The organism is Streptomyces sp. CB03238 (assembly GCF_002099185.1).
In the GTDB taxonomy this organism is placed as follows: Bacteria; Actinomycetota; Actinomycetes; order Streptomycetales; family Streptomycetaceae; genus Streptomyces.
On sequence record NZ_NBCN01000008.1, the window covers coordinates 1 to 56,559 of the forward strand.

A 56,559-nucleotide genomic window follows, 5' to 3' on the forward strand; every position below is an offset into this window, starting at 1 on the left:
GCACCCCACCCATACAGGGAAAATGCCCGCGCCACAGCCTTCTGCAACACGCTTTAGTACTTGTTACACCACCACACCCCTGGTCAGCCCCGGCACGTCAGGCGCAGTTGGGCCGCCGCGTGGTGGGCGCCCGTGAGGGGGGCGGCGCCCCAGTCGCGGCCGCGGTCGGTGAGGTGGACCGTGAACGTGGGGGACCTGACCGGGTAGGTGCCGACCTGGACCAGGGTGCCGCGGTGCACGGGCTGGCGGACGCCGAAGGCGGCGTACGTGGAGCTGGGGTCGTCCGGGTCGGCGAGGACGCGGTAGACGGCCGGGTCGCCGGCGACATCGATGTCGCGGGGCCCCTTGGGGACGAACACCGCCAGGGCGCACCGTTCGTAGTCCGTGCCCACCGGCCACGTCCACGTCGCCGTGCCCGTACCGTCCCTGTCCGGGCTGCCCGACATCGGCAGGGCGGTGAACCGGCCGTCGCAGCCGCCGCCCCGGAAGCCGCCGGACGCCACCGTGTACCAGGCGGCGTCGCCGTTCTCGAAACGGCCGCCCTCCACGTAGCGGCCGTCCTCGCACCCCGGGCCCGCCCACGCCGTGTACGTGGGCGGGCGCGTCGGGGCTATACGGGACGGCAGGCTCCGCTCCGGGAACCGGCCGTCCAGGCCGGGGTCCGGGCGGGTGTCGCCGCCCAGCAGGGTCACCGCGGCGATCAGGCAGCCCGCGGCCACGACGGTTCCCGCTGCCAGCACAGTGCGTACGCTCGCCATGGCCGACCACTATGCAGCGCGACCCTCGGTAACCGTGAGGGTCAGCGCAGTTCCTCCGGGCAGGGAGTGCCGCGCGGGAAGATCTTGTACGGTGCGGCCAGCCGGTACACCCCCGGCTTCGGCGCGAGCAGCTCCGTCCACTCGTCGCCCTCCCGGTCCTCCTCCGCCTTCAGCAGGCAGCCGTGGAGGTTGAGGAACGTCTTGGGGCCGTCCTCGCGCTCCAGCGACGCCTTCGTCTCCTGCGGCGGCTCCACCTTCTTGCCGTCCTCGTCGAGGAGCGCCAGCCAGGGCGAGTACGGGACGCGGATCAGCACCCGGCCCGCCGTCCGCACCCGGATGGTGACCTCCCCGGCGCCCGCCCGGTCCACCGTCGCCGGCGGGTCGGCCAGCGGGGTCGGGTCCTCCACCGCGTACAGCCGCCAGTTGGCGTCGGACCACACCGGCCGGAGGTACGGCTGGCCGTCCTTGACCAGCTCCGCCTCCTGCTCGGCACCGGTGTCCGGATCGCCCTTGGGCAGCACCACGTAGTGGACGGCCCAGCGGTGCAGCCAGTCGCGGTAGGTGACGGAGTTGAGCGTGTCGTCGTAGAAGACCGGGTTGCGCTCCATGTCCGCCTGGCGGTTCCAGCCGCGGGCGAGGTTGATGTACGGGGCCAGCGCCGACGCCTCCCGGTGGCTGCGCGCCGGAACCACCTCCACCCGCGCCTTCTCCGCCCCCAGCTGCTGCAACTGGTTGATCAGCGGCGCGGCCTCGCGCGCCCACGACGCGTCGGGCGCGGTACGGATGATGTCGTCGGCGCTCTTGAAGCCGATCCACCCGTTCAGGACGACGAACGCCAGGAGCAGGGCGTACCACCTGCGGGTGCGGCAGGCGGTGTACGGCAGGGCCGCCAGCAGGACGACGCCCGCGAACAGCATCGGCAGCCGAGAGACGTTCGACCCGATCTGCGAGTCGATCAGCCAGGTGAGGAGCGTGCCGAGCGCGTACACGGCCGCGCCGGTACGGACCGTGCGCCAGTCCTCCGGTACGAGGACGAAGACCAGGACCCCGAACGCGAACGGCAGCATCGTCGACCCGAACGACATCGGCTGCGTACCCGAGAAGGGGAACAGCCAGGACGAGAGGGCGACCACCACGACCGGCGCGAGCCCGAGCGCGTACGCGCCGGGGCGCCGCTTGTTGAGGAACAACGCCGCCGCCGCGACCCCCAGGAACAGCCCGGCCACCGGACTCGCGGCCGTCGCCAGCCCCGCGAGCGGCGCGGCGACGGCGGCCTTGGCCCACCGCCTCGTCCGCCACCGGTGCGGCCAGCAGAAGACGGCGGCCACCGCACCCAGCGCGAACATCATGCCGAGGCCGAACGTGACGCGGCCGGACAGCGCGTTGCACAGGAACGCGAACACCCCGGCGAGTGAGCACGCCAGCGGATTGCGGACCGCCCGCACCCGCACCAGGATCAGCGCGGTCAGCGCGGCGGACACCGTACCGGCGATCATCATCGTCGTCCGCACGCCGAGCAGCGACATCAGGTACGGCGACACGACGCTGTACGACACCGGATGCATCCCGCCGTACCAGGCGAGGTTGTACGCGGAATCCGGGTGCCGCCCCACGAACTCGGCCCACGCGTCCTGCGCGGCGAGGTCGCCGCCGCTGTTCGCGAAGACGAAGAACCAGACGATGTGGATGAGCGCGGCGAGCGCCGTCGCGACCGTGACCGGGTGGCGGACGAACGGCGCGGGAACGGCGGGTGACGCCTTCCGTTCGGCAGGAGCCTTGACGTCCGCCGGGCGTACGGGCGAGTCGGGGGTCCGGGGTACGGCGAGTGACCCGGCCACCCCGGGCGCGGCGGGTGGCGCCGGGGCGTTGGCGGGTGCCTTGGTCGTCCCGGCCACCCCGGGCGCGGCGGCGGCCTCGGGATCCGCCGGGTGCGCCGGAGCCTCGGGCGCGGCCGAGGCGGCCGAGGCGGCCGGTGGCCTTATTCGCGCCCGGGAAGTCGAGGCGCTTTCCGCGCGGGTCGGCTCAGCGCGGGTCGGCTCAGTGGTGGTCACTGCGGCTCTCTGCTCTCTGCGTCGTCCCCCACGTCCCTGCTACGTGCTGTCTGCGAAGACGTCGTCCGGGCGCCTTCCGTTGCCCGGACGTGTCCGGACGCTAACACGCGGGCGCCCCGGAAATCCGGGGCGCCCAGGGAGGTTTCAGCCGAGACGCGTCAGCTTGTCGCCGAGGCCCGGTTCGGCCATGGCGCTCTTCAGGGCCACCGGCACCCGGACCTGGCTGGCGCCCTCGCCCACGGTCAGGACGCCGACCTGCGTGCCGGCGGGCGCCGAGTGGGGCAGCGCGCGGCCGCCGTTGCCCAGCTCCAGCCTGACCGTCAGACCGGACCAACCCACGACCGTCACGTCCTTGGTCGCGACCACCGGGGTCCTGCCGCCGAGACCGTCGTCGACGTGCCCGACGACATCGCCCTTCTTGACGACCGTCTGACTCTCCAGCAGGGCCTGCGTAGCCTTCATCGCCTCCTTGCTGGCGGCGATCGCGCTGCCGAGGATCGGCGTCTTGTACTGGGCCAGGACGGCACCGACGATCAGCTGGTCCGTGTCACCGACCTTCTTGTGCGCGGCGAAGAGCAGGTTGCCGCCGGCCTTGGTGGTGCTGCCGGTCTTGATGCCCAGCGCGCCGTCGTACGGGACGAGGTCGTTGTAGTTGCGCCACTTCTTGCCCGACGGGTCCGTCCACCACGGCTTGGCGGTGATCTCCAGCAGCGCGGGGATCTCCACCAGCTTCTCGCCCAGCTTCACCTGGTCCTCGGCGGAGCTGACGGTGGTGTGGTTCAGGCCGGAGGGGTCGGTGTACGTGGTGTTCTTCATCCCGAGTTCCTTGGCGGTGTCGTTCATCTTCTTGACGAACGCCTTCTCGGAACCGGCGTCCCAGCGCGCCAGCAGCCGGGCGATGTTGTTGGCGGAGGGGATCATGATGGCGGCGAGCGCGTCGTACTGCGAGATCTTGTCGCCGGCCTTCACGGTGTTCAGCGTCGACTCGTTCTGCGCGTCGTAGCCGCCCTCCGTCTCGGCCAGGGCGTCGATCTCGATCATCTCGCCCTTGGACCCCTCCTTCAGGGGGTGCTCCTTGAGGATCACGTACGCGGTCATGGCCTTCGCCACGGAGCCGATGGGTACGGGCTTCTGCTCGCCGAAGGAGTCGACGGTGCCGAGGCCGGTCGCCGACATGTACCCCTGGCCCTCGTTCGGCCACGGCAGGGACGGCTTGCCGCCCTCGAAGGTGTACGACGGCTTGGCCGTCATCGCCAGGGTGGGTGCGGGCAGCGGCCGCACGAACTGCACGATCGCAAAGACGATCGCCAGGAGGACGACGAGCGGCGTCCAGATCTTGACGCGCCGGACGACCGTGCGGACCGGGGTCTCCGGCGGGGGCGGCGTGTTCGTCAGCTCGGCGAGCATGTCGAGCGGCGGCCGGGGCGGCAGGGGCTGCTGCTTGGTCCGCTCGGCCTCGGTGAGTGAGGCGGGCGGGCCGCCGGCCTTGGCGGGGGCGGAAGAGGTGGGGGCCGGGGCGGGAGCCGGGGCCTGCGGTTCGGGCTTCTTCGCGGCGGGGCGCACGTCGTCCGCGCGCAGCGGGACGAACTTGCTCGTCCGCTCGGCGGGCGACTCGGGCGTGATGGCCTTGAGCGCGGTCGTCGGCTGGTCCACCGGCTTCCGCTGCACGGCCCGGAACACGGCGGTGGGCTGGTCGACGGGCGGCTGCTCGTCCTCGCGGGACGCCGCTGCCGCCTCCGCGGACGCCTCGGCCTCGGCGGACGGCTCGTCGGCCTCGGCGGACGGCTCGTCGGCCACCCCGGCGCGGGCCGGCTCGTCGGCCTCGGTGGATGGCTCGTCGGCCTTGCGGGCCGCTTCATCGCCCGTCGCGGCGCTCGGCTCGTCGGCGTCGGCGGACACCTGGTCGGCCTCGCGGACCGGCTGGTCGCCCTTGCGGACCGGGTCGTCGGCCTTGCGGACCGGCTGGTCACCCTTACGGACCGGGTCGTCGGCCTCGCGGACCGGCTGGTCACCCTCGCGGACCGGCCGGCCGGCCGCGGCGGAGACCACGTCGGCCTTGGCAGACACCTCGTCGGCCTTGGCGGGCTGCTCGGCGGCCACCCCGGCGCGGGCCGGCTCGTCGGCCTTGGCGGGCTGCTCGGCGGCCTCACGGACCGGCACGCCGGCCGCGGCGGACACCTCGGCGGCCTCTCGGGCCGGCTCGTCGGCCTTGGCGGGCGGCTCGCTCGCGCGGGGCGACACGTCCGCCTTCACCGGCACGTCCGCTTTGCCGGACGAGTCACCACGCTCGGCGGCCGTCGCGGCCGTCTCCGCCGTACGAGCCGACTCTTCGGCCTGGGCGGAGGGGCCGGCCTGGCTGGATGGTTCAACGCTCTCGGCGCCCGGCTCGTCGGCCTTGCCCGCCGCCGGCGCCTCGGGGGCAGCGGACTCGCCCGGTTCGTCGTCGTCGGTGGCAGTGGCGGCAGCCGGGCCGTCCGCCTTCGTGACCCACGCCGCCACGGCGTCCCGCAGGCGGGCGTCCCCGTCCTTCGCGTCGGCGTCCTCCCGGTCGGCGTCCCTCGCGTCCCCGCCCTCCCGGTCGGCTTCGTCCCGGGGGAGCGCCCTGAACACCGCGGTCGGCTGGTCGACCCGGACCTCTGCGTCCCCTTCCGGAGACCCGGCGTCACCGAGCACGGCAAGCCTCGGATCGCGTTCGTTCGAAGCCGTCTCCCCCGGCGACTTCTGCTGCTCCGACTTGTCGGGGGACTCGCCCGCCACCGTGCCTCCTTCAATCAACGCGTTGTCCGAACCATGTATCAGTGTCCTGTGTGAGCGCTTGGCCCCCGTGCAAGACGAGAACGACATACCTACTGGTTCCCGTACGAAGCACCCAGGCGCTCTCGACAGACCAATGTGAGAGGGGTCACCCTGTCATTCATCCACGCGGGGAGGCATGGATGGGCAGGAGCCGCAGAACACTTCCGGAGGAGCTTCTGCTGCTCGCTCTGGACCCGGCCACGGGTACCACAGCGCAGCCGCAGTCGCTCGACCTCGGCCTGGCCGGAGCACAGCTAGTGGAGCTGGCTCTGGCAGGACGGATAGCCCCTGACGGGGATCGTATCGCCGTGGTGATGCCACGGCCGACCGGAGATCCGACACTGGACTCCGCGCTCGAGCTGCTGCGCAGGCGTGGCAGTCCGGTGCGGGCCGTCCACTGGATCGGCGGGCCCCGACTGGGGCTGCGCCAGACGTATCTCTCGCATCTGGAGCGGTGCGGCATGGTGCATGCCGTCGAGGGCCAGATGTGCGGGGTGCTGCCGACGACGCGCTACCAGGCGACGGAGACGGCGATCAGCCGGGAGATCAGGGCCCGGCTGGACAGTGCGATCCGCACCGGCGTACCGCCGGACCCGCGGACCGCGGCGCTCGCCGCGCTGGCCCACGCGGTCGGTCTCGGCAAGCACCTCTATCCCGGGAACGAGGGGCGCTCATCGCGTTCGCGGCTCCGGGACCTGATCAGGCACGACCCGATGGGCGGTCTCGTGGCGCACGCCGTGATGGACGTCCAGAACGGCGTGGGCGCACAGCCACGTCGTAGCCCCGGCTCGGGAGGCGGTGGCCGCCCGGCCACGGCCGTACCGATGCAGCCGCAGTCACGCAGCGGGTCGATGGCCCGCGCCGTGGCGCACTGAACGCGCTGAACGCACCGAGCACACTGAGCGCACGCACCACCCCCACGCCCCGGCTTTCCGGGAGCCGCATGAGCGCGCGGGGCAGCCGCGAGGGCCGCCCCGCGCGCTCGCGCGTGTCCGTACGTGCGTACGCACAGGCGCTCGTGTGGCCATTTTCCAGCGCGCACAGCCCATTGGTGGCAGTCTGCTGAGCAGTAGATACGTAGAGCTACGCCAGCTACCGCAGCCAAGCAGCCGGAGGTGCAGTTTCCCGTGGCGTCCAACGTCAACCCCACCGTCAGGCGACGCAGATTGGGCCAGGAGCTGCGCCGGCTGCGTGAGCTCAAGGGCATGACGGCGGAGGAGGTGGCGGAGCGCCTGCTCGTCTCGCAGTCGAAGATCAGCCGCCTCGAGAACGGCCGTCGCTCGATCAGCCAGCGCGATGTCCGTGACTTGTGCGGGGTGTACGAGGTCGAGGACCACCGTATCGTCGATTCGCTGATGCAGATGGCGAAGGACTCGCGCCAGCAGGGCTGGTGGCACGCCTTCGGCGACATCCCGTACAGCGTCTACATCGGCCTGGAGACGGACGCCGCCTCGCTGCGGGTGTACGAGCCCCAGGTCGTGCCGGGCCTGCTGCAGACCCGGCAGTACGCGGAGGCGCTGATCACCGGCGCGCTGCCCGAGTCGTCGCCGGCCGACATCGAGAAGCGGGTCAACGTCCGCGCGCGCCGCCAGGAGCGCATCAAGGACGCCGAGACGCCGCTGCGCCTGTGGGCGGTGATCGACGAGTCGGCGCTGCGCCGGGTGGTCGGCGACAAGCAGTTGATGATCCAGCAGCTGGAGCACCTGGTCGAGCAGTCGCACCTGCCGCACGTCACCGTGCAGGTACTGCCGTTCGACATGGGCGCGCACCCGGGCATCAGTGGCCATTACGCCATCCTGGAGTTCCCTGACGCCGCCGACTCCTCGGTCGTCTACATCGAGGGCGTCACCAGCGATCTGTACCTGGAGAAGGCGAACGACGTGCAGCGGTACAGCGTGATGTACGAGCACCTGCGCGCCCAGGCGCTGAACGTGGAGCAGACGCGGCAGTTCATCGGCGAGGTCATCAAGGACTACACGGACCTGGCGCAGTGACGTCCCTGTTGCGCCCATACTGCCCCTGCTTCCGAATGCCTCGATTACGGCCGGAATGACAGGGATTGGCCCAGGCCGCCGGGGAAGAAGCCGGTACGGTACACCCCCACCGGCTTCCAGCGGAAGACCCGCATGGAATATGCCATCCGGTCGAGTGAACGCCCGCCCCGCACACAGATCTCGACGAGTAGCGTCGATCACGCCAGCCTGCAGGTCGGGCCGGTGCGAGTCACTGCTGTCACTGTCGAGAACCGGAGCGGAGAAGATGGCAATCATTCAGGGCGCCACGGAGACCTGGACCAAGTCCTCGTATTCCGGCGGGAACGGCGCGTGCGTCGAGGTCAAGTCCCCCGTCGTCGCGGCGATCGCGGTACGGGACTCGAAGGTCCCCGCCGGTCCGTCGATCACGTTCGTCCCCGAGTCGTGGAACGCGTTCGTGCGTGAAGTGAGCACGGGGGCTCTCTGAAGTCCGCCGGCGCGTCACCGATGAGCCCTCTCGACTGGTCCGCCGTCCCGGCCGAGGGGGCTCGGCCATGCGCTAGCGCAATTGATCGACGTACCGGTCCGTCCCCGGCACCGTCGGGATGAAGGGCGCGACCAGTTCCACCCGGCCCCGGTCACCCGGGTCCAGGTCGGTGAAGTGGTCCTGCCAGCAGGTGCGCGGGTCCTGTTCCAGGAACCACAGCAGGGTCAGGCGGGTGTCGACCGCCTCGACCTGCTTGACGTACGTCATACGGTCACCCGGCAGCGGCGTGGGGCGGAAGAGGGTGACCATCGCGGCCGGTGAGCCGGCGAGGCGGCGTGGCAGGTACCGGGAGCGGAGCCACTCCAGGAGGGCCGCACGCCGCTCGGGGCCCTCGGTGTCGATGACCTGGAGCACGAGCCCCGCGTAGGGGTGGTCCAGAGCGTGGTGGTCGCGTGGGCCGGCCGCGCCGTCGCGGTAGACGGTGGCCGCGTGGTCGTGGAACGCGGTGAAGACGTGCGTACGGGCCTGGTGGACGCGGCCGTCGCGGTTCAGGCGCTTATTAATGGCGACGGTCCACTTCATGTGGTCGTCGTAGCGGCCCTCGGTGATCCAGTACGTGGAGAGGTAGCACCCGGCGGTCACCGGCCGGGCGACCGCCGACGTGGCCGGGTGGCGCAGCAGTTGCAGGTCGCGGGTGGCGACCCAGCGGCGGCCCGCCTGGATCCAGGGCATGGCCATCGCGCCCGCGTAGTAGTGGTCGTCCTCGTACCAGCGGTTGTACGCGTACTCGTGGCCGGGGTGCGGTTCGACCATGGTGATCAGGGCGTGGCCGGGACGCACCCCGTACGGGCCGACGGCCGCGAGCCGCGCGTAATCCTCGCTCCGCGTGTCATTGTCGTCGTCGCTCATGCGGCCTACTCTGACGGTGCGTCAGATAACTCGTCCAGAGCCGGGGAGGCGCCGGATGCTGCTGCGCGACAAGACCGTGATCGTGTCCGGCGTCGGGCCCGGCCTGGGTCACCAGGTGGCCGCGGCCGTCGTGCGGGACGGCGGCCACGCGGTGCTCGGTGCGCGTACGGAGGCGAAGCTCGCCGCCTGCGCCGAGCGGATCGACCCGGAGGGGCGGCGCACCGCGTACCTCGCCACGGACATCACCGACGAGGCCCGGTGCGAGGCGCTGGCCGCGCTCGCCGTCGCGCGGTTCGGCGGGATCGACGCGGTCGTCCATGTCGCGGCGTACGACAGCCACTTCGGCGGGCTGGAGGACGCCGACTTCGCCGCCTGGCAGCGGGTGCTGGACGTCAACCTGCTGGGGACGCTGCGGATGACACGGGCCTGCCTGCCGGCGCTGAAGAAGCGCGGGGGCTGCGTGGTCGTCGTCGGTACGCAGTCGGCGGTGGCCGCCCCGTCGCAGGTGCGGCAGGCGGCGTACGCGGCGTCCAAGGGCGCGCTGACGTCGGCGATGTACTCGCTGGCGCGCGAGCTGGGGCCGCACCGGATACGGGTCAACACCGTGCTGCCCGGCTGGATGTGGGGGCCGCCGGTCCAGGCGTACGTGCGCCTGACGGCCGAGGCCGAGGGCGTGGCGGAGGACGAGGTGCTGGGCCGGCTGGCCGAGCGGATGGCCCTGCCGGAGCTCGCCACGGACGCCGATGTGGCCGAGGCGGCGGTGTTCCTCGCCTCCGACCGGGCGCGGGCGATCACGGGCCAGTCGCTGCTGGTCAACGCGGGCGAGCTGATGAGGTAGAGCGCCCTCCCTTTCGCCGACCGCACGGGACCCGCATCCCGTGCGGTCGCTGTGCCATGTGTCGTACGGACCTGACGAAGCGCCCGATCATCGTGTGGCCGCCGTCACGGGCGCGACAACGGCCGCGTGGGTCAAGAAAAGGTAAAACTGTTCTGCTTTCTGATCCACGTTCATATTCGTGACCATGGGATGCCTTGACCGGCTGCTCGAACTGGCGGTTCAATCCCCGAAGTCCCCGCTCCCGCACGGGGGCGCCGCTGACCGGACGCACTGACGACGCGCTTCGACGTTCACAAGGCGGACCCCTGGAGGGGGCACATGAACACTCTCGACTGGGCCGTGCTCATCGGCTACTTCGGTGTGATGGTCGCGATCGGCGTCTGGTCGCACAAACGCGTGGACAACGTCAGCGACTTCTTCACCGCCGGCGGCAAGATGCCGTGGTGGCTGTCGGGCATCTCGCACCACATGTCCGGCTACAGCGCGGTGATGTTCACCGGATACGCGGGCATCGCCTATACGTACGGCGTCACCTCGTACGTCACCTGGTCCTTCCCCATCGCCATCGGTATCGCCATCGGCGCCCACCTCTTCGCGCCCCGGCTCAACCGGCTGCGCTCACGGCTGCATGTCGCCTCGCCGCTCGAATACCTGAAGAACCGCTACAACCTGCCGACCCAGCAGGCCCTCGCCTGGTCCGGCGTCCTGCTGAAGATCGTCGACGTGGGCGCCAAGTGGGCCGCCATCGCCACCCTGCTGTCCGTCTTCACCGGCATCTCGCTCAACCAGGGCATCCTCATCACCGGTGTCATCACCGGCATCTACTGCACCGTCGGCGGGCTGTGGGCCGACGCCCTCACCGAACTCGGCCAGTTCATCATCCAGTTCTTCGCCGGCATCGCCATGCTCGTCGCCGTCATGGCCGAGCTCGGCGGCTTCAGCGCCCTGTGGACCGTGTGGGACCGGCCCGAGCTCCAGGGGCACACCGCGCCGACCGCCGGACCGTACACGGTGACCTTCCTCCTCGCGTACCTCTTCATCAAGACCTTCGAGTACAGCGGCGGCATGTGGAACCAGGCCCAGCGCTACATGGCCACGCCCACCGCCCGCGAAGCCACCCGCTCCGGGCGGCTGTCGGCGGTGCTGTGGTTCATCTGGCCGCTGGTCCTCTTCTTCCCCATGTGGTGCGCGCCGCTGCTGGTCACGCCCGAGAAGCCCGACGCGTCCGACTCCTACGCCCTGATGACCGAACAGCTGCTGCCGCACGGGCTGCTCGGCCTGGTCATCGTCGGGTTCTTCTCCCACACCATGGCCATGTGCTCCTCCGACGCCAACGCCATCGCCGCCGTCTTCACCCGGGACATCGCGCCCGCCCTCTCCAAGGCGGCCCGCTCCTGGTCGCACCGGGCCGGGCTGCTGGCCGCCCGCTGGTCGACCGTGGCGTTCCTCGGCCTGTCGATGGCGATCGCGACCCAGGTCAACTCCCCGACCTTCGGCGACATCATCACCGTCGTCATCAAGTGGGTGGCCGGCCTGATGGGGCCGATCGCCATCCCGTTCATGCTCGGTCTGCTGCGTACGTTCCGCAGGTCCGGGCCGACGGCGGCGCTGGTGTCGTGGGCGGCCGGCCTGTTCGCGTTCTGGCTGACCAACTACGGGCTCGACGGCATCGAGCTCCAGATCCAGATCGTCTCGCCGCTCGCCACGTCGCTGATCCTGTACGTACTCATCGGCTTCATCAAGCCGGAGGACACCCCGCAGCGGGACGCCGTGCTGGACAAGCTGCACTCCGACGACGGCAGCCCCGCCGCTGTCGTCCCCGAGCGTCAGCCCCTGGGGTAGCGGGCCAGCCAGCCCGGCGCGGAGACCGCCGGGCCGTGCAGGGCCGGGCCCTGCGTCATCTCCATGGCGAAGTCGTCCGCCAACTGAAGGATCGTGGGCCGCCCCTCCAGCTCGGCCAGCCAGGCCGGCGGGAGGGCGGTCTCGCCGTGCAGGGCGCCCAGCAGCGCCCCGGTGAGGGCGCCGGTCGTCTCCGACGGGCCGTCGTGGTTGACCGCGAGCCGCAGCCCGTGCCGTACGTCCTCGCCGACGAGCGCGCAGTAGACCGCGATGGCCAGGGCGTCCTCGGCGTGCTCACCGTCGGTGTCGCCCAGCGACGCGATCCGCGCGGGGCTCGGGATCCCCTGCCGTACGGCACCCAGGGCGTGCTTCAGCGCGTCGCTGACCGGCTCGTGACCGGGGCGGGCCGCCAGCTGCGCGAGCGCCCGCTGCACGGAGCCGTCCACGCTCTCGCCCCGGGCCAGGCCGTGCACGACGACGGCGAAGGCACCGGCCGACAGGTACGCGGTGGGGTGGCCGTGCGTCTGGACGGCGCACTCGACGGCGAGCTGGCACACCAGCTGCGGCTCCCAGCCCACCAGCAGCCCGTACGGCGCGGAGCGCACCAGGGCGCCGGCGTCGCGGGCGGCGGGGTTCTTCGGCTTGTCCAGGGTGCCGAGGATCTCGTCGCCCAGCCCGGTGAGGGTGGCGTGCGCGGGGTCGCGGCGGGCGTACAGCCACTCCTCGCACGCGAGCCAGCCGTTGTCCTTGCGGCGCTCGTCGGGACCCCAGTCGCGCTGGGTGGCGGCCCATCGCAGATGGGCGCGGTGCACGTCGGTGGGCGGATGCCAGGCACCGGTGTCGCGGCGCACCTGGGCGCGTATCAGACCGTCCACGGTGAACAGGGTCAGCTGGGTCGCGGACGTCACGGCACCGCGCCGCCCGTACGCGGGCGCCAGGTCGGTCAGCCCGTCGGCCCCGTGCGCCGCCCGGATCGCCTCGACGGACAACCCGGACACGCCCGCCCCCAGGGCGTCGCCGATGGCGGCGCCGAGGAGGCAGCCACGCACCCGGGCACGGAAGTCCTGCTGCTCGGCCCGGCCCCAGACAGCCGCGGCTGCTGCACTCACCTCGCGTCCCTCCCGTCGCCCGCCGATGTCACTGTCGGCGCGCAGCACTGTAATCGAAGGGAACGGGGCGCCCGGGGGCCGGAGTGTTATGGGCGCGGACGCCCGTCAGGGGTGGGTTTGAGGGGTTCACCGGTCTGCGTCGAAGGCGTCCCGAGCAGCCTCGACCCGGCGCAGCCGGGGCTCCAGCTCGTCCGGGTCGGCGCCGGGGCACTGGAGGAGCTCGGCCAGGGTGTGGGCCGTGCGGGCCAACTCGTCCCAGGGCGGCGCGGCGGTGAGGAAGCCGGCGAGCAGGTCGTCGGCGTGCGACCACTCCCCGAGGGAGCAGGCGGCGATGAGCGGATGAGTGAGGCCGGCGGCCCGCCAGTGGCCGGCCGCCGCGGACAGGCCCTCGATACGGCTCACGGCCATCGCGAGCAGCGGGGCACCCGCGCCGGGGTCCTCGGCGGACAGCAGCTCGGCCTCCCCGCGGGCGATGTCGAGACGACCCGCCCTGCGGTGCGCCTCGCTGCCCAGAGCGTGGTCGGGCACGTCGGCGAGGGCGGCGAGTGCCTCGTCGGGGCGGCCGAGCAGGAGCTGGACGGTGGCCAGGGCGCGGTGTGCCCAGGCGGTCTCGTGCCCGAGCTCCAGGCACCGGTCGAGGTCGGCGAGCGCGTCCGGCAGCCGGCCGGTGGCCCGGTGGAACAAGGCCCGGCGCTCGTGGACGTACCCCGCCGACGGATCCATGGCGACCGCCCGGTCCAGCTCCCGTCGCGCGTCGTGGTACCGGCGCCGGTCCTGATGGACGGCACCCCGCTCGGCGACGATCCAGGCCTTGTCGGGGGCGAGCGCTTCGGCGCGGTCGAGGTCGGCGAGGGCGGCCTCGTGGCGGCCCAGTGCACGGAGGGCCTGGCCCCGGCTGCCCACGGCCCAGTAGCTGTCCGGCGCGAGCCCGATGGCCCGGTCGAAGAACGCGATCGCCTGCTCGTGCCGGCCGGCCCTGCGGTGTCCCTCCCCCGCGAGCGTGAGCACGCGGGCGTCGTCCGGGGCGAGTTCGGCCGCCCGCACCCGATCCGCCAGCCCTCCCTCGACGTCACCGGTACGTTCCCGGAGGGAGGACCGGACGATGAGCGCCCATACGTCGCCGCCGTCCAGCTCCACGGCACGGTTCAGATCCGCGAGGGCCTCCTCCACGCGCCCGTGCCGCTCGTGGATCGACGCACGCGTGGAAAGGGCGGCCGCGTTGTCCGGCGCCAGCTCCAGGGCGCGGTCCAGGTCGGCGGCGGCTTCCTCGTACCGCCTCGCCCGGTACAGCACGAACCCCCGCATCCGCCAGTTCTCCGCCCGCTCACCGCCGGCCTCCACCGCGCGGTCGAGGTCGGCCAGAGCCTCCTCGTGGCGGCCCGCCTCCTCGAGGGCGTCCGCCCGCATCCAGCGGGCCCAGGAATCGCCGGGCGCCACCCCCACCGCCCGGTCGAGGGCGGCGAACCGGCCGGCCGTGTCGCCCAGCCGGGCGAGGATCTCCGCCCGCCTGACGAGCGCCCACACATAGTCCGGCTTCAGCTCCACGGCCCGCGCCAGGTCCGCCAGCGCCTCCTCGGTCCTGCCCAGGGCGTCGTGCGCCATCGCGCGGCTGCCGAAGGCCCAGGCGTACCCGGGGTCGAGGGCGATCGCCCGGTCGTACGCGGCGATCGCCTCCTCGTACCGCCCCGCGTACCGGTAGGTCTCCCCGCGCTCGCCGAGGGTCCAGGGGTCGTCCGGCTTCAGCGCCTCGGCCCGGGTCAGGTCCCTCAGCGCGCCCTCCGTGTCACCCAGGCCACGGAGCACATGTGCGCGACGGTGGAGGGCCCAGCGGTAGTCCGGCCTGATGTCCAGGGCCAGGTCGACGTCCGCCAGAGCCTCGCGGGGCCGCCCCAGGGCTTCGTGGGCGGCGGCACGGGAGGCGAGTGCCGCCGCGTCGGAGGGGTCCAGGGCCAGGGCCCGGTCCAGTTCCCGCAGGGCGTCGGACGGGCGGCCCGCGCCGTAGTGGGCCTCGCCCAGTTCGCGGATGATCCGCGGTGTGTCCGGGCGCAGTTCCGCCGCCCGCGCGAAATCGGCCAGGGCCTCGTCCCAGGCGCCGAGAAGGCGGTGCGTCAGGCCCCGGTCGAACCAGCCGCGCCAGTCGCCGGGCGCCAGGTCGATCATCCGCGCGCAGTCGGCGTGCGACTCGTCGTACCGTTCGGCCACCCGGTGGTGGAACGACCGGGCGTCGAGCGCCCGGACCTGGCCCTCGACGTCCAGCCCGCCGCGCGCCAGCAGCAGACCCAGCACCCGGACGACGCCGCGCTCCTCGTCTCCGAGGGCGTCCAGGCAGTCGGTGGCCCACTGCCGCAGGAGCTCCGCGTCCGTGTCATGGCCCGCCGCGGCGAGCGTGCGCGCCCAGCGGCGCGCCACGGCCGGGCCCTCCTTGCAGGCGTCCGCTCCGCCCGCCAGGGCGGTGGGCAGCGCGCCGCGCGGATCGGCGCACAGCAGGTGGTAGAGCTCCTCCTCGCGCAGCTCGCGCCAGTGGGGGTCCCGCCACAGCCCTTCCGGGTCCAGCCCGGTGGCGGCCGACGCCCGCCACCCGGCGAAGGTCTCCGCCAGCCCCTGGTGCGCCTCACGCCAGCGGCGCGGGGAGTCGGTCCGCTGGAGGCGCAGCATGGGGTCGCGTACGACGTCGTGGTACTTGGCGTGGCCGTCGCCCTCGGAGACGAAGGGCAGGGTTCGCAGCCACCCGAAGAGACCGGCGGGTTCCCCGGTCGCCGCGATGAACACGTCCTCGTTCAGCCGGCGCGGCAGCGCGCACGCCAGGGCGGCGGCTCGGCGGGCCGGGTCGTTCTCCCACTTGAGGAAGCGGTCCACGGCGGTCGCGCCCGCGGTGCTGGGCTCACCGGGCTTGGCCGCCAGGGTGGTGACGAGCACCGGCAGGCCCCCGGACAGGCGCAGCACGTCCTGGACGACCGGCTCGTCCACGATGCCCTTCGCGGACAGCAGGCGGCGGGTCTCGGGCTCCGTGAAGGGCTGAAGCGGCAGCTCCTCGATCAGCTCCGCGACGTCCGCCCAGCAGGCGGGGTCGAGGCGGCGCTGACCGGCCAGGGTGAGCACGGCGTTGCCGGGCAGCGCCCCGTACCGGGCGCCCGTGATCAGGTCGCGCAGCCAGATGTCGAGGAACGGTGCGGTGCGCTCGTAGGTGTCGAAGAAGAGCGCCAGCCAGGGGGCCTCGGCGGCCACCCGGTCCAGTTCCGCCACCAGTACGGGCGTGAGCACCTTGAGGGGGTCGAGAACCAGCTGGACGTCCTCGGGGCTGTGGAAGCGGGCACTGAGCGCGGCCCTCAGCTCGTCGGCGCGCCGGGCCACCCGCGCCGGGTCGACGGCACCGGTGAGCGCTCCGACGACCGGGAGCATGCTCGCTCCGATCAGCCCGGCCTGTGCGAGCGCCATGCTGCCCGGCGACGGAGAGGCGTCCGGCTGATCGGCGACCAGCGACAGCTCCGCCTCGTGGCAGCGCTGCCGGTAGGTCGTCAGCTGACGGTCCAGCGCCTTGAGGGCATGGCCCCGCCGGGCGAAACGGGCACTGATCGCCGCCATCGCCTCGGGCACGCTGTTGACGTCCTCGTCGACGTACGCCGTGACGGCGCCGAGCCTGTCGGCCGTCTCCTGGAGCTCGCGCACCAGCGTCGTCTTGCCGACGCCCGCGTTGCCCACGACGTGGAAGACGAAGCGGTGCCGCTCGTCGTCCGGCTCGGTGTCGAAGTTCCCACGGAACAGCGCCTTTTCACGTTCCCGTCCCACGAAGCCCGCCCGGCGCCTGCGCTCGATGAGCTCTCCCATCGATGGCCGCGCCGCCCCCGCCCCGGTCCTCATGCGGTCAGTCTGTCAGGACCGGCAGCAGTTCCGGGAGGTGTCCGTCCGATGCCGCCGCCGTCCGCCGGCGCTCCTCGGGGACCTCGCCGTACAGGGTCGTACGGGGGCGGGCCGGGCGGCCGGCGGCCTCCGCGATGGCGACGAGGTCCTTGACCGAGCGGTACGAGCCGTAACTGGAGCCCGCCATACGGGAGATGGTCTCCTCCATGAGCGTGCCGCCGAGGTCGTTGGCGCCGGAGCGGAGCATGTCGGCGGCGCCGTCGGTACCCAGCTTCACCCAGCTGGTCTGGATGTTCGGGATGTGCGGGTGGAGCAGAACCCGGGCCATGGCGGTGACGGCCCGGTTGTCGCGGGTGGTGGGGCCGGGGCGGGCGATGCCGGCGAGGTAGACGGGGGCGTTGGTGTGGATGAAGGGCAACGTCACGAACTCCGTGAAGCCACCGGTCTCCTGCTGGATCCGCGCGAGGGTACGGAAGTGGCCCAGCCAGTGGCGGGGCTGGTCGACGTGGCCGTACATCATCGTCGACGACGAGCGGATGCCGAGCTCGTGCGCGGTCTTCACCACCTCGATCCACGTCGCCGTCGGCAGCTTGCCCTTGGTCAGGACCCACCGCACCTCGTCGTCGAGGATCTCGGCGGCCGTCCCGGGGATGGAGTCCAGGCCGGCTTCCTTCGCGGCGGTCAGCCACTCGCGGAGCGACAGGCCCGTACGGGTCGCGCCGTTGACGACCTCCATCGGCGAGAAGGCGTGGACGTGCATGCCCGGCACCCGGTCCTTGACCGCCCGGGCGATGTCGAAATACGCCGTGCCCGGCAGGTCCGGGTGGATGCCGCCCTGCATGCACACCTCGACCGCGCCCACCTCCCACGCCTGCTGGGCGCGGTCGGCGACCTGGTCCAGGGACAGGGTGTACGCGTCGGCATCGGTACGGCGCTGGGCGAAGGCGCAGAAGCGGCAGCCGGTGTAGCAGACGTTGGTGAAGTTGATGTTGCGGGTGACGATGTAGGTGACGTCGTCGCCCACGGCCGACTTCCGGATGCCGTCGGCGATCCGGCACAGCGCGTCCAGCGCCGGCCCGTCCGCGTGCAGCAGCGCCAGCGCCTGCTCATCCGTCAGCCGCGTCGGATCGTCGGCTGCGACCGCGAGGGCCTCGCGTACGTCGGTGTCGATGCGCTGCGGCACCATGCCGGGTGCGGCGGCCTCCCGCAGCGCCTCCCAGTCGCCGTACACCTCGTCGAAGTCGTCACGCCGGTCCGACGTACGCCCTGTGATGTCGATGGCGCGGTGCAGATCCGTACGCCCCGACGCGGTGAACCCCTCGTCGGGCTCCTGCCAGGGCAGGCCGCGCACCTCCGCGTCCGGGTTCGCGAGCCCCGTTGCCGGGTCGGCGAGCGCGCGGACGTGCGGCAGCAGGCGCGGGTCGAGCCACGGCTCGCCGCGCGTGACGAACTCGGGGTAGACGCAGAGACGTTCACGCAGCTCGAAACCGGCCGCCGCGGACTTCTCCGCCAGCGCGTCGATCTGCGGCCAGGGCCGCTCGGGGTTCACATGGTCGATGGTGAGCGGCGACACCCCGCCCCAGTCGTCGATCCCGGCGCCGATGAGCCGCCCGTACTCCCCGTCGACCAGGTTCGGCGGGGCCTGCAGACACGCCGACGGCCCCATGATGTGCCGGGCGACCGCGACCGTCGCCACCAGGTCGTCCAGTTCGGCGTCCGGCATGCCGCGCATCGCCGTGTCCGGCTTGGCGCGGAAGTTCTGGATGATCAGTTCCTGGATGCCGTGGTACGCCCGGGAAACCCGCCGCAGCGCGAACAGCGACTCCGCCCGCTCCTCGTACGTCTCGCCGATCCCGATGAGCAGCCCGCTGGTGAACGGCACCGACGACCGTCCCGCGTCCTCCAGGACCCGCAGCCGCACGGCCGGCTCCTTGTCGGGGGAGCCGTAGTGCGGGCCGCCCGGCTCGGACCACAGCCGGGTCGCCGTCGTCTCCAGCATCATGCCCATGGACGGCGCCACCGGCTTGAGCCGCTGGAAGTCGGTCCACGACAGGACACCCGGGTTGAGGTGCGGCAGCAGCCCGGTCTCCTCCAGGATGCGGATCGCCATGGCCCGTACGTACGCCACGGTGTCGTCGTACCCGTGCGCGTCCAGCCACTCCCGCGCCTCGGGCCAGCGGTCCTCGGGCTTGTCGCCCAGCGTGATCAGGGCCTCCTTGCAGCCCAGTTCGGCGCCCCGGCGGGCGATGTCCAGCACCTCGTCCGGCGACATGAACATCCCGTGCCCGGCGCGCCGCAGCTTGCCGGGCACGGTCGCGAAGGTGCAGTAGTGGCACGTGTCGCGGCACAGCCGGGTGAGCGGGACGAACACGCTCTTCGAGTACGTGATGACCCCGGCCCGCCCGGCCGCCGCCAGCCCGGCGTCCCGCACCCGCGCGGCCGACGCGGCCAGGTCGTCCAGGTCCGCGCCGCGCGCCTGAAGCAGGACGGCGGCCTCGGTGACGTCCAGCGCCACACCGTCCCTGGCCCGTTTGAGGGCGCGTCGCATGGCGTTGCTGGCGGGGCGTCCGGACTGGTCATCGGTCATGGACCCGAGCATACGAGCGCGGGGCTCCTACACGTACTGGGCGTACTCGTCCAGCGTCCGCAGCACCTCGGCCTCGCCGGACGGCGGGAGTTGCACGACGGCCTCCGTGATGCCGAGGTCGGCGAAGTGGGCGAGCTTGCCCGCCGAGGGGCGCACGGCGTAGGGGACGACCTGGAGGGCCTCGGGGTCGCGGCCCGCCTTCTCCCAGGCCTCCCGCAGCACGGGGAGCGTCTCGGTCAGGCCCCGGCCGCCGATGGGGAGCCAGCCGTCGGCGTACTCGGCGATGTGGGCGAAGAGCTTGGGGCCGGCCGCGCCGCCGATCAGGGTGCGCGGAGCGCCGCCGGCCGGCTTCGGGTGGGCGAAGGAGGCGCGTACGGAGGCGGTCTCGCCTTCGTACGCGGTGGGTTCCGCGGCCCACAGGGCGCGCATCAGGGCCATCCGGTCGCGGGTGCGTTCACGGCGGGTGGTCCACGTGACGCCGTGGTCCTCCGCCTCTTCCCTGTTCCAGCCGTAGCCGATGCCGAGGGTGAGGCGGCCGCCGGAGAGGTGATCGAGCGTGGCGACCTGCTTGGCCAGGTCGATCGGGTCGTGCTGGGCGACGAGCGTGATGCCGGTGCCCAGCCCGAGCCGCTCGGTGACGGCGGCGGCCTGGCCGAGCGCGATGAACGGGTCGAGGGTGCGGCCGTACTCGGGCGGCAGGTCGCCGCCCGCCGGGTAGGGGCTGGTGCGTTCGACGGGGATGTGGGTGTGCTCGGGCAGGTAGAGGCCCGCGAAGCCGCGCTGTTCCAGCTCGCGTGCGAGCCGTACCGGGGTGATGGTCTGGTCCGTGAGGAAAATCGTCGTCGCGATGCGCATGACCGCCCAACGTATGGCGTCCGGTGGCGAATTCCGAGACCTTCACCTCAGGTTGGCGGGGAGTTGACCGGCCGCGAGGAGGGTGGCACCCATGATGGGCAGACGAGGATTCGTGACGGGCGCGGCGGGCGCCTTCGCGGCGCCGGGCGTGCGCTTCGCCGCCGGGCAGACCGAGCAGGTGCTGCGCGGCACCCTGCCGCCCGGTTCGCCCGACTACGTGTACGTGCCGGTCGAGGTGCCGCGCGGGGTGCGGGAGGTCCGGGTGTCGTACGCGTACGAACGGCCCGCCGTGCCGCCCGGGACGCAGGGCAACGCCCTGGACATCGGCGTCTTCGACGAGCACGGCACCGAGCTGGGCGGGCGCGGCTTCCGGGGCTGGTCGGGCGGCGCCCGCACCGAGTTCTTCCTCCGCGCCGACGACGCCACGCCCGGCTACCTCCCGGGGCCCGTCCGCGCCGGGACCTGGCACATCGCGCTCGGCCCGTACACGGTGGCCCCCGAGGGCCTGGCGTACACGGTGACGGTCCGCCTCACGTACGGCACGCCCGGTCGTACGCCCGCGCCCGTGTACCCGCCGCAGCGCGCCCGGGGACGCGGCCGGGACTGGTACCGGGGCGACTGCCACCTGCACTCGGTGTACTCCGACGGGCGGCGCACCCCCGCCGAGATCGCGGCCGCCGCGCGCGCCGCCGGGCTGGACTTCATCAACACCTCCGAGCACAACACACACGCCGCCCACCGCGCGTGGGACGGCCTGTGGGGCGACGACCTGCTGATCCTCACCGGCGAGGAGGTCACCACCCGCAACGGGCACGTCGTCGCGGTCGGCACCGATCCCGGCACGTTCGTCGACTGGCGCTACCGGGCCCGCGACAACCGCTTCGGGCACTTCGCCCGCGCGATCCGCCGCGCCGGCGGCCTGGTCGTCCCGGCCCACCCGCACGCCACGTGCATCGGCTGCAACTGGAAGTTCGGGTTCGCCGACGCGGACGTGGTGGAGGTGTGGAACGGCCCGTACACCCCGGACGACGAGGTCACCCTGGCCGACTGGGACGCCACGCTGGCCTCCCGCCGCTGGACCCCGGCGATGGGCAGCAGCGACGCGCACCGCGAGCCCCAGAAGGTGGGCGAGCCGCAGACGGTCGTCCTCGCCGACGACCTGACCCGCGAGGCGATCCTGGCCGGGCTGCGCGCGGGGCGGTCGTACGTCGCCGAGTCGGCCGCCGTGTCGCTGTCCTTCACGGCCACGGGCGGGCGCGGCGCCCACGCGGGCATCGGTGACCGGCTCGCCGTACCGCCCGACGCCCCGGTGACGGTGCGCCTGGAGGTGACGGGCGCCCCCGGCTGCACGGCCCGCTTCGTCACCGACCAGGGCGTCCTGCACACGGCGCCGCCCCTGCCCGCGTCGGGCACGGGCACGGCCGAGTGGACGACGACGCCCGCGTACGCCACCTACGTCCGCGCGGAGCTCCGCCACCCGGCGACGGTCCCGGGCCTCCCGGGCGCTCTGGCGGCGTTCACCAACCCGGTGTTCCTGGGGGACGCCCCGTAGGCCGGTCCTGCGGCGTCAGTCGTTGACGGCGGTGAGCAGGACCGCCGCGTCCGTCACCGCCGTCAGTCCGTGCCGCTCCGGCGGGAGCAGGTACAGGGAGCCCATGGTCAGCTCCGTGTCGCCGGACTGGGCCGTCACCTTGACCACGCCCCGCAGTACCTGGAGGGACGCGGCGGGCGGGGTGTTGTGCTCGTCGAGCGAGGTGCCGGCGGTGAGCGCGATGACGGTCTGCCGCAGCGGCGGGTCGCGCAGGATCAGGTTGGCGCTGCGGCCGTGCTCGTCGGCGTGGGCGGCTACGAGGTGTTCCTCTGCGATGGCGTTGAGGTCATACATACCGTCCACCTTGCCGCCATGCCGGAGCCTACGCATACGGAAGGGCGGGCACCGTGCCGTCCCACGGTGTCCGCCCTTCCGGCTCAGGTATGCGCGTTAGTCCGCGACGACGAGGGCAGGGGTCTCCTGCGTGAGGACCTCGCCACGGAAGAACGCCGGGCTGCGGCGCTGCATCACCAGCATGATCACCACGCCGAGCAGCAGCAGGCCCACGCCGATCACGAAGACCGAGCCGATGCCGAACACCGACGAACCGCTGCCGTAGGCCGGGTCCCAGATGTCGTACAGCGTCTGGCCGAAGACGGCGGTGAGCATCAGGCCGCCGAGGCCCGGGAAGATGCCCTTGACGGCCAGGTCACGCACCGAGCGGCGCAGCTCGCGGCGGAAGAACCACACGCAGGCGAAGGCGGTGATCGCGTAGTAGAAGCAGATCATCAGGCCGAGCGCGTAGATGGTGTCGATCAGCACGTTCTCGCTGAGGAGCGACATCAGCGCGTAGAAGGCGCCGGTGGCGACACCCGCGATGACGGTGGCGCGGCCCGGGGTCTTGAAGCGGGGGTGGACCTTGGCGAACGAGGCCGGCATCGCCTGGTAGGTGCTCATGGCCAGGGCCGTGCGCGCCACCGGGATGAAGGTCGTCTGCAGGCTCGCGGCCGCGGAGGCGACGACGGCGAGGAAGAGCAGGACACCGAGACCGGAGCCCATGATCGGTTCCGCGAGGACGGCGAAGACGTTGTCCGCGGTGTCGGGGTTGCCGAGGCCAGTGCCCTTGTCGCCGATGCCGGCGTACATCTGGGAGGCGATGGCGATCATCAGGTACGAGGCGACGATCACGACCATGGCGAGCATGGCGGCGCGGCCGGGCGTCCGGGCGCTGCCGGTGCTCTCCTCGTTGATGGACAGGCAGGCGTCCCAGCCCCAGTAGATGAAGATCGACAGGGACAGGCCGGCGGTGAAGGCGGCGAAGGACTCGACACCGAAGGGGTTCATCCAGGACCAGGAGAAGTCGAGCGACCCGGCGACCTCGTCGGCCTTGGTGATCGCCATGACGGCGAAGATCACCAGGACGGTGAGCTGGAGGCCGACCAGGGCGTACTGGACCCACTTGGTGGCGGTGATGCCGCGGTAGCTGATCGCTGTGGCGATGGCGATGAAGGCCAGCGTGGTGAGGATGTGCGCGGCCTTGTTGCCGTCGAGGGCGGCGACCGATTCGCTGCCGGTGACCTCACCGAGGAGCAGATAGAAGTAGGAGGTCGCGACACCGGCGAGGTTGGAGAGCACCACGATGGTGGCGACGAGCAGGCCCCAGCCGCACATCCACCCGACACGCGGCCCGAAGGCCTTCACCGACCAGGTGAAGGACGTGCCGCAGTCCGGCACCGCACGGTTCAGCTCGCGGTAGGCGAAGGCCACCAGAAGCATCGGCAGGAATCCGGCGAGGAAGATCGCCGGCATCTGCAGCCCGACCTCACTGACCGTGGGGCCGAGTGTGGCCGTGAGGCAGTAGACGGGGGCGACGGTGGACACGCCAATGACGGCGCCACCCATGAGCCCGACTGAGTTGTCGCCGAGGCCCTTCTTGCGTACGCCCCCTTGGGAGCCGCTCGTTACCGTGTCTCCGGCCTGGGGCCGCGCTTCTACCTGAGTCATGCAGAGGACGTTAAGTGCTGCGGTTTCCACATCCGGAAGAAGGAACTCCGCGATCTTTGCCTTGCATTCCAGGGCCTACAGCCCCCTCCCGACAACGAATGAAAGATCGCTTCCGACGCACACCGACCGATTGGTAGGTGAAAACCGCACCGTCCGATATGCGGGAACCGCAGCGGCGTCCGATTTGCCCGTTTCCAAATTTTCCTGCGCTGTTTTCAGCCAGGCCAGACGAGCGCCTGAGGCTCGCTGTACGCGTGCAGCGCGTAGGACCCGCAATCCCGCCCCACACCGCTCTTCTTGAAGCCACCGAACGGCGCCTCCATGTTGCGGCCGATCGTGTTCACCCCGACCCCGCCGGCCCGCAACCTGCCCGCCACACGGAACGCCCGGGCCACATCACCCGACCACACGTAGTCGATCAGGCCGTAGTCGCTGTCATTGGCCAGCGCGACGCCCTCCTCCTCGTCGTCGAACGGCACCACCACCACGACCGGCCCGAAGATCTCCTCCCGCACCACCCGCATGTCGCCCGCGCAGTCCACCAGGAGCGCCGGAGCGACGTAGAAGCCCTTCCCGTACTCCGGCGGCGACCCGTGCCTGATGACGCGAGCTCCCTCCTCCCGCCCCAGCTCGACGTACCCCTCCACCCGGTCACGGTGCGCGGCCGAGATCACCGGCCCGACCACGGTCCCCACCTCGGCCGGATCCCCCACCCGCAGCCGGCCCAGGTAACCGGTCAGCCTCTCCACCAGCCGCCCGTACACCCCGCGCTGCGCCAGCACCCGTGTCGGAGCCGTACAGATCTGGCCGCTGTAGAACGAGAAGGTGGTGCCGATGCCCCGCACGGCCGCGTCCAGGTCGGCGTCGTCGAACACGAGCGCCGCGCCCTTCCCGCCCAGCTCCATCAGCTGCCGCTTGACCTCCCGCCCGCACACCTCGCCGATGCGCTGCCCCACCGCCGTCGACCCGGTGAAACTCACCATGTCCACATCCGGCGAGCCCACCACCGCCTCCCCCACCGCCGCCCCGGCCCCCGTGACGACGTTGACGACCCCCGGCGGCGTCCCGGCCTCCTCGAGTGCCCGCGCCATCGCGTACACCGACAGCGGATCCTGCGGGGCGGGCTTGACCACCACCGTGTTGCCCATCGCCAGCGCCGGGGCGACCTTGCCCGCCGGATTGGCCCAGGGGTTGTTGTACGAGGTGATGCACGCGACCACGCCCACGGGGCGCCGCACCGCGACCGCCCCGAGCACACCGGCCGGCCCCATCGGGCCCGCCGCGCTGATCTGCGGCGGCAGGGGCTGCTCCACCGGCTCCAGGGCGCCCTTGGCGTACCGCCGGAACCGCGCCGACGCGACGGCGACCTGCATGGCGCGCGCCGTACCGGTCGTCGCACCGCTCTCGGCCTGCGCCAGCCGCGCGTGCGCCTCCGCGTCGCGCGCGATGACCTCCGCCGCCCGGTCCAGAATCGCCGCCCGCTCCTCCGGCCGCGTCCGCGACCAGCTCCCGAAGGCCTCCTTCGCCGCCGCGGCCGCCTCGTACGCCTGGCGCCGACTCGCCTCGGGGGCGAGGCCGACGACCTCCTCCGTGGCGGGGTTGACCACCTCGTAGTGCCCGCCCTCGGGCTCCACCCACTCACCGCCGATGAAGAGCCTCACCTCGTCGGCACCGTCCTCGTGTCGCGCCCCGAGCGCAGCACCCTGCCCGGGATCGCACCGGTGACCCTGTCCTCCCGTACCGTCTCCACGCCGTTGACCCGCACCGACACGATCCCGACCGCCCGCGAGTCCAGCCGGGGGCTGTCCCCGGGCAGGTCGTGCACCAGCGTCGCGGGCCCGGCGTCGATCCGCTCCGGATCGAACAGCACCAGATCCGCGTGGTACCCCTCCGCGATCCGCCCCCGCTCCCTCAGCCCGAACAGCCGCGCCGGATCGTCACTCAGCATCTTCACCGCCCGCTCCAGCGCCACCAGCTTCCGCCCCCGCAGGCAGTCACCGAGGAACCTCGTCGTATACGGCGCCCCGCACATCCGGTCCAGGTGGGCGCCCGCGTCGGAGCCGCCGAGCAGGACGTCCTCGTGCTCCCAGGTCTCCCGGCGCAGCGCCCACGAGGCCGGATCGTTGTCGGGCGGCATGGGCCACAGGACCGTACGCAACCGGTCCCGCGCACAAATATCGACAAGGCACTCGAACGGATCCTGCCCCCTCTCCTCCGCGACCTCCCGTACCACCCTCCCCGTCAGCCCCGCGTTCTCCGGGCTGTACGTGTCGCCGATGACGTACCGCCCGAAGTCGGCGAGGCGCCGGAAGACGCCGGCCTCCTTGGAGTCGGCGCGCCGCAGCATCTCCGCCCGCACCTCGGGGTCCCTGAGCCTGCCGATCCGCTCGTCCACGGGCAGCCCCAGGACCTCCCCCCACCCGGGAATCAGATTGAGCGCGCAGAAGCTGCCCAGCGACATGTTCATCGGCGTCAGGATGGGCATCGTCAGCGCCACGACCCGCCCACCCGCCTTGCAGGCCCGCTCACTCGCCACCAGCTGCCTGGGCACCCGCTCGGGAACAGCCGCGTCGACGGTGAGGACGTTCCAGTTCAGGGGCCGCCCCGCGGCGACGCTCATCTCCACCAGCAAGTCGATCTCGTCATCCGCGAACTGATCCAGGCACCCCGCCACGATGGCCTCGATCTGCGTCCCCTCGTGCTCACCGACAGCCCCGCACAGCGCCAGCAGCTCCTCGGGCCCGGCATGCCGTGACGCCACGGGCTGCCCGTCCCCGTCCGAATGGGTGGACGACTGCGTGGTGGACAGCCCCCAGGCACCCGCGTCCATCGCCTCGTGCAGCAACCGCACCATCGCGTCCAGCTGCCCGGCCGTCGGCGATCCACCGACCGCCTCCGCCCCCATCACATACCGCCGCAGGGCGCAGTGCCCCACCATGAACCCGGCGTTCACCGCGATACGCCCCTCCAGGGCGTCCAGGTACTCGCCGAAGCCGCGCCAGCTCCAGTCGACGCCCTCCTCCAGGGCCTTGAGGGCCATCCCCTCCACCTTGGACATCATCCGCCGCGTGTAGTCGGCGTCCTCGGGCCGCAGCGGCGCCAGCGTGAACCCGCAGTTCCCTCCCACCACCGTGGTGACCCCATGGCTCATCGACGGCGTGGCGTACGGGTCCCAGAACAGCTGGGCGTCGTAGTGGGTGTGCGGGTCGACGAACCCGGGCGCGAGGACCAGCCCGGCGGCGTCCTCGCTGGTCCTGGCCTCCTCGCCGAGCGTGCCGGGCTCGGCGACGGCGGCGATGCGCCCGTCCCGTATCCCCACGTCGGCCCTGCGCGCCGGGGCGCCGGTGCCGTCGACGAGGTCGGCACCCTTGATCAGATGGTCCAGCATGACGTCCCCTTCTCACTGCGATCGCGTACGCCCCGGCCGGGGGGCGCCGCGGCCGGCCGCGGCCGCGTGCCCCCCGGCCGGGACCTGCCACGGAACGGCCGGCCCGGGATGCCGGCGCCCCGCGTTCTGGATGCCCCGCGCTGGGCGCGGGCCCATTGCCCACGACCGGTGGGAACCGGCCCGCAGCCGGGATCCGGCCGGGGTGGGGCCGTGCAGGGTCGTCCCCGCAGAGGTTGGCGGCGGCTGGTGGGCTCCCTTGTCCCGTACCCAAGGCCGCTGGCCTCGACGAGATGAGCCCGGAGGGTCCACGCCCCCCACGCACCCGGTGTGGCCGCCGGTCGGGCACCGCCCCCGGGCGAACCGGGAAACGGCACCGCCCCGGGAGGAACCGGGAAAGGGCGCCGCCCCGGTTCCGTTGTGCCCACCCGTTCCTCCCCCTGGGACTTCGCCCTGGGGCACTCCCAGCGGAACGACTGCCCACAACGGGGGGAGCCGGCCCGCACCGGACCGCCGCCCCCGGCCCGCACCGGCCGCGCCGCACCGGTCAGCCGGGTGTGGCCTGGCGGAACCGGGTGGTGCGGTGGACCGGGTCCGTGTCGATCACGGGGATCACGTGCTCCCCGATCAGCCGGATCGTCGTCATCGTGTCCTCGTACGACACCCCGATCGGCAGCCCGAACGACAGCTGGTCCGCTCCCGCCCGCTCCCACCGCCGGCACTGCGCCAGGACTTCCTCCGGGTCGCCGCAGATCATCAGCTCCTCCGCGATGAGCAGTTCGATGATCTCCTCGGTGTACTCGGGCAGCAGCTCGGGCCACTCCGGCACCCCCTCCGGCCGGGGAAACGTGTCGTGGTACCGGAACAGCAGCGACTGCAGGTAGTTGAGCCCGCCGCCCACCGCGATCTCGACCGCCTTCGCGTGCGTCTCGGCGCAGATGGCGGTCGACGTCACCATCACGTTGTCGTTGACGTACGCCCCGACCGGCTCCGCCCCCTCCACCGCCGTCTTGTACGAGTCGACGACCCACTCCATGTCGGAGACCTTCTGCACGCTGAAGCCGAGCACGCCCAGCCCCTTCTTCCCCGCCATGGCGTACGAGGACGGCGACCCGGCCGCGTACCACATGGCCGGGTGCGCGGGCCCGTACGGCTTGGGCAGGACCTTCCTCGGCGGCAGCGACCAGTGCTTGCCCTGGAACCCCTCGTACTCGTCCTGGAGCCACATCTTGGGGAACTCGGCGATGGTCTCTTCCCAGATCTCCTTGGTGTGGTTCATGTCGGTGATGCCCGGCAGGAACCCGAGGATCTCGTGCGACCCGGCCCCGCGCCCGGACCCGAACTCGAAGCGGCCGCCCGAGAGGTGGTCGAGCATGGCGACCTTCTCGGCGACCTTGACCGGATGGTTCACCGGGGCCAGCGGGTTGAAGATCCCGGACCCCAGGTGGATCCGCTCCGTGGCGTGCGCCAGGTACCCCAGGTACACGTCGTTGGCCGACAGGTGCGAGTACTCCTCCAGGAAGTGGTGCTCGGAGGCCCAGGCGTATTTGAACCCGGACTTGTCCGCCTGGATGACGTACTCCGTCTCCTCCATCAGCGCCTTGTGCTCTGCTTCCGGGTCGGCCTGGGCCCGCTTGGCCGGCACGTATCCCTGTACAAAGAGCCCGAATTCCAAGGGGTCACCATCCCTCTATATCTGACGCACCGTCAGCTCCCGACAGTCGACTGTTCCACCACACCCCCAGCCCGTCAATAACCAACGATCCGTCAGGCGCCGTCAGAAGACATTGACCCCCGCCAGCCAGCCCCCGTCGATGACGAACGGCTGCCCGGTGATGTACGCGGAGTCGCCGCAGCTCAGGAAGAGCGCGAGCGCCGCCACCTCCTCCGGCCGGCCGGCCCGCCCCAGCGGCACGAGCTTGCTGTACAGCTCGTCGAGCGCGCCGGGGTCGGCGCCTTCGGGCCGGGTCATGGGGGTGTCCACGGCGCCCGGGCACACGGCGTTGACCCGGATGCCCTTGCCCGCCAGCTCCACCGCCGCGACCCGGGTCAGCCCGAGGACGGCGTGCTTGGTGGCGGCGTAGGCACCGACGTACGCCATCCCCGTCAGGGCCGTGTACGAGGCGGTGTTGACGATCGTGCCGCCACCCGCGGCCTCGATCTCGGGCGCCACACTCCGTATCCCGAGGAAGCACCCGACCTGATTGACCCGGACGACGTCCATGAACTCCTCCAGCGGCGTGGAGACGAGCTCGTTGAAGCGCAGCACGCCCGCGTTGTTCACCAGCCCGTCGATCTTGCCGAACGCCCCCTTAGCCGCCCCGACGGCGTCGCCCCAGTCGTCCTCGCGCCCCACGTCCAGATGGACGTAGAACGCCCGCTCCTCCCCCAGCTCCTTCGCGAGCGCGTGCCCCGGCCCGTCCAGCACGTCCGCCAGAACGACCCGGGCACCCTCCTCCACGAACAGCCGGGCCTCCTGCTCGCCCTGACCGCGCGCCGCGCCCGTGATGAGCACGACCCGCCCGTCCAGCTTCCCCATGCCGCCCTCCCGGTCCTCAGCCCAGCAGGGGCGCGACGCCCTCCGCGAACGCCCCCATCTGGTCCGTCAGCTCCGCGCGGCTCCGGGACCGGAACCGCACCTGTATCTGGTCCACGCCCATCGCCCCGTACGCGCGCAGCGACTCGGCGAGCGCGTCGGGCTTTCCGCTGAGGGTGCGCCGCCCGACGTCCCACGGGGCGTCGCCGACGTACAGCGCCTCGGTGATCGCGCCTATGACGAAGGGCTCCTCGATCCCGGCCGCCTCGCGCAGCCGCCGCAGCGTCCCGATCTGCGCGGGCAGCCGGTCACGGGGGTCACCCTGCGGCAGCCACCCGTCGCCCTTGAGCGCGGCGCGCCGCACCGCGGCGGGCGAGGACCCACCGACCCACACCGGCACGCGCTCCTGGGCCGGGCGGGGCCGCTGCCCGAGCTCCTCGAAGGAGAACCGCGACCCCGCGAACCTCGGGTACTCCTCCGGCCCCAGCGCCACCCTCAGCGCGTCCACCGCCTCGTCCAGAACCGCCCCCCGCCGCTCGAAGTCCACCCCCAGAGCCTCGAACTCCTCCCGCACGTGCCCGGCCCCGACGCCGAGCACCACCCGCCCGCCACTCAAATGATCAAGAGTGGCGTACGCCTTCGCGGTGACGAGCGGGTGCCGCAGCCCCACGACCGCCACATGGCTCAGCAGCCGTACGCGCCGGGTGACGGCGGCGAGGTACGCGAGAGTGGCGACGGTGTCGTACCAGACGGTGCTCATCGCCCCGGCGAGCCGCCGCGGTATGGCCACATGGTCGCAGCAGGCGAGGTACGCGAACCCGCACCGGTCGGCGACCCGGGCGACCTCGGCCAGATCCTCCGGCCCGGCGCCCGCCTCCCAGGGCTCGGCGTAGAGGGTGCTCTGTGACTGGACCGGCAGTTGCATCCCGTACGAGACCATGACACCGCCTTATCTGACGCATCGTCACTTCAGGGTGGCGACCACCGTCCCACCGGACGCTTCACCGGACAAGACCCTCACCCCGGGAACGGGCTCCCCAGGTGTCATTGCCATGCCATAAGCTGCGCCCGACTGCGCACCAGGCGTCCGCTGCGACGCCAGGGGGGGGATGGCGCAGCCCTTCCCCCTTCTCCCGGCCTCACGCCGGATTTCCTCGTGGGGGTACGAATCACTGTGCGCATGCGCAGCATCTCGACCGCGACAGCGCTCGCGGTCCGGCACCAGTACTTCCGCAAGTCGGTGAGCCCGGTGGTCACCACGACCATGTCGTACTACGCGGGCCGCAAGCAGCGGCTGGAGCTCCAGGTGTACTACGACGGCCAGTGGTACAGCAGCACCGAGTACTTCGCGCTGAGCAAGAGCGGTGTCTCCCGGGTGTCGCTCGGCGCGCCGGGCAAGGCCGGGATCCGCGCCCGGGTGCGCGCGTCGTACATCGACCCGACGTCGGGCGACCGCGCGGACTACACCACGCACAGCTGCTGGAAGTACCTGTACTTCACCAACTGATCACCCCGGATCCCGGATCCGCCGCGCGGGCGGCCACCTCACCGCCCGGTCACGGCCGCCACAGGCCGTCCTCCGTCAGGCCCAGCAGCTCGATCGCGTTGCCGCGCACGATCCGCTCGACCACGTCCGGCGCCAGGTGGCCCATCTGGGCCTCGCCGACCTCGCGGGACTTCGGCCACGTCGAGTCGGAGTGCGGATAATCCGTCTCGTACAGCACGTTTCCGACGCCGATCGCGTCCAGGTTCCGCAGCCCGAAGGCGTCGTCGAAGAAGCAGCCGTACACGTGCTCGGCGAACAGTTCCGAGGGCGGGCGCAGCACCTTGTCGGCGACGCCGCCCCAGCCGCGGTTCTCCTCCCACACCACGTCGGCCCGCTCCAGGATGTAGGGGATCCAGCCGATCTGCCCCTCCGCGTACATGATCCGCACGCCGGGGAAGCGCTCGAGCTTGCCGCTCATCAGCCAGTCGGTCATCGAGAAGCAACAGTTGGCGAAGGTGATGGTGGAGCCGACGGCCGGCGGGGCGTCCGCCGAGGTCGAGGGCATCTTCGACGAGGAGCCGATGTGCATGGCGACGACCGTGCCGGTCTCGTCGCACGCCGCGAGGAAGGGGTCCCAGGCGTCGGTGTGGATGGACGGCAGCCCCAGGTGCGGGGGTATCTCGGAGAAGGCGACGGCCCGTACGCCCCGGGCGGCGTTCCGGCGCACCTCGGCCGCGGCGAGCTCCGGGTCCCACAGCGGAATGAGGGTCAGCGGGATGAGCCGGCCGCGGGCCTCGGGCCCGCACCACTCCTCCACCATCCAGTCGTTGTACGCCCGTACGCCCAGCAGGCCCAGCTCGCGGTCGGCGGCCTCGGTGAAGGTCTGGCCGCAGAAGCGCGGGAAGGTGGGGAAGCAGAGCGCGGACTGGACGTGGTTGACGTCCATGTCGGCGAGACGGTCGGGGACGCTGTACGAGCCGGGTCGCATCTGTTCGTACGTGATCACTTCGAGCCGTATCTCGTCGCGGTCGTAGCCGACGGCGGTGTCCAGGCGGGTGAGGGGGCGGTGGAGGTCCTCGTACACCCACCAGTCGCCGATGGGGCCCTCGTCGCCCTTCTCGCCCATGACCGGGGCGAACTTCCCGCCCAGGAAGCTCATGTCCTTCAGCGGCGCACGGACGATGCGCGGCCCGGTGTCCCGGTACTTCGACGGGAGCCGGTCCCGCCAGACGTGCGGCGGCTCCACCGTGTGGTCGTCCACCGAGATGATCTTCGGGAAGGTCTCCATGCACAGCACCGTAGCGCCGAACTGACGACCCGTCAGGTCCCTGTGCGGCAGATCGTGTCACGACCTTGTGCAGAGCGTCACCCACTGCTGACGCATACGCCGTCGACAAGGCAGACTGTCGACGGCGAAACCAGCGGTACGGGCAGGGGGAGCTATGGACCGTGAAGACGGGCCGCGAGTGCCGGAGCAGCGCGCCCCGCACCAGGGCGGGGGCGCTGTGGGCGACCTGCGCTTCGGCGTACTCGGCCCGGTACGCGCGCGGCTCGACGGCGAGGCCCTGCCGTCCGGGTCGCCGCAGCAGCGGGCGCTGCTGGCCGCGCTGCTGCTGCGCGACGGGCGCACGGCGACGGCCCCCGAGCTGATCGACGCCATCTGGGGCGACGAGCCGCCCTCACAGGCCCTCGCGGCGGTACGGACGTACGCCTCCCGGCTGCGCAAGGTCCTCCCGCCGGGCGTACTGGTCAGCGAGTCGGGCGGGTACGCGATCCGGGGCCGCGCCGACGCCCTGGACCTGAACGTCGCACAGGAGCTGGCCGCCGAGGCGGAGAAGGCGCGGGCGGGCGGCGACCGCAACCAGGCCCGGGCGCTGATCGACAAGTCGCTGGGCCTGTGGGACGGCGAGCCCCTCGCGTCCGTACCCGGCCCGTACGCCGAGACGCAGCGCGCCCGCCTGGAGGAGTGGCGGCTCCAGCTGCTGGAGACCCGCCTGGACCTGGACCTGGAGTGCGGGCACCACGCGGAGGCGGTGTCGGAGCTGACCGCCCTGACCGCCGCGCACCCGCTGCGCGAGCGGCTGCGGGAGCTGCTGATGCTGGCGCTGTACCGCAGCGGGCGGCAGGCGGAGGCGCTCGCCGTGTACGCCGACACGCGCCGGCTCCTCGCCGACGAGCTGGGCGTCGACCCGCGCCCCGAGCTGGCGCGGCTCCAGCAGCGCATCCTCCAGGCGGACGCGGAGCTGGCGCGGCCGGTGGAGGAGCCGGCCCCCGCGCCCGCCGTGTCCCGGCCCGCCCAGTTGCCGGCGACGGTGGCCGACTTCACGGGCCGCGCGGCCTTCGTGGCCGAGCTGGGCGACCGGCTGGCCACGGCCGAGGGCTCGGTGATGGCCGTGTCGGCGCTCGCGGGCATCGGTGGGGTCGGCAAGACGACGCTGGCGGTGCACGTCGCGCACGCCGCGCGCCCGCGCTTCCCGGACGGGCAGCTGTACGTGGACCTCCAGGGCGCGGGGGCGCGGGCCGCGGAGCCCGAGACGGTCCTGGGCGCCTTCCTCCGGGCGCTGGGCACCCACGACTCGGCCATCCCCGACACCCTCGACGAGCGCGCCGCCCTCTACCGCTCGACGCTCGCGGGGCGGCGGGTGCTGGTCCTGCTGGACAACGCGCGGGACGCCGCCCAGGTGCGGCCGCTGCTGCCGGGTACGGAGGGGTGCGCGGCCCTGGTCACCAGCCGCGTCCGGATGGTGGACCTCGCCGGCGCCCACCTCGTCGACCTCGACGTGATGTCACCGGAGGAGGCGCTCCAGCTCTTCACCAAGATCGTGGGCGCCGAGCGGGTCCAGGCGGAACGGGAAGCGGCCCTGGACGTCGTCGCGGCCTGCGGTTTCCTCCCTCTGGCGATCCGTATCGCCGCCTCCCGCCTGGCGGCGCGCCGCACCTGGACGGTCGCGGTCCTCGCGGCCAAGCTCGCCGACGAACGCCGCCGCCTGGACGAGCTCCAGGCGGGCGACCTCGCCGTCAAGGCCACCTTCGAACTCGGCTACGGCCAACTGGAGCCCGCACAGGCCCGCGCGTTCCGCCTGCTGGGCCTCGCCGACGGCCCCGACATCTCCCTCGCGGCCGCGGCGGCGGTCCTGGACCTCCCCCTCCACGACGCGGAGGACCTCCTGGAGTCCCTGGTCGACACCTCCCTCCTCGAATCCGCCGCCCCCGGCCGCTACCGCTACCACGACCTGGTCCGCCTCTACGCCCGCGCCTGCGCCGCCCGCGACGAACAGCCCCCCTCGGAACGCGACCTGGCCCTCTCCCGCCTCCTGGACTTCTACCTGTCGACGGCGGCCCGGGTGTACGCGATCGAACGCCCCGGCGACCGCCTGGTGGACCACCTGGAGCCCACCACGTACGAGGGCCTGACCTTCACCGACCGCCACGCGGCCCTCGACTGGCTCTACACGGAGGCGAACTGCCTCCTGGCGTGCGCGCGGCAGTCGACGAAGGGCAGCAGGCTCCGGCGGGCCGTGGACCTCCTGTGGGCGGCGAAGGACCTCGCGGAGTCGGGCGCGAACTCCAAGCAGTACGAGTCGGCCGCAGTGGCCGCCCGCGAGGCGGCCCGCGCCGCGAACGACCCCCGCGCCGAGGCCCGCGCCCGCACGACCCTCACCAACGTCCACCTGATCGCGGGCCGTTACGACGAGGCCGACGAGGAGGCCCGTAACGCCAGAGAGCTGGCGGTCGGAGCGGGAGACGTGGCACCGGTCTACTGGGCGGACAACGACCGGGGGATCATCGCGCTCAATCAGGGCCGTCACGCGGAAGCCGAAGTCCATCTGCTCCAGGCGATGGAGGGCTCACACGCGGACAGGAACCTTCCCGGCGAGGCCAGCGCACTGTGCAACCTCTCCCGGCTGCACGAAATCACCGGACGTACGACCAGTGCGATCACCTTCGCCAAGCAGGGGATCGACATCTACGGCCGGATAGGAAGCGCGCTCCGGCTGGCCAATGGCCATTACGCACTGGGAGTGGCCTTCGTCAGCGCCGGACGCCGGTCCGAGGCCCTGGGGCAATTCACCGAGGCCCTCGACATCTTCGCGAAGAACCGCCAGCGCCTGTGGGAGGGAACGACTCACTTCCGCATCGCCCAGGCCTACCTGAAGGGCCGGAGCCCGGCCCGTGCGGCACAACACGCCGAGCAGGCGCTCGCCACGGGGTGCATCGGCGGTGACCGCATGCGCGGAAACGTCCTGACCGTACTGGGCAGCGCACTCGACGCTCTGGGCCAAGTCGACCGCGCGCGCGCCTGCTGGCGGGAGGCCCTGGCCGTCTACGAGGTTCTGGACCCGGCCGGCGCCGACGCGGTGCGAGCGCTGCTGGCGCCGGCCGCGGCAGCCTGAACAGGCGGGTGACCGGGGCGTTCAGCGTTCGTTTATGCCTGCCCGGCACTCTCGTACCTGTGGATCCGCCGCATCGGGGGGCAGGCGGATCACGGGGGCTCATCGCTAAGGTGAGCGGTCCCAGTGCGCCCGTTCGGCAACCCTCGGGGGAGTTGCCGAACGGGCGTCGCCGACCATCCACCCACAACTCACGGGGAGCAAGACGATGAGCATCGAGAACGAGAAGATCATCACCATGGGCGACAACCACTCGCCGACCCCGCCCGCCACCACCAAGGACGGCGAGATCACGACGCTCGGGGACAACCACTCCCCCGTCCCGCCCGCCACCACCAAGGACGGCGAGATCACCACGCTGGGGGACAACCACTCCCCCGTCCCGCCCTCGGGCGCCTGAGACTCACCTTCCGACGGGGTGCGGCCGCGGCGGTGCGGAGGGGGGACCGCCGCGGCCGCGGCGTCCACGGCCGGCTGCTCCCCGCCGTCATCCCGGGAAGCCCCACCCTTCACGAGGAGACGGCATGACTCGTACCAAACGCCTGCTGGCCGGGGCGATCGTCACTCTGGCTGTGGCCGGCGCCGCGACGCCCGCCAATGCCGCGACGGGCGCCGACCAGCACAGACCCGTAGCGCCGAAGAGCGCGTACGTCACCGGCGGCCCCACCACGCTGAGCGACAACCACGCGCCCGTCGCCCCGCACGACTAGGCACCCGTGCAAGGGGGCCCGGACCGAGCCGGTCCGGGCCCCTTCGCCGTTCAGAGGGCCCGGACCAGGACCCTCCGGTCGCACAGCTGGGTCATGTCGTCCTCGTCGGAGGTGAAGAGCATGACCTGTCCGGCTTGCCGCCCCGCGATGACGGCGAGGGCGGCGTCGATGGCGTACTTGTGGCCGTGCAGGCCGTTGGCCTTCAGCAGGGCGATCGCGCCGTCCGCGATGTCCTTGGTGACGGGTTCCACCACGATGCGGGACATCGCCCAGGCCCAGGCGGCGGGCCTCACCTGGCCGTGGTAGGCCTCGATCAAGGTCATCGAGGCCGTCACCACGCGGATGCCCGCGCGATGGGCGTCCTTGATCCGGCCCAGCATGGTCCGGTCGCCCAGTACCGTCCGCGACAACGCCTCGGAGTCCAGCACGTACGAGGTCGCCGCCATCACGCCGCCGGCCTGTGGCGTGCGGCGCTCCCGCCCTCGCGCTCCGCGAACCACCGTTCGATCTCACGGCGCTCCGCCTCGGCCACCGCCATTTCCTCCTCGGTGACCGGCCCGTGCTCCTCCTCCAGCCACTCCACCAGCTCGCCCAGCCGGTCGTGCTCCCGTTGCCGTTCGATCGCGCGTGTCACGTACGCACTGAAGGCGCCCGGGCCGACCTCCTTACGGATCTCCTCCGCAAGTTCCTCCGGAAGAGTGACCGTGTACTTCTTGGTTGCCATACTGATGACCATACCGACGCCACCGCCGCCCCGCAGCCACATACGGCACGGCTCACCCCCGTGAGCGAGCGCGCAGCTCGCCCTTCACCACCTTCCCGCTCGCGTTCCGTGGCAGTTCCGCCACGAACTCGACCTGGCGCGGCACCTTGTAGTTGGCCATCTCGCGCCGCGACCAGGCGATCAGGTCGTCGGCCGTCAGGGTGGAGCCGGGGCGGCGGACCGCGTAGGCCTTGGCGACCTCGCCGAGGCGGGCGTCGGGGATGCCGATGACCGCGACGTCGACCAGCTCGGGGTGGACGGCGATGAGCTGTTCGATCTCGGCGGGGTAGGCGTTGAAGCCGCCCACGATGAACATGTCCTTGATCCGGTCGGTGATGCGGAGGTTGCCGGCCGCGTCCAGGACGCCCACGTCGCCGGTGTGGAGCCAGCCGTCCTCGTCCAGGACGCGGGCGGTTTCCGCCGGGTCCTCGAAGTAGCCGGTCATCACGTTGTGGCCGCGCACCAGGACCTCGCCCGCCTCGTCGACGCGCACCTCCGTGCCGGGGACCGGGCGGCCCGAGGTGGCGGCGATCGTCTCGACCGGGTCGCCGCGGCGGCACATCGTGACGATGCCGCTCGCCTCGGACAGGCCGTACGCCGTGAGGACGGTGGCCACCCCCAGCTCCCCACGGAGACGGGAGACCAGCGACAACGGCACCACCGCCGCGCCCGTCACCACCAGCCGCAGCGACGACAGGTCGTGCGACGACCGGGCCGGGTGGTCCAGCAGCGACTGCAGGAGCGTCGGCGGGCCGGGGAGGACCGAGATGCGTTCCGAGGCGATGTTGGCCAGGACCGTGTCCACGTTGAAGACGGGCTGCGGCACCATCACCGCCCCCCGCATCAGGCACGCGATGATCCCCGCCTTGTAGCCGAACGTGTGGAAGAAGGGGTTCACGATCAGGTAGCGGTCGCCCTCCTCCAGCCCCGCCAGGTCCGCCCACGTCTCGTAGCAGCGCAGCGTCTGCGCGTGGGTGATCACCGCGCCCTTGGGGCGGCCCGTCGTCCCGGACGTGAAGATGATGTCCGAGGGGCGCCCCCCGTCGAGGGACTCCGCCCGCGCGCGGACCTCCGCCGGCGTCACCCCGTCCCCGCCCGCCAGGAAGTCCTTCCACGTACGGAAGTCCTCCGGCGCGCTGTCCGCCAGCACCACCACCTGCTCCAGGTGCGGCAGCACGATCCCCGTCCGCCGCAGCGACGCCACGTACGACGCGCCCAGGAACGTACCGGTGATGAACAGCAGCTTCGTACGGCTGCGCTCAAGGACGTACGCCGCCTCCGCGCCCTTGAAGCGGGTGTTCAGCGGCACCAGCACACCACCGGCCGTCACCGCACCGAGGGCGGAGACGATCCAGTCGAGGGTGTTGGGCGCCCACACCGCCACCCGGTCGCCCGGCTCCACGCCCGCCGCCATGCACGCCGCCGCCGCCCGCTCCACGCGCTCGCCCAGCTCGGCGTACGTGACCCGGGTACGGCCCTCCACGACCGCCTCGCGTGTCCCGTACCGCTCCGCCGCCGACCGCACCAGCCTCGGGATCGAGCCCCATTCCAGGTCCCCGCGTCGTCCGCGCATCTCCCACCCTCCCTCTAGCTGACTACCCGTCAGATTAGCGCTACCGTGGCGCCCATGACAGGTGCGCTCAAGGACGCGACGGCCATCGTCGGCATCGGGCAAACGCGCTTCGCCAAGCAACTCGCCGAGACGGAGAAGACATTGGCGTGCCGGGCCATCGTCGACGCCCTCACCGACGCCGGCATCGCCCCCTCCGAGGTCGACGCCTTCGCCTCGTACACCATGGAGGAGACCGACGAGGTCGAGGTCGCCAAGGCCATCGGCGCGGGGGACGTCACCTTCTTCTCCAAGGTGGGGTACGGGGGCGGCGGCTCCTGCGCCACCGTCGCCCACCTCGCCGCCGCCATCGCCACCGGCCAGGCGAGCGTCGGCGTCGCCTGGCGGTCACGCAAACGCGGCTCCGGGCCACGGCCCTGGACGAACACCGCCGCCCAACTGCCCACCCCCGCCCAATGGACCCGCCCCTACGGCCTCCTCCGCCCCGCCGACGAGATCGGCATGCTCGCCCGCCGCTACATGCACGAGTACGGCGCCACCCGCGACCACCTCTTCAACGTCGCCCTCGCCTGCCGCAACCGCGCCAACCAGAACCCCGCCGCGATCATGTACGAACGGCCCCTGACCCGCGAGATGTACATGACCTCCCGCTGGATCAGCGAACCCCTCTGCCTCTTCGACAACTGCCTGGAGACCGACGGCGCCCTCGCCTGCGTGATCGTCTCCGCCGAACGCGCCCGCGACTGCCGCCACCCACCCGTCTACGTCCACTCCGCGGCCCAGGGCCTGCCCGCCCAGCACCACGGCATGGTCAACTACTGGAACGACGACCCCCTCACCGGCCCCGCCTGGACCGCCGCCCGGCACCTGTGGAAACAGGCCGACTTCGGTCCCCAGGACGTCGACGTCGCCCAGATGTACGACGCGTTCACGCCCCTCATCCCTCTCTCCCTGGAGGGGTACGGCTTCTGCGGGCGCGGCGAAGGGGCCGCCTTCACCGAGGACGGCGCCCTGGAGACCGGCGGACGGCTGCCCATCAACACCGGCGGTGGCGGGCTCAGCGAGGCGTACGTCCACGGCTTCAACCTCATCACCGAGGGCGTGAAACAGCTGCGCGGCACCAGCACCGCCCAGGTCCCCGGCGCCACGACATGCCTGGTCACAGCAGGCGAAGGCGTCCCCACCTCCGCCCTCCTCCTCAGGAGTTGAGATGCTCGAACCCGTCGTCGACGAGGACGGCGCCCCCTTCTGGGAGTACGCCGCCCGGGGCGAGCTGCGCGTCCAGGCGTGCGCCGACTGCGGCGAACCCCGCTTCCCGCCCCGCCCCTGCTGCCCGCACTGCCAGTCCTTCGACAGCGAGTGGCGCCCGATGAGCGGACGCGGCCGCATCTGGTCGTACGTGATCCCCCATCCACCCCTCCTGCCCGCGTACGCCGCCCTCGCCCCGCGCTACAACGTCGCCCTCGTCGAGCTCGCCGACGCCCCGCGCATCCGGCTCGTCGGCAACGTCGTCGCCGCCCCCGGCGCCCCCGTCGACTCGGTCGACCCCGCGCGGCTGCGCATCGGGGCGGCCGTGCGGGTGGCGTTCGACGGCGAAGGCATGCCCCGCTGGGTCCTGGAACGGTCATGACGGTCCACGTCGCGGCAGAGGGGGGCGTCGCGGTCGTCACCCTCGACCGACCCACCAAGCACAACGCCATCGACCTCGACACAGCCGCCCGACTGGCCGCCCTCTGGCGGGAGTTGCGGTACGACGACGAGGTCCGGGCCGTGGTCCTCACCGGCGCCGGCGGCCGGGCCTTCTGCACGGGCATCGACCGGACGGCGGCCGTCCCCCAGCCCCCCTCCCCGTACAGCATCGACGACCCGCTCCTCACCATCGGCCCCAAGGCCAACGACCTGTGGATACCCGTGATCGCGGCCGTGGAGGGGATGGCCTGCGGCGGGGCGTTCTACCTGCTCGGCGAGTGCGAGTTCGTCGTCGCCTCGCGCGACGCGACGTTCTTCGACCCCCATACGGCGTACGGCATGGTCAGCGCGTACGAGGCGGTCCTCATGGCGCAGCGCATGCCGTACGGGGAGGTCGCCCGGATGTCCCTGATGGGTACGGCCGAACGGGTGTCGGCGCGGCGGGCGTACGAGACCGGCCTGGTCTCCGAGCTGACGGAGCCGGGCGGCGCGGTGGCGGCGGCGCGCCGGGCGGCGGCCGTCATCGCCTCGTACCCGACCGACGCGGTCCAGGGCACGGTACGGGCGGTGTGGGCGGCCCGGGAGGCGGCCAGGGCGCACGCGCTCGCCCAGGCCCCGCACCTCATCGCGCTCGGCAACCTGCCGCCGGAGCGGCAGGCCGCGCTGTTCGAGGGGCGGGGCCGGGGGGAGTACCGGGTGCGATGAGCCGGGCGGGGGCCGTCAGAGGGCGGTCTTCGTGGCGGTGCCGACGACGCACTCCTTGTACTCGCTGCCGTCCCCCGTGCCGGTGTACGTCGTCGTGGCCTCGGCCTGCTGCGAGGCACCGGCCTTGACGGTCAGCCCGGTCACGTCGGCGGACGCGGTGGCGGCGGCATCCCCACGGAACTTCATGGTGATGTTGTACGTGTAGTCCGACGAGCCGCTGTTGGTGACGGTGAGCCGGGCGACGAGGTTCTTGCCCGCGTCGTCCATCCGGCACTCGTCGATCTTGATGTCGCGCGCGGCCTTGTTGCTGCTGCCGGAACCACCGGGGGCGGAGACGCCGCCCGAGCTGCCGCTGGTGCTGTCACCCGTGGTGCTGCCGCCCGTGGTGCTGCCACTGGAGCTGCTGCTGGAGTCGGACCCGGAGCTGGAGTCGGAGCTGTGGCTGCTGCTGTTGCTGCTGCAACCGCCGCCGGAGCCACGTGCTCCCGTGAGCGCGACGATGGCGATGCCGAAGACGGCGATGGCACGGACATGGCGGAGCTTCACGTTCAACCCCCGTTGAAAGTGTGAATGATGGAGCCCGATCTTGACGGGCGCACGTCACCCTAGCAGCGCTCGGGACCGCCCCCGTCCCGCCGTGTGGCGCCCCTACCGGGGCAGGCGTAGCGTCGTGATCGAGAGCCCGACCCAGGGAGGCCGACGATGGTCCGAAACGTCATCGGCTCGATCCTCGCTCTCGTCGGAGCGGCGGCCGCCGTCTGGAGCCCCTTCCGTGCCTGGTACGACGGCCGTCACGGACGCGACTACCGCATCGCCGACCTGTTCAGCGGGATCAGCGGGACCAAAGCGGATCTGTGGATCTCCATCCTGCTGCCGTTCGCCTTCGCGGCGCTGGTGACGCTGGTGGGGCTGTTGCTGCGGTCCCGGCTGCTGGTCGTCCTCGCGGGGCTGATCGTGCTGGGCTTCACCATCCTGTGGATGATCCGCCAGGGGCAGGCCGCCGGCAGCCTGAGCGTCGAGTCCGACGGCTCGGGCCTCGGCCCGGGCGTCGCCCTCGCGGCGGGCGGCGGGGTGCTCCTGCTGCTGGCCGCCGTGCTGATGAGCGGGCGGAGACGTGCGCACGAACACGATCTGGACGAGGTCGGGCCCGGGCACACCTGGGGGCGCGGCCACGGACGCCGGCGCCGCGGGCGCGGTGAGCCCGAACGGCACGAGGAACCGTACGCCGGCCCCGGGCAGCCGTACGAGCAGCGCCCTTACGCGGACGACACCCGGACCGCGGAGTACCCCCGGTACGACGACCGCCCCGGCGAGCCCGGCCCCGGCCCGGCCGGCCCCGACCGCCCCGGCCCACCGCACCGCGGCTGACGCCCGCGCGCACCCGGCGTCCGGCCGGAGGGGCCGTGCAGGGTCGCCCCCGCAGAGGCCGGCGGCAAGGGGTGGGCTCCCGATCCGGCGTACGCCAAGGCCGCCGGCCTCGAGGAGGTGAGCCCGGAGGGGCCCCGCCCCACCCACCGCCAGTGGCCGCACCACGACTGACGCCCGCCGCACCGTAGCCGCGGCTAACGCCCCGCGGCTAACGCCCGCTGCCGCTCCGCCCCGTGGCCGTGCCCTTCACCGCGTCGAGCGCGTACACGCAGCGGTCCTTGCTGCACGCGTAGACGACACCTGCCCGCGCGACCAGCGAGCCGGTGATCTCGCCGCCCGTGGTGAGCTTCCAGCGCAGCTGGCCGCCGCTCGCGTCCAGGGTGTACAGGACGTGGTCGGCCGAGCCGAAGTGGAGGCGGCCGTCCGCGACGACCGGGGCGCCGATGATCGGGCCGCCGGCCGGGAAGCGCCACTTCGGGGTGCCGGTCACCGCGTCCAGGGTGTAGACCGCGCTGCCGCTGCCCACATGGATGTTGCCGTCGGCGACGAGGACGGGTTCGCTCGAGTGGCGGGACTCGGTGGCGATGCGCCAGCGGTCCTTGCCGGTCGTGGCGTCGAGGGCGTACACCGTGCCCAGGTAGTCCGCGAGGTACACCCCGCCGCCCGTGACGGCCGGGCCGGGCGCGAAGGCGGGCGGCGAGAGGAAGACCGCCGGGGCCTCGAAGTGCCAGCGGACGTGGCCGGACCTGATGTCGATGGAGATCACGCGGGTGCCGGCGGCGACGTACACATAGCCGTCCTCCGCCGGGGCGACGCGTACGGGCACGCCGCCGCAGGAGGCGGCGTCGCCGATCGGGTACGACCAGCGTTCCGTGCCGGTGCGCGCGTCGAGGGCCTGGAGCCGGGCGTTCCGCCAGACGTACACGGTGTCGTCGAACAGCGCGGGCCCGGCGTCCGGGGTCTCGAAGTCGGTCTGCGCTCCGCTGATCTCCCACAGTTTCTCGCCGTTGGAGGCCTCCCAGCCCTGGACGCCGCCGCCGCGCGTACCGGTGACGACGGTGCCACGGTCCACCTTGAGGGAGTACGCCCAGGCGTCGGTCTGGAGCCGCCACCGCTCACTGCCGTCGAGCGCGTCGAGCGCGTACAGCGTCGGGCCGTCGGAGGCGTGGATACGGCCACCCGACACGGCCATCGTCCAGGCCACGTCCCGGGTCTTGAACTGGCGCCGGCCCGTGCCGACGTCCAGCGCGTGGACCTCGAAGGACGTGACGTACAGGAGGTCGCCCGAGACGACCGGGGTGCCCCACACGTCGTTGGACATCCGGAACCGCCACGGCCGCCAGTGCCCCGGGCCCGGGGGGTCCTGGGGGGCGGGCGGCGCGGGCGCGGCGGGTCCCGGAACGGGGGGCGCCGCGGGGGGCGCGGGATGCGCCGGGTCGGCGCCGTTCGGGCCGCCGGCGGGGCGGCGGATCCAGCCGGTGGCCGGCCCGGCGTCCACCGCGAGGGCGGCGCGGGTGTCGGCGACGCGGGGCCCCGGGCCGATCGGCACCGGCGCGCCGGGCAGCCGTACGGGGGCGGCGGGCGCCGCCTGTCCGGTACGGGGGTCACTGTTGCCGCCCCGCCAGGCGGCGTCCCAGTCCCGGCCGGGACCGGGCTCGGCGGCACCACGCTCGGCGGGACCGGATTCGGCCGGACCGGGAACCGGGGCGGACGGGGGCGCGGAAGGCGGCGCCGACGGGGGCGCGGGAGGCGGCGGCGGGGTGCTCGGGCGGCCGCCCCGGCGCGTCTCGATCATCGCCGTCGCCCGGGCGGGCAGCCACGCCGACGCCGTACCGCTGTCGTCGCTCCCCGAGAACAGGTGCGGCGCCAGCTGCGCCTGGAGATCCGCGGGCGAGGGCCGCAGCCCCGCCTCCATCTGCATGCACGACTCGATCAGCGGCCGCAGCTCGTCCGGCAGCCCCTCCAGGTCCGGGCCCTCGCGCAGCAGCATGAAGACGGTCTCCACCGGGTTGGCCCCGTGGAACGGCGCGTGCCCGGTCGCCGCGAACACGAGCGTGGAGCCGAGCGAGAAGACGTCGCTGGCGCCGGTCACACTGCGCGAGTCCTTCGCCTGTTCGGGTGACATGTACGCGGGCGTTCCCACGGCGACGTTGGTCATCGTCAGCCGGGTGTTGGAGACGCCGGACGCGATGCCGAAGTCGATGACGCGCGGCCCGTCCTCCACGACGAGCACGTTCGACGGCTTCAGGTCGCGGTGGACGAGACCCGCGCCGTGGATGGACTGGAGGGCCTCGGCGATCCCGGCGGCCAGCCAGCGCACCGCCTGGGCGGGCAGCGGCCCGCACTCCGTCACTATTTCCTCGAGCGAGGGCGCCGGGACGTACGCGGTCGCCAGCCACGGCACCGCCGCCCGCGGATCGGCGTCCACCACGGCCGCCGTGTAGAAGCCGGACACCGCCCGTGCGGCCTCCACCTCGCGCGTGAAGCGGACGCGGAACAGCTGGTCCTCGGCGAGCTCGGTCCGGACCGTCTTGATCGCCACGCGCCGCCCCGACGCCGATCGCGCGAGATAGACCAGGCCCATGCCTCCGGCACCGAGCCGGCCCAGCACCTCGAACGGGCCGATCCGTCTCGGGTCGTGCTGCGTGAGCTGCTCCACTTGCCTGCCACCTCCCCGTAGGGGCCATGAAAGTACGGCCCCGTCGCCCCCTGATTCTTCCTGTCCGGGGCGGTGGTTGCGAACCCGGGGGCGGATCGGGGTGTCTCACCCCGATCCGGACACCCTCACCGGGGCTCTTACGCCGCCTTGGGCTCCGCCAGGACGGCGAAGACGGCCCCCTGGTTGTCGGCGATCAGGGCGATCCTGCCGTACGGGGTGTCGAACGGCTCCTCGGTGACGCGGCCACCCAGCTGGGTGGCGAGGGCGGCCGTGTCGTCGCAGTCCTCGACCGCGAAGTAGATGAGGAAGTGGGCGGGCATCTCGGCCGGGAAGGCGTCGGTGATCACGCTGCGGCCGCCGATGGCCGTCTCGTCGCTCGCCTGCGTACCGGCGGGCGACCAGACGCGGAAGTCGATCGAGGCGTCGTCGAGGTCGCGTACCTGGAAGCCGAAGACGGTCTCGTAGAACGCGTCCACGGTGTCCTTGTCCCTCGTATAGACCTCGGTCCAGCAGAAGGAGCCCGGTTCGCCCTGCTTCTCGAAGCCGGTGTGCTCGCCGGCCTCCCACAGGCCGAAGACGGCGCCGCCCGGGTCGGCGGCCTGGGCCATGGTGCCGAAGGAGCCGATCGGCATGGGGTCCATCACCATCTGGCCGCCCGCCTCCTGGATCCGGCGGGTGGTGGCGACGGCGTCGGGGGTGGAGAAGTAGACGCCCCAGACGGTGGGCATGCGGCCGTCCCGCTTGGGCGCGAGGCCGGCGACGCGTTTGCCGTCGCTGAAGGCGTTGGTGTAGTTGCCGTACGCCTCGCCGCCCTCGTCGAACGTCCAGCCGAAGAGCTCGCCGTAGAACCGTTTGCCGGCTTCGAGGTCGGGGAGCATCGCATCCGCCCAGCACGGCGTGCCCTCTGTGAACGCGGCCATGGACCTGATCCCTTTCCGTGTACGGGCGGGGCGTGTGGTGCCCGTCACAGTCACGCTAATGGCGCGTGACGTCCGGCGCAGGAAAAAGAATCGAACATGTGCGCAATTGTCGGGATACGAGACCGGTCCAGGCCCCAGCCCGCTTGGGTTGTCCACCGAAGTTTTCCACAGGCTGTTAATAAGCCTATCGGGGAAGAGCACGGATCCCGCGGGGGTCCTGCGGGGATCCCGGGTGGCCGAAAGGTGCGGTACGGGACCGGCGGGGCCCGCCGGGAGGGGGCCGCGCCGGAGGGGGTGACCCCATTTGCAGTCGGCCGAATCGCGCGCCGATCACCCCTCGGTAAGCTGACGGCATGACAGGACAAGTACGCACCGTCGACGGCCGCGTGGCCGGTCGACGAGGACAGGCGACGCGGCAGAAGCTGCTCGACTGCCTCAGCGAGATGCTCAGCTCCTCGCCGTACCGGGACGTCAAAGTCATCGACGTGGCCCGGAAGGCGGGCACTTCCCCGGCGACGTTCTACCAGTACTTCCCGGACGTCGAGGGCGCGGTCCTCGAGATCGCCGAGGAAATGGCCAAAGAAGGCGCCGGGTTGACCGAACTCGTCTCCGGCCGCACCTGGGTCGGCAAGGCGGCCTGGCAGGCCTCGGAGGAACTGGTCGAGGGGTTCCTCGACTTCTGGCGCAAAAACGACGCCATCCTCCGCGTGGTCGACCTGGGGGCCGCCGAGGGCGACAAGCGGTTCTACAAGATCCGCATGAAGATCCTGAACTCCGTCACCAACTCCCTTACGGACGCGGTCAAGGAGCTCCAGTCCAAGAACAAGGTCGACAAGGACGTCAACCCGGCGGCGATGGCCGGCTCCCTGGTCGCGATGCTGGCGGCGGTCGCCTCGCACCAGAAGGGCTTCCAGACCTGGGGCGTCAAGCAGAACGAACTCAGGCCGAACCTCGCACTGTTGGTCCACCTCGGCATCACGGGCAAGAAGCCGACGAAGTAACCCCCCTCCCCCGTAACGTCCTGTCGCGCCGACGGTGGTCCACCCGACCGCCGTCGGCGTTCCCTTTCCGCCTCGTCACCCCTGCCTACCCCCGCCGCGTGAGGCGGAAGAGGCGGATCTCCCGGTCGACCCTCGCCTGGTACGTGCCGTACGGCGGCCAGAAGCGCAGCACCTTCACCCACGCCGCCTCGCGGTCCTCGCCCTTCAGCAGCCGCGCGTGCACGGGGATCGTCCGCCCGCGCCAGACGACCTCCACGTCCGGGTGCTTCAGCAGGTTGCCCGTCCACGCGGGGTGGTCGGGCCGCCCGAAGTTGGAGCCGACCAGGACCCAGCTCGTCGCCGCCGGGTCCTCGGGCATGCAGGCCAGGGGCGTGCGGCGCTCCAGGCCGGAGCGGGCGCCGCGCGAGACGAGGACCAGCGCCGGCAGCATCCGGGCGCTGAGCAGCACCTTTCCGCCGGTCAGCCGGTGGACCGCGCGGTCCAGCGCGGGGACGACGTACGGGGCGATCTTCGCGAACGTACGGGTCGAGGAGACCCGCCGCACCAGCCGCAGCACCGGTGACGGGCCGGTCATCGGGCGAGCACCCCCGCCTCTTCGGCGGCGCGGCCGCGCAGCCGGTGGACCGGGCCGAACAGCAGCTCGTCGGCGGTGGCCCGCTTGACGTACAGGTGGGCCTCGTGCTCCCAGGTGAACCCGATTCCGCCGTGCAGCTGGATGCCCTCGGCGGCGACGGTGCGCAGCGCCTCCAGGCACTGGGCGAGCGCCAGGCCCCCGGCGTCCGGGTCCCATGCCGCGTAGTACGCCGCCGAGCGCGCCGCCTGCACCCGTACATACAGGTCGGCCAGCCGGTGCTTGACCGCCTGGAACGAGCCGATGGGCCGCCCGAACTGTTCCCGGACCCGTACGTACTCGACGGTCCGGTCCAGCACCTGGGCCGCCGCCCCGACCGCCTCGGCGGCGAGCACGGCGGCCGCCTCACGCCCGGTCACGGCGAGCGCCCCCGGCACGTCACCCTCGCCATCACCCAGCAACTCCCCTGCCACCTCCCGGAGTTGTACGCGGGCGAGGGGCCGTGTCCCGTCCAGCGCCGTCAGCCGTACGCGCGTGAGGCCGGCCGCCTCCGCCCGTACGAGGAAGAGCAGCGTACGGGCGGCGGGGTAGCCACCCGTGTGCGCGGCGACCAGCAGCAGGGCGGCGCTGTGCCCGTCCAGGACCTGCCCCACCTCCCCGTACAGCACCCATGAACCGTCGCTGCCCCGCCGCGCCTGCACGCCCCCGGCCCGCCCGCCGCCGACCCACTCGCCGTCCCGGTTGTCGCCGGTCAGGGCCAGGGCGCGGGGCAGCGGCGCGGCGGCGAGCGTGGCGGTCAGGGCCCCGTCCGCGATGCGTGGCAGCAGCGCGGCGCGCTGCGCCTCGGTACCGAGGCGGGCGATCAGCGGGGCGGCGAGCACGGCGGTGGCGAGGAGCGGCGAGGGGGCGAGGGCCCGGCCGGTCTCCTCGCAGGCGAGGGCCAGCTCGGCGGCGGTGCAGCCGGCACCTCCGTACGCCTCGGGCAGCGCGAGCCCCGGCAGCCCGAGCCGCTGCGACAGCAGGGCCCACAGGGCGGGGTCGTATCCGGCATCGGTGTCGACGGCGGCGCGCACCTCCTCGCTCCCGCAGTGCTTGGCGAGCAGCTCGCGCAGGGTGCGGCGGATCTCGTCCTGCTCGGGGGTGAAGGCGGCGTCCATGGCGGGCCCCTCTCGTCTCTGACGGGCCGTCATATTAGGTCCCGTCGCCATGGATGCCCATGCTCCGTACCTGATGTACCGTCAGTTCCATGCGCGGATCCAAGCGTCGTCGTTCCGTCGCCATCGTGGGCGTATCCCTCTCCGACTGCGGCCGGGTCGACACGGCCACCCCCTACACGCTGCACGCCCAGGCCGCCCGGCGCGCGCTCGCCGACTCGGGACTCGACCGGTCCGTCATCGACGGGCTCGCCTCAGCCGGGCTCGGCACGCTGGCCCCCATCGAGGTCGCCGAGTACCTGGGGCTGCGGCCCCGATGGGTGGACTCCACCACCGTGGGCGGCGCGACCTGGGAGGTCATGGCCGCCCACGCCGCCGACGCGATCGCCGCCGGCCACGCGAACGCCGTCCTCCTCGTCTACGGCTCCACCGCCCGCGCCGACATCCGCTCCGGCCGCCGCACCGCGAACCTGTCGTACGGGAGCCGTGGCCCGCTCCAGTTCGAGGCGCCGTACGGGCACACGCTCGTCGCCAAGTACGCGATGGCCGCGCGCCGCCATATGCACGAGTACGGCACGACCCTGGAGCAGCTCGCGACGGTGGCCGTCCAGGCGCGCGCGAACGCCGCCCGCAACCCCGACGCGATGTTCCGCGACCCGATCACCGTCGACGACGTCCTGTCCGGCCCGCTCATCGCCGACCCGTTCACCAAGCTGCACTGCTGCATCCGCAGCGACGGCGGCTGCGCGGTGCTGCTGGCCGCCGAGGAGTACGTCCCCGACACGGCGAAGGCCCCGGTGTGGATTCTCGGTACCGGCGAGCACGTCTCCCACACCACCATGTCCGAGTGGGACGACTTCACGGTCTCCCCGGCGGCGGTGAGCGGCCGGCTCGCGTTCGAGCGGGCGGGCCTTTCGCCGGACGACATGGACTTCGCCCAGATCTACGACGCCTTCACCTACATGACCCTGGTGACCCTGGAGGACCTCGGCTTCTGCGCGAAGGGCGAGGGCGGCCCGTTCGTCGAGCAGGGCACGCTGCCCGTCAACACCGACGGCGGCGGCCTGTCCGCCTGCCACCCCGGCATGCGCGGCCTGTTCCTGCTGGTCGAGGCGGTACGGCAACTGCGCGGCGAGGCGCCCGGCCGCCAGGTGCCCGATGCCCGCCTGGGCGTGGTGTCGGGCACGGGCGGCTGGTTCTGCTCGTCGGGGACGATGGTCCTGGGCCGGGAGCGGTGACGCCTGGTGGCGCCTACTCGATACGGCGCACGGGCTGCCCGGTGATGCGGGCGATGGTCTCGAAGTCGTTGTCCTGGTGGAGCACGGTCAGCTTGTGGTGAGCGGCGGTGACGGACACCAGCAGATCGACGGGACTGGCGCACTGGTGCCAGCCGCTTTCGGCGAGCCCGTACTGGATCTCGGCAGCGTCCTCCCAGGCCGACTCCCTTATCGAGTAGTACGGGAAGGTCTCACGCAACAGCCTGTCCATGTCGTGAAAGGTGGCTCTGCCACCGGCGGCCCGCAGAAGCTCCTGACGCACCGGCTCGCACAGACCGACGAGCCCGGCGTTGACGACCGCGTCCCAGCTCGCACCTGCCTGGCCACGGTAGTAGCGGATCAGAGCACTGGTGTCAGCCAGATAGAACTCGGTCATGCCGCCCGCTGCTCACCTTCGTCGGTACCGGCCCGCGCGCCCTTCTCGATCACCGAGAAGTCGATCTCCCCGTCCGCGACCATCCGCCTCATGCGCTCCACCGCCTCGGCCCGCTTCCGCCGGTCCACGATCTCGCGCAGCGCGGTGTTGACGGTGTCCCTCTTGGTGGTCGTGCCCAGGAATCGTGCGGCTTCTTCCAGAGCCTCGTCATCCAGGTCGATCACGGTGCGCGCCATGGCGATACCCCCATCTAGATATACATCTACCAAAAAAGATATCACCCCAAGTGGTGCGCATCACGTCACTCACCCGACCTCCACCCATTCATGTGACACCGCCCCGGAAAGCGGATGATGGCTGGATGACCAGCTTCCACGAGACCCTCCGCTCCCTGCGCGTGTGGGACATCCCGCTGCCCGCCTTCGACCCGGACTCCGCGCCCGTCGAACCCCTGCCCCTCTTCCACGAGTGGTTCCTGGCGGCGGCGGACGCCGGACAGGCCGAACCGCACACCATGTCGCTGGCCACCGTCGACGCCGACGGCCGGCCCGACGTACGGACGGTGATGCTGCACGACGCCGACGAGCGGGGCTGGCACTTCGCGTCACACGCCACCAGCGCCAAGGGCCGCCACCTGGCCGCCGCCCCGCACGCCGCGCTCGGCTTCTACTGGCCGGTTCAGGGCCGCCAGGTGCGGCTACGGGGCCGGGTCGCCGTGGCGTCGCGGGCGGAGGCGTACGCCGACCTGCACGCCCGCTCGACGGGCGCGCTGGCCGCCGCCCTGGTGGGACGGCAGAGCGAACCCCTGGACTCGCTCGGCTCGTTGGCGGCGGCGAGCGAGGCGGCCTGGCAGCGCGCCCAGGCGGAACCGGACGCGGACGCGGAGACCTGGACGCTGTACGTGCTCGACCCGTACGAGGTCGAATTCTTCCAGGGCGACGAGCGGAGGCAGCACGTACGGCTGCGCTACCGGCGTACGGACGCGGCCGGGGACGGGGACTGGAAGCGTGAGCTGCTGTGGCCGTGAGCCATGCGGTAGGTTGAACACGTTCAACTGAACGCGTTCAACAAAGGGGGCGGGTCATGGACGCCGCAGGGGGAAGAACCGCGCGAGTGCACTGGTGGCAGCGTGCTCTCGCGGCGGGCGCGGTGCTGGCCACGGTGCCCGCGCTGCTCTGGACGACGCACAGTTACGTCTTCGCGCTGCACGTCCTGACCGCCCTGCCGGTCACGGTCCCCCTGTTCCTGCCGCACCGCCCGGTGGCCTTCACCCGCGCCTGCCTCATCGTGGGCCTGGCGCTCCTGCCCTGGGGCGTGCTGGGCGTCTTCCTGGCCATGTTCCTGTTCTGGCCGGCCGCGCTGCTCCTGCTGCTGGCCGCCCTCGCGGACCCCCGCAGGAGCCGCTGGACCGCGAGGCTCACGGCCGGGGCGGGCGCGCTGGTCTTGGCGGGCGTCCTCGCCGGCACGGCGGCCTACTGCTGGCACTTCTACATCGGCCCCGCCCTGGCGGCCGGCGGACGGCCCTGAAGGAGGCGATCGCGAAGATCCCCGGCGTCACCCGGGTCGAGCTGTGCCCGGTGCGCGGATGCGGCTGACGCTAGCGCCCGACGGCGAGGACCAGTACGAGAGACGCGGCGGCCAGCGCCAGAAAGGCCCCGGCGAAAGCGATGTTGTGAAAGACACGGGCGCGTATGTGGGCCACCACGGCGCCGATGAAGAACAGCACCAGCCCGATCGCGGCAGCCGTACCAATGAACCCGACGCCCAGGAGCCCGAGCAGCAACCCGACCGCTCCCGCCCCCTTGAGGGCGCCGAGCACCGGAAGCCAGGACGGCGGGACGCCCACTTCGGCGGCGTTGGCGACGACGAACCGCGCCTTCATGAGATTGGCGACGGCCTCCACGGCGTTGGCCGCGATCGTGACGACGGTGACCACTGCGTACGTAAGGAACATGCGTCCACCCTCGCCAGGCCGCCCATGGGGCGTCCAATACCGGCATCTATAACCTGCGGGCATGGATGTCGACACCCGGCTGCTGCGCTCCTTCATCGCCGTGGCGGAGGAGGGCAGCCTGACCCGCGCCGCGGAACGGCTTTTCGTGTCCCAGCCGGCCCTGACCAAACAGATCAGACAACTGGAAACCCTGCTCGGCGTACGACTGTTCACCCGCTCCCGGGCCGGCATGACCCTCACCGAACCGGGACAGGCCCTGGCGGACGGAGTGCCCGCCCTCCTGGCCGACTGGAGCCGACTCCTGCAGGGCACGAGAAGCGCCGCCGACCGGGCGGCGCGCGTGCTGCGAGTCGGCTTCGTCGCCAGCGCCGCCAACGAGGCCACCCAGCACATCATCGCGGCGTTCACCCGCCGCCGACCCGGCTGGCGGATCGAGATGCGGCAGGCCGCATGGTCCGACCCGAGCGCCGGCCTCGCGTACGGAGACGTCGACGCCGCCCTGCTGCGGCTGCCCTTCCCCGGCCAGGACGCCCTGCGGGTGGAGGGCCTGTTCACCGAACCCCGCTGGGTCGCCCTCCCCACCGCCCACCCCCTGGCCGGCCGGGACCGGATCCCGTTCCGCGACCTGTGGAACGAGCCGTTCGTGGCCGCCCCACCCGAAACGGGCGCATGGCGCGACTACTGGCTGGCCACCGACGAACGCGACGGCCACCCCGTCCGCATCGGCGCCGTCACCGACCAACCCGACGACTGGCTCACCGCGATCGCCAACGGCTACGGCATCGCCCTCGCCCCCGAATCCGCCGCCCGCTTCTACGCCCGCCCCGGCATCACCTACCGCCCCGTCACCGGCGTCAGCCCCAGCCGGGCCGCCATCGCGTGGGCGCCCACGGACGACGCCGATCCCGTCGTCCAGGACTTTGTCCACTGCTGCCGCGCAACCCTGGGGGCTGTTTCAGCGTCGACACGGTCGACACGTACGACCGTGAATGATCAAGGGGGATGAGCGGAATGAGCACGACCGTCACGCTGGCCGAGGAAATCGCGCTGCTGTCGCTGGACGACGAGTCGGGGGCCGCGAAGGAGCGGTCGTCGGCCGGCTGGGCCGTGGCGGGCGGCATCCTGCTGGAACTGGCCATGGCGGGCCGCGTGACGGTCACCGACGGACGGCTGGCCGTGACCGACACGACGCCCACCGGCACCGCGCTGCTCGACGGGCGCCTGGCCCAGCTCGACGAGTGGACGCGCCGCCGCGAAAGGCCGCGCAAGGTGGCCGACTGGCTCACCAAGGACCAGTCGAAGGCGGTCACCGCGACCGTGGAGAGCCTCTGCGAGCGCGGCCTTGTGGTGGAGGAGCGGAATCGGGTGCTCGGGTTGTTCCCGGTGCGCCGCTACCCGGAGGCGGACGGCTCGGTGGAGCGCGAGCTGCGCGCACGGCTGACCTCGGTCGTCGTCCACGGTACGGAGCCGGACGACCGTACCGGCGGGCTCGTCGCCCTGCTGCACGCGGCCAAGCTGCACCGCCTGGCGTTCCCGGAGGTGCCGCGCAAGCTGGTCTCGGCCCGCATGGCGAAGATCGCGGATGGCCAATGGGCGGGCGACGGCGTCCGCGAGGCGATCCGGAACATGCAGGCCGCGGTGGTGGCGGTCACGGTCGTGACGGCCACCACAACGGTGCTCTGAGCTACGCGGTCGCTGTGCGTGCGACGAACGCCGCCCAGGCGTCGGGTCCCACCGCGAAGGTGGGCCCGTCGGTGAGCTTGGAGTCGCGGACGTGGACGGCGTGGGGGCAGGCGGCGATTTCGACGCAGGCGCCACCCTCATTGCTGCTGTAGCTGGACTTGCGCCAGTCGTAGGCGACTTCGACGCACTCGCCGCCCGTGTTGCCGCTGTAACTGCTCTTGAACCAGACCAGGTCGGGGTTCATAGCTTGGCCGCCATCCTCTCGATCAGTTCCACGGACTCCCATGGCGTGAGGGCCTGGGCCCGTAGCGCGCCGAAGAGGTCGATGAGCTGGTTCACCTCTTCTGGCTTGGAGATCAAGGTATCGCCGCCTTGGCCCTCCGTGTACCCCAGATTGCGTCCTTCTCGGGTGCTCAGCAGCTTCAACGACCCCATCAGCCCCGCGTGCACGGACCGCTGTGTCGGCATCACCTGCACCGTCAGGTGGTTCCTGATCCTGACCGCCTCCAGCAGATGCAGCAGCTGTTCCTTGAGCACCGGCTCCCCGCCGACCGGCCGTTGGAACACCGACTCCTCGACCACGCAACTGACGATCGGCCTCGGCCTGCGGTCCAGAACTTCCTGCCGCTCAAGCCGCGCCTGCACATGCCGCTCGATCTCGTCCGGCTCGCACATCGGCACCCGGGCCTCGTACAGCGCACGCACGTAGCCGGGTGTCTGCAACAGACCGGGTACGACCATGCACTCGTACGCGCTGATGCTCGCCGCGTCCGCCTCCGTACGCTTCCAGTTGAGGAACTTGGGCGAGTACTTCTCCTCCTCCATCATCTCGACGCACGACGCCAGGACCCCCTGCGCGTTCAGCACCGCATCCGCGTCGACCAGGAACGCCGTCGTCGGGATGCGTTCCGCCCGCTCGTACGCGCCGACGAGCGACTCCGACATCAGGAGCCGGTCGGCGAGGTCCTTCTGGGTCATGCCGGCCTGGATGCGGAACTTCTTGATCAGCTCGCCCACATGCCTCCGCGCGGGCGAGGGCTCACCACTGGATCCCACCACTGCCACCGTCCTTCCCACACCGCCCCGAAGTGGATCGTGTCCCCCTGGTCACGCTACGCAACGGACCCGATCCTCGTAGCCATGACGACCGACAAACTCCCCGAATGGGTCCCCGCCTCCGGGCTTCAACTGCGGCTCGCCGGAATCCACTTCGACGCCATCCGCGTACGCGGCGTCCGGGGCGAAGCCGTCCTGCACCACCTGGCGGCAGCCACCGACGGACGCCCGGGGCCCGTCGTACGCGAGGTTTCGGGCGGACGGTGGACCTACTTCCTGATCCCACCGGGCAGCAGCAAGGAATACCCCTGGCCCCCGGGCGCTACCTGCTTCGGCCCCTCCGCCCGCGACCAGTACGTGGGCATCCCCGCCCCGAGCGGGAACACCTATCCCCTGTCCTGGCGCTGCGACCCGCCCACCGAGGGCGAGTTCGTCGACCCTGAGCTGCTGCACCAGGTGGTCACCGCACAACTGTGCCTGCCACCGGACGACTGAACGGGCGGGGTTACGTGCGGCTTGCGCACCATGAACACGTCCACCGGGTCCTCGGTCTCGACGGTGAACCCATGCCGCTCGTACAGCTGCCGGGCCGGACTGCCCTGCAGCACGTTCAGCCGGACAAGGGCGCCGTCGCGGTCGCACCGTCCCAGCAGCCTGTCCAGCACACCCGAACCGACTCCCCTGCCCTGCAGATGGGGAGCCAGGTAGAAGTGCTCCAGCCAGTGGGCGTCCTCAGCCCGCCGCAGCGCCACACAGCCGGCGAACGCGCCGCCCACCTCGATCACCCAGGTGTGCGCCGGCTCGAATCCCTCCCGCAGCCGCTGCCGCACCCGCTGCTCGTCATACCGCCCGAGCCGCACCAGGTCATCCCGCAGCACCACGGCACGCAACTCGGCCACCGCCTCGACGTCCCCCACCGACGCCGGCCGCATGCCCCAGTCCACCATGATCACCACGCTACCCCGCCGGGCTCACCCTGGCGGGCGGGCCAACCGGTTCGGGCACCGTTCCGGGCCGCCCTCCCTTCCGAGAGTCGCGGGCTCCGGCACCCTGTCAAGGGCGCTTCGCGTCGGCTTCGCCGATGGCCTACGGCCACCCTTGACAGGCCGCCTCCACCCGCGCGTTTTCTCTCGGAGGGCGGCCCCGGGGAGCAGGCATCCGGAGGGCCAGCCGCAAGAGTCGGGCTCGTGGCCGAGGCAGCCCGGCCGGTCCATGCGCAGCAGTGGAATGGGGCGGTGGCGGCACGGCTAAGCGGCTGACCCCCGTCTCTCGGTTGCGGCACAAGACCTCGCTCCTGCCGGTGGTGGGTGCGCCCCAGTGCAATGGGGCATCCGGGGTCGGCTCGGCGACTGCGGGCGGGTGAGGTGGTCGGGGTTCAGGCACGTGGCTGGGGTGGGTCGGGGGCTGGGCCAGGGCGAAGCCCCACCCGGCCGGGACGCGGCCGGGACACGGCGGGCACCGGGACGGCAGGACCAGGCATGGCCCGGCCTCCCGGCCAGTCGGGCGCGGCCGGGTCGGTCCGGCCGCCGACACCGGCCGCCGGGGCACGCCCGATGCTCCCCTGCCGGGGAGGTCCGGAAGGGGCGGCCACTCCAGTCCCACCCGTATCGGACACCGGGGTTGTGGGCGGGATGGGACACCCTGTGCCCAGACGCTCATGGTCGGGAGGTGTCCTACTCCGCCCACAACTCCGCAGCCCTGGTGCCGGTG

50 protein-coding genes and 1 pseudogene are annotated in these 56,559 nt (G+C 72.2%); 21 read left to right on the plus strand and 30 right to left on the minus strand.

Annotated features, from left to right (window positions below):
* Positions 1–83 precede the first annotated feature (83 nt).
* The 3 genes from BKD26_RS15940 to BKD26_RS15950 form a co-directional block, all read right to left on the minus strand.
* Positions 84–758 carry an adhesin gene (locus BKD26_RS15940; RefSeq protein ID WP_241518685.1) on the minus strand — a complete coding sequence of 225 codons (675 nt, stop codon included), beginning with the start codon at positions 756–758 and terminating at the stop codon, positions 84–86.
* Positions 759–799: 41 nt separating this feature from the next.
* Positions 800–2,446: an MFS transporter gene (locus BKD26_RS15945; protein WP_241518702.1), complete on the minus strand. Its 1,647-nt coding sequence runs from the start codon at positions 2,444–2,446 to the stop codon at positions 800–802.
* 507 nt (positions 2,447–2,953) lie between these two features.
* On the minus strand, positions 2,954–5,566 hold the full coding sequence (locus BKD26_RS15950) for a hypothetical protein (RefSeq protein WP_084898525.1): 2,613 nt from the start codon (positions 5,564–5,566) through the stop codon (positions 2,954–2,956).
* A 179-nt stretch (positions 5,567–5,745) separates the two neighbouring features.
* Between BKD26_RS15950 and BKD26_RS15955 the strand changes: the two genes are divergently transcribed.
* From BKD26_RS15955 to BKD26_RS15965, 3 genes are all read left to right on the plus strand, one after another.
* Entirely contained in the window at positions 5,746–6,480 is a 735-nt protein-coding gene (locus BKD26_RS15955; protein WP_084898526.1) for a GPP34 family phosphoprotein, read from the plus strand.
* A 252-nt stretch (positions 6,481–6,732) separates the two neighbouring features.
* On the plus strand, positions 6,733–7,599 hold the full coding sequence (locus BKD26_RS15960) for a helix-turn-helix transcriptional regulator (protein WP_073757390.1): 867 nt from the start codon (positions 6,733–6,735) through the stop codon (positions 7,597–7,599).
* A gap of 265 nt (positions 7,600–7,864) precedes the next feature.
* Complete coding sequence (locus tag BKD26_RS15965) at positions 7,865–8,065, plus strand: DUF397 domain-containing protein (protein WP_073757389.1); 201 nt, start codon at positions 7,865–7,867, stop codon at positions 8,063–8,065.
* A gap of 72 nt (positions 8,066–8,137) precedes the next feature.
* On the opposite strand, the gene BKD26_RS15970 is transcribed toward BKD26_RS15965, so the two are convergent.
* The gene (locus tag BKD26_RS15970) at positions 8,138–8,974 is read right to left on the minus strand and encodes a hypothetical protein (protein ID WP_084898527.1); all 837 of its coding nucleotides are present in this window, start codon (positions 8,972–8,974) and stop codon (positions 8,138–8,140) included.
* A gap of 55 nt (positions 8,975–9,029) precedes the next feature.
* On the opposite strand from BKD26_RS15970, the gene BKD26_RS15975 reads away from it, so the two are divergent.
* Positions 9,030–9,812: an SDR family oxidoreductase gene (locus tag BKD26_RS15975; RefSeq protein ID WP_084898528.1), complete on the plus strand. Its 783-nt coding sequence runs from the start codon at positions 9,030–9,032 to the stop codon at positions 9,810–9,812.
* A 318-nt stretch (positions 9,813–10,130) separates the two neighbouring features.
* Positions 10,131–11,654 carry a sodium:solute symporter family protein gene (locus BKD26_RS15980; RefSeq protein ID WP_084898529.1) on the plus strand — a complete coding sequence of 508 codons (1,524 nt, stop codon included), beginning with the start codon at positions 10,131–10,133 and terminating at the stop codon, positions 11,652–11,654.
* On the opposite strand, the gene BKD26_RS15985 is transcribed toward BKD26_RS15980, so the two are convergent.
* From BKD26_RS15985 to BKD26_RS16000, 4 genes are all read right to left on the minus strand, one after another.
* Positions 11,639–12,760: an ADP-ribosylglycohydrolase family protein gene (locus BKD26_RS15985; RefSeq protein WP_084898890.1), complete on the minus strand. Its 1,122-nt coding sequence runs from the start codon at positions 12,758–12,760 to the stop codon at positions 11,639–11,641. The two genes, BKD26_RS15980 and BKD26_RS15985, sit on opposite strands and share 16 nt — an antisense overlap.
* A 126-nt stretch (positions 12,761–12,886) precedes the next feature.
* Entirely contained in the window at positions 12,887–16,618 is a 3,732-nt protein-coding gene (locus BKD26_RS15990) for a tetratricopeptide repeat protein (protein WP_143662659.1), read from the minus strand.
* 4 nt (positions 16,619–16,622) lie between these two features.
* On the minus strand, positions 16,623–19,205 hold the full coding sequence (locus BKD26_RS15995) for a bifunctional FO biosynthesis protein CofGH (RefSeq protein WP_107417888.1): 2,583 nt from the start codon (positions 19,203–19,205) through the stop codon (positions 16,623–16,625).
* Between the two features lie 27 nt (positions 19,206–19,232).
* Entirely contained in the window at positions 19,233–20,060 is an 828-nt protein-coding gene (locus BKD26_RS16000; RefSeq protein WP_084898532.1) for a TIGR03619 family F420-dependent LLM class oxidoreductase, read from the minus strand.
* 91 nt (positions 20,061–20,151) lie between these two features.
* On the opposite strand from BKD26_RS16000, the gene BKD26_RS16005 reads away from it, so the two are divergent.
* Positions 20,152–21,612 carry a CehA/McbA family metallohydrolase gene (locus BKD26_RS16005; RefSeq protein WP_084898533.1) on the plus strand — a complete coding sequence of 487 codons (1,461 nt, stop codon included), beginning with the start codon at positions 20,152–20,154 and terminating at the stop codon, positions 21,610–21,612.
* 15 nt (positions 21,613–21,627) lie between these two features.
* Here the strand turns inward: BKD26_RS16005 and BKD26_RS16010 are convergent, their stop codons facing one another.
* The 7 genes from BKD26_RS16010 to BKD26_RS16040 all read right to left on the minus strand — a co-directional run bounded on the left by BKD26_RS16010 (position 21,628) and on the right by BKD26_RS16040 (position 30,456).
* Positions 21,628–21,945 (minus strand): cupin, encoded by a 318-nt coding sequence (locus tag BKD26_RS16010; RefSeq protein ID WP_084898534.1) that lies wholly within the window; start codon positions 21,943–21,945, stop codon positions 21,628–21,630.
* Between the two features lie 96 nt (positions 21,946–22,041).
* A complete protein-coding gene (locus BKD26_RS16015; protein WP_084898535.1) occupies positions 22,042–23,595 on the minus strand; it encodes an APC family permease in 1,554 nt (517 codons plus the stop codon).
* Positions 23,596–23,810: 215 nt separating this feature from the next.
* Positions 23,811–25,256, minus strand: a complete 1,446-nt coding sequence (locus tag BKD26_RS16020) for an aldehyde dehydrogenase family protein (RefSeq protein ID WP_084898536.1) — start codon at positions 25,254–25,256, stop codon at positions 23,811–23,813.
* Positions 25,253–26,983, minus strand: coding sequence for a D-aminoacylase (locus tag BKD26_RS16025; RefSeq protein WP_084898537.1), 1,731 nt, complete (start codon positions 26,981–26,983; stop codon positions 25,253–25,255). The genes BKD26_RS16020 and BKD26_RS16025 overlap by 4 nt, the downstream gene beginning before the upstream one ends.
* Positions 26,984–27,527: 544 nt before the next feature.
* Positions 27,528–28,655, minus strand: a complete 1,128-nt coding sequence (locus BKD26_RS16030) for an LLM class flavin-dependent oxidoreductase (protein WP_084898538.1) — start codon at positions 28,653–28,655, stop codon at positions 27,528–27,530.
* A gap of 102 nt (positions 28,656–28,757) precedes the next feature.
* Positions 28,758–29,519: a glucose 1-dehydrogenase gene (locus tag BKD26_RS16035; protein ID WP_084898539.1), complete on the minus strand. Its 762-nt coding sequence runs from the start codon at positions 29,517–29,519 to the stop codon at positions 28,758–28,760.
* A gap of 16 nt (positions 29,520–29,535) precedes the next feature.
* Positions 29,536–30,456 (minus strand): LLM class F420-dependent oxidoreductase, encoded by a 921-nt coding sequence (locus BKD26_RS16040; RefSeq protein WP_084898540.1) that lies wholly within the window; start codon positions 30,454–30,456, stop codon positions 29,536–29,538.
* A 240-nt stretch (positions 30,457–30,696) separates the two neighbouring features.
* On the opposite strand from BKD26_RS16040, the gene BKD26_RS16045 reads away from it, so the two are divergent.
* Positions 30,697–31,023, plus strand: a complete 327-nt coding sequence (locus tag BKD26_RS16045) for a hypothetical protein (RefSeq protein ID WP_084898541.1) — start codon at positions 30,697–30,699, stop codon at positions 31,021–31,023.
* 49 nt (positions 31,024–31,072) lie between these two features.
* Here BKD26_RS16045 and BKD26_RS16050 read toward each other — a convergent pair whose 3' ends face one another.
* Positions 31,073–32,290 (minus strand): amidohydrolase family protein, encoded by a 1,218-nt coding sequence (locus BKD26_RS16050; protein WP_084898542.1) that lies wholly within the window; start codon positions 32,288–32,290, stop codon positions 31,073–31,075.
* Positions 32,291–32,444: 154 nt separating this feature from the next.
* On the opposite strand from BKD26_RS16050, the gene BKD26_RS16055 reads away from it, so the two are divergent.
* The 3 genes from BKD26_RS16055 to BKD26_RS16065 all read left to right on the plus strand — a co-directional run bounded on the left by BKD26_RS16055 (position 32,445) and on the right by BKD26_RS16065 (position 36,103).
* Positions 32,445–35,396, plus strand: a complete 2,952-nt coding sequence (locus BKD26_RS16055; RefSeq protein WP_084898543.1) for a BTAD domain-containing putative transcriptional regulator — start codon at positions 32,445–32,447, stop codon at positions 35,394–35,396.
* A gap of 205 nt (positions 35,397–35,601) precedes the next feature.
* Positions 35,602–35,793 carry a hypothetical protein gene (locus tag BKD26_RS16060; RefSeq protein ID WP_084898544.1) on the plus strand — a complete coding sequence of 64 codons (192 nt, stop codon included), beginning with the start codon at positions 35,602–35,604 and terminating at the stop codon, positions 35,791–35,793.
* Between the two features lie 124 nt (positions 35,794–35,917).
* Complete coding sequence (locus BKD26_RS16065; protein ID WP_084898545.1) at positions 35,918–36,103, plus strand: hypothetical protein; 186 nt, start codon at positions 35,918–35,920, stop codon at positions 36,101–36,103.
* 50 nt (positions 36,104–36,153) lie between these two features.
* Here BKD26_RS16065 and BKD26_RS16070 read toward each other — a convergent pair whose 3' ends face one another.
* From BKD26_RS16070 to BKD26_RS16080, 3 genes are read right to left on the minus strand one after another with little or no spacing between them, the layout of a single operon-like run.
* Positions 36,154–36,549: a hypothetical protein gene (locus BKD26_RS16070; RefSeq protein WP_084898546.1), complete on the minus strand. Its 396-nt coding sequence runs from the start codon at positions 36,547–36,549 to the stop codon at positions 36,154–36,156.
* The gene (locus BKD26_RS16075; protein WP_084898891.1) at positions 36,549–36,827 is read right to left on the minus strand and encodes a hypothetical protein; all 279 of its coding nucleotides are present in this window, start codon (positions 36,825–36,827) and stop codon (positions 36,549–36,551) included. Before BKD26_RS16075 ends, BKD26_RS16070 begins: the two co-directional genes overlap by 1 nt.
* Before the next feature lie 52 nt (positions 36,828–36,879).
* Positions 36,880–38,439, minus strand: a complete 1,560-nt coding sequence (locus tag BKD26_RS16080) for a FadD3 family acyl-CoA ligase (protein WP_084898547.1) — start codon at positions 38,437–38,439, stop codon at positions 36,880–36,882.
* Positions 38,440–38,493: 54 nt separating this feature from the next.
* Here BKD26_RS16080 and BKD26_RS16085 point away from each other — a divergent pair, with 54 nt between their 5' ends.
* From BKD26_RS16085 to BKD26_RS16095, 3 genes are read left to right on the plus strand one after another with little or no spacing between them, the layout of a single operon-like run.
* On the plus strand, positions 38,494–39,645 hold the full coding sequence (locus BKD26_RS16085) for a lipid-transfer protein (protein ID WP_084898548.1): 1,152 nt from the start codon (positions 38,494–38,496) through the stop codon (positions 39,643–39,645).
* A gap of 1 nt (position 39,646) precedes the next feature.
* Complete coding sequence (locus BKD26_RS16090) at positions 39,647–40,066, plus strand: OB-fold domain-containing protein (RefSeq protein WP_084898549.1); 420 nt, start codon at positions 39,647–39,649, stop codon at positions 40,064–40,066.
* Positions 40,063–40,830, plus strand: coding sequence for an enoyl-CoA hydratase/isomerase family protein (locus tag BKD26_RS16095; protein WP_084898550.1), 768 nt, complete (start codon positions 40,063–40,065; stop codon positions 40,828–40,830). Before BKD26_RS16090 ends, BKD26_RS16095 begins: the two co-directional genes overlap by 4 nt.
* A gap of 15 nt (positions 40,831–40,845) precedes the next feature.
* On the opposite strand, the gene BKD26_RS16100 is transcribed toward BKD26_RS16095, so the two are convergent.
* The gene (locus BKD26_RS16100; protein ID WP_084898551.1) at positions 40,846–41,376 is read right to left on the minus strand and encodes a hypothetical protein; all 531 of its coding nucleotides are present in this window, start codon (positions 41,374–41,376) and stop codon (positions 40,846–40,848) included.
* A gap of 156 nt (positions 41,377–41,532) precedes the next feature.
* Between BKD26_RS16100 and BKD26_RS16105 the strand changes: the two genes are divergently transcribed.
* Positions 41,533–42,198: a hypothetical protein gene (locus BKD26_RS16105; protein ID WP_084898552.1), complete on the plus strand. Its 666-nt coding sequence runs from the start codon at positions 41,533–41,535 to the stop codon at positions 42,196–42,198.
* A gap of 208 nt (positions 42,199–42,406) precedes the next feature.
* Here the strand turns inward: BKD26_RS16105 and BKD26_RS16110 are convergent, their stop codons facing one another.
* A complete protein-coding gene (locus BKD26_RS16110; RefSeq protein WP_084898553.1) occupies positions 42,407–44,857 on the minus strand; it encodes a PQQ-binding-like beta-propeller repeat protein in 2,451 nt (816 codons plus the stop codon).
* A gap of 137 nt (positions 44,858–44,994) precedes the next feature.
* Positions 44,995–45,777, minus strand: a complete 783-nt coding sequence (locus BKD26_RS16115) for a VOC family protein (RefSeq protein ID WP_084898554.1) — start codon at positions 45,775–45,777, stop codon at positions 44,995–44,997.
* A 353-nt stretch (positions 45,778–46,130) separates the two neighbouring features.
* On the opposite strand from BKD26_RS16115, the gene BKD26_RS16120 reads away from it, so the two are divergent.
* Positions 46,131–46,778, plus strand: a complete 648-nt coding sequence (locus BKD26_RS16120) for a TetR family transcriptional regulator (protein WP_084898555.1) — start codon at positions 46,131–46,133, stop codon at positions 46,776–46,778.
* An 85-nt stretch (positions 46,779–46,863) separates the two neighbouring features.
* Here BKD26_RS16120 and BKD26_RS16125 read toward each other — a convergent pair whose 3' ends face one another.
* Both BKD26_RS16125 and BKD26_RS16130 read right to left on the minus strand, forming a co-directional pair.
* Positions 46,864–47,352, minus strand: a complete 489-nt coding sequence (locus tag BKD26_RS16125; RefSeq protein ID WP_084898556.1) for a nitroreductase family deazaflavin-dependent oxidoreductase — start codon at positions 47,350–47,352, stop codon at positions 46,864–46,866.
* On the minus strand, positions 47,349–48,506 hold the full coding sequence (locus BKD26_RS16130; RefSeq protein WP_084898557.1) for an acyl-CoA dehydrogenase family protein: 1,158 nt from the start codon (positions 48,504–48,506) through the stop codon (positions 47,349–47,351). The genes BKD26_RS16125 and BKD26_RS16130 overlap by 4 nt, the downstream gene beginning before the upstream one ends.
* 89 nt (positions 48,507–48,595) lie before the next feature.
* On the opposite strand from BKD26_RS16130, the gene BKD26_RS16135 reads away from it, so the two are divergent.
* Positions 48,596–49,741 carry an acetyl-CoA acetyltransferase gene (locus tag BKD26_RS16135; protein WP_084898558.1) on the plus strand — a complete coding sequence of 382 codons (1,146 nt, stop codon included), beginning with the start codon at positions 48,596–48,598 and terminating at the stop codon, positions 49,739–49,741.
* A gap of 13 nt (positions 49,742–49,754) precedes the next feature.
* Here the strand turns inward: BKD26_RS16135 and BKD26_RS16140 are convergent, their stop codons facing one another.
* Both BKD26_RS16140 and BKD26_RS16145 read right to left on the minus strand, forming a co-directional pair.
* A complete protein-coding gene (locus BKD26_RS16140) occupies positions 49,755–50,156 on the minus strand; it encodes a PIN domain nuclease (RefSeq protein ID WP_084898559.1) in 402 nt (133 codons plus the stop codon).
* Positions 50,153–50,392 (minus strand): type II toxin-antitoxin system VapB family antitoxin, encoded by a 240-nt coding sequence (locus BKD26_RS16145; RefSeq protein ID WP_084898560.1) that lies wholly within the window; start codon positions 50,390–50,392, stop codon positions 50,153–50,155. Before BKD26_RS16145 ends, BKD26_RS16140 begins: the two co-directional genes overlap by 4 nt.
* A gap of 125 nt (positions 50,393–50,517) precedes the next feature.
* Here BKD26_RS16145 and BKD26_RS16150 point away from each other — a divergent pair, with 125 nt between their 5' ends.
* Complete coding sequence (locus BKD26_RS16150; RefSeq protein ID WP_084898561.1) at positions 50,518–51,183, plus strand: pyridoxal 5'-phosphate synthase; 666 nt, start codon at positions 50,518–50,520, stop codon at positions 51,181–51,183.
* A 56-nt stretch (positions 51,184–51,239) separates the two neighbouring features.
* Positions 51,240–51,683, plus strand: coding sequence for a hypothetical protein (locus tag BKD26_RS16155; protein WP_143662660.1), 444 nt, complete (start codon positions 51,240–51,242; stop codon positions 51,681–51,683).
* 70 nt (positions 51,684–51,753) lie between these two features.
* Here BKD26_RS16155 and BKD26_RS16160 read toward each other — a convergent pair whose 3' ends face one another.
* Positions 51,754–52,110 carry a DoxX family protein gene (locus BKD26_RS16160; protein WP_084898563.1) on the minus strand — a complete coding sequence of 119 codons (357 nt, stop codon included), beginning with the start codon at positions 52,108–52,110 and terminating at the stop codon, positions 51,754–51,756.
* A 61-nt stretch (positions 52,111–52,171) separates the two neighbouring features.
* On the opposite strand from BKD26_RS16160, the gene BKD26_RS16165 reads away from it, so the two are divergent.
* Both BKD26_RS16165 and BKD26_RS16170 read left to right on the plus strand, forming a co-directional pair.
* Entirely contained in the window at positions 52,172–53,116 is a 945-nt protein-coding gene (locus BKD26_RS16165; RefSeq protein WP_084898564.1) for a LysR family transcriptional regulator, read from the plus strand.
* 5 nt (positions 53,117–53,121) lie between these two features.
* The gene (locus tag BKD26_RS16170; protein WP_084898565.1) at positions 53,122–53,793 is read left to right on the plus strand and encodes a GPP34 family phosphoprotein; all 672 of its coding nucleotides are present in this window, start codon (positions 53,122–53,124) and stop codon (positions 53,791–53,793) included.
* A 1-nt stretch (position 53,794) separates the two neighbouring features.
* Here the strand turns inward: BKD26_RS16170 and BKD26_RS16175 are convergent, their stop codons facing one another.
* The gene (locus BKD26_RS16175; RefSeq protein ID WP_084898566.1) at positions 53,795–54,037 is read right to left on the minus strand and encodes a DUF397 domain-containing protein; all 243 of its coding nucleotides are present in this window, start codon (positions 54,035–54,037) and stop codon (positions 53,795–53,797) included.
* Positions 54,034–54,852: a helix-turn-helix transcriptional regulator gene (locus tag BKD26_RS16180; protein WP_241518686.1), complete on the minus strand. Its 819-nt coding sequence runs from the start codon at positions 54,850–54,852 to the stop codon at positions 54,034–54,036. The genes BKD26_RS16175 and BKD26_RS16180 overlap by 4 nt, the downstream gene beginning before the upstream one ends.
* Positions 54,853–54,933: 81 nt before the next feature.
* On the opposite strand from BKD26_RS16180, the gene BKD26_RS16185 reads away from it, so the two are divergent.
* Entirely contained in the window at positions 54,934–55,344 is a 411-nt protein-coding gene (locus BKD26_RS16185; protein WP_084898568.1) for a hypothetical protein, read from the plus strand.
* Positions 55,345–55,361: 17 nt separating this feature from the next.
* Here the strand turns inward: BKD26_RS16185 and BKD26_RS16190 are convergent.
* A pseudogene (locus BKD26_RS16190) lies at positions 55,362–55,796 on the minus strand (GNAT family N-acetyltransferase); the annotation flags it as partial.
* Between the last annotated feature and the right edge of the window lie 763 nt (positions 55,797–56,559).

Coding starts and splice junctions, on each gene's coding strand:
- BKD26_RS15940 (WP_241518685.1), bottom strand. CDS start 758: ATGGCGAGCGTACGCACTGTGCTGGCAGCGGGAACCGTCGTGGCCGCG.
- BKD26_RS15955 (WP_084898526.1), top strand. CDS start 5,746: ATGGGCAGGAGCCGCAGAACACTTCCGGAGGAGCTTCTGCTGCTCGCT.
- BKD26_RS15965 (WP_073757389.1), top strand. CDS start 7,865: ATGGCAATCATTCAGGGCGCCACGGAGACCTGGACCAAGTCCTCGTAT.
- BKD26_RS15970 (WP_084898527.1), bottom strand. CDS start 8,974: ATGAGCGACGACGACAATGACACGCGGAGCGAGGATTACGCGCGGCTC.
- BKD26_RS15975 (WP_084898528.1), top strand. CDS start 9,030: ATGCTGCTGCGCGACAAGACCGTGATCGTGTCCGGCGTCGGGCCCGGC.
- BKD26_RS15980 (WP_084898529.1), top strand. CDS start 10,131: ATGAACACTCTCGACTGGGCCGTGCTCATCGGCTACTTCGGTGTGATG.
- BKD26_RS15990 (WP_143662659.1), bottom strand. CDS start 16,618: ATGAGGACCGGGGCGGGGGCGGCGCGGCCATCGATGGGAGAGCTCATC.
- BKD26_RS15995 (WP_107417888.1), bottom strand. CDS start 19,205: ATGACCGATGACCAGTCCGGACGCCCCGCCAGCAACGCCATGCGACGC.
- BKD26_RS16000 (WP_084898532.1), bottom strand. CDS start 20,060: ATGCGCATCGCGACGACGATTTTCCTCACGGACCAGACCATCACCCCG.
- BKD26_RS16005 (WP_084898533.1), top strand. CDS start 20,152: ATGATGGGCAGACGAGGATTCGTGACGGGCGCGGCGGGCGCCTTCGCG.
- BKD26_RS16010 (WP_084898534.1), bottom strand. CDS start 21,945: ATGTATGACCTCAACGCCATCGCAGAGGAACACCTCGTAGCCGCCCAC.
- BKD26_RS16015 (WP_084898535.1), bottom strand. CDS start 23,595: ATGACTCAGGTAGAAGCGCGGCCCCAGGCCGGAGACACGGTAACGAGC.
- BKD26_RS16025 (WP_084898537.1), bottom strand. CDS start 26,983: ATGCTGGACCATCTGATCAAGGGTGCCGACCTCGTCGACGGCACCGGC.
- BKD26_RS16035 (WP_084898539.1), bottom strand. CDS start 29,519: ATGGGGAAGCTGGACGGGCGGGTCGTGCTCATCACGGGCGCGGCGCGC.
- BKD26_RS16040 (WP_084898540.1), bottom strand. CDS start 30,456: ATGGTCTCGTACGGGATGCAACTGCCGGTCCAGTCACAGAGCACCCTC.
- BKD26_RS16045 (WP_084898541.1), top strand. CDS start 30,697: ATGCGCAGCATCTCGACCGCGACAGCGCTCGCGGTCCGGCACCAGTAC.
- BKD26_RS16050 (WP_084898542.1), bottom strand. CDS start 32,290: ATGGAGACCTTCCCGAAGATCATCTCGGTGGACGACCACACGGTGGAG.
- BKD26_RS16055 (WP_084898543.1), top strand. CDS start 32,445: ATGGACCGTGAAGACGGGCCGCGAGTGCCGGAGCAGCGCGCCCCGCAC.
- BKD26_RS16060 (WP_084898544.1), top strand. CDS start 35,602: ATGAGCATCGAGAACGAGAAGATCATCACCATGGGCGACAACCACTCG.
- BKD26_RS16065 (WP_084898545.1), top strand. CDS start 35,918: ATGACTCGTACCAAACGCCTGCTGGCCGGGGCGATCGTCACTCTGGCT.
- BKD26_RS16070 (WP_084898546.1), bottom strand. CDS start 36,549: ATGGCGGCGACCTCGTACGTGCTGGACTCCGAGGCGTTGTCGCGGACG.
- BKD26_RS16075 (WP_084898891.1), bottom strand. CDS start 36,827: ATGGCAACCAAGAAGTACACGGTCACTCTTCCGGAGGAACTTGCGGAG.
- BKD26_RS16080 (WP_084898547.1), bottom strand. CDS start 38,439: ATGCGCGGACGACGCGGGGACCTGGAATGGGGCTCGATCCCGAGGCTG.
- BKD26_RS16085 (WP_084898548.1), top strand. CDS start 38,494: ATGACAGGTGCGCTCAAGGACGCGACGGCCATCGTCGGCATCGGGCAA.
- BKD26_RS16090 (WP_084898549.1), top strand. CDS start 39,647: ATGCTCGAACCCGTCGTCGACGAGGACGGCGCCCCCTTCTGGGAGTAC.
- BKD26_RS16095 (WP_084898550.1), top strand. CDS start 40,063: ATGACGGTCCACGTCGCGGCAGAGGGGGGCGTCGCGGTCGTCACCCTC.
- BKD26_RS16105 (WP_084898552.1), top strand. CDS start 41,533: ATGGTCCGAAACGTCATCGGCTCGATCCTCGCTCTCGTCGGAGCGGCG.
- BKD26_RS16115 (WP_084898554.1), bottom strand. CDS start 45,777: ATGGCCGCGTTCACAGAGGGCACGCCGTGCTGGGCGGATGCGATGCTC.
- BKD26_RS16120 (WP_084898555.1), top strand. CDS start 46,131: ATGACAGGACAAGTACGCACCGTCGACGGCCGCGTGGCCGGTCGACGA.
- BKD26_RS16125 (WP_084898556.1), bottom strand. CDS start 47,352: ATGACCGGCCCGTCACCGGTGCTGCGGCTGGTGCGGCGGGTCTCCTCG.
- BKD26_RS16130 (WP_084898557.1), bottom strand. CDS start 48,506: ATGGACGCCGCCTTCACCCCCGAGCAGGACGAGATCCGCCGCACCCTG.
- BKD26_RS16135 (WP_084898558.1), top strand. CDS start 48,596: ATGCGCGGATCCAAGCGTCGTCGTTCCGTCGCCATCGTGGGCGTATCC.
- BKD26_RS16140 (WP_084898559.1), bottom strand. CDS start 50,156: ATGACCGAGTTCTATCTGGCTGACACCAGTGCTCTGATCCGCTACTAC.
- BKD26_RS16145 (WP_084898560.1), bottom strand. CDS start 50,392: ATGGCGCGCACCGTGATCGACCTGGATGACGAGGCTCTGGAAGAAGCC.
- BKD26_RS16150 (WP_084898561.1), top strand. CDS start 50,518: ATGACCAGCTTCCACGAGACCCTCCGCTCCCTGCGCGTGTGGGACATC.
- BKD26_RS16155 (WP_143662660.1), top strand. CDS start 51,240: ATGGACGCCGCAGGGGGAAGAACCGCGCGAGTGCACTGGTGGCAGCGT.
- BKD26_RS16160 (WP_084898563.1), bottom strand. CDS start 52,110: ATGTTCCTTACGTACGCAGTGGTCACCGTCGTCACGATCGCGGCCAAC.
- BKD26_RS16165 (WP_084898564.1), top strand. CDS start 52,172: ATGGATGTCGACACCCGGCTGCTGCGCTCCTTCATCGCCGTGGCGGAG.
- BKD26_RS16170 (WP_084898565.1), top strand. CDS start 53,122: ATGAGCACGACCGTCACGCTGGCCGAGGAAATCGCGCTGCTGTCGCTG.
- BKD26_RS16175 (WP_084898566.1), bottom strand. CDS start 54,037: ATGAACCCCGACCTGGTCTGGTTCAAGAGCAGTTACAGCGGCAACACG.
- BKD26_RS16185 (WP_084898568.1), top strand. CDS start 54,934: ATGACGACCGACAAACTCCCCGAATGGGTCCCCGCCTCCGGGCTTCAA.